Genomic DNA, 57,178 nt, shown 5'->3' with positions numbered 1-57,178 from the left:
AGCGCACGGGCGCGGCCGGCCGCACCGGTGGGGTCATCTGGCACTCGTGCCGAGCAGCGTGCCGCCGCTGGCGTCGAGCCAGCCGCCGGTGATCCAGCGCCCGTCCGACGAGGCGAGGAACGCCACCACGTCGGCGACGTCCGCCGGCTCGCCGATCCGTCCGAACGCGGTCGTGCCGGCGAGGGCCGCGCGCACCTCCGGATTGCGCAGCATCTCGCTGCCGTTGTCGGTGACGCCCGGCGCCACGGTGTTCACGGTGATGCCGCGCGAGCCCAGGTGCTGGGCGAAGTGCAGGCTGATCATCTCCACGGCGGCCTTGCTCATGGCGTACGCCACCTCCTGCGGCAACGCCATCCGGGTCAGCGCGCTGGAGATGTTGATGATGCGCCCACCGTCGGGCATCATCGGCAGCGCCCGCTGCACCGTGAAGAGCGGCGCCCGGGCGTTCACCGCCATCATCCGGTCGAAGGTGTCCGGCGTCAGCTCCTCCGGCGCGACCCCGCCCATGATGCCGGCGTTGTTCACCAGGATGTCCAGCTCGGCGGCGCCGGTGTGCTCCCGCAGCCCGGTGCGCACTCCGTCGAAGAGGGTGTCCACCGCGCCCGCCGTGCCGAAGTCCGCCGGTACGGCGAAGGCCCGGCCGCCGGACGCGACCACGGATTTGACGGTGTGCTCGGCCGCCTCGGTGTTGCTGGCGTAGTGCACGGCCACGAGTGCGCCCTCGCGACCGAGCCGCTCGGCGATCGCCCGGCCGATCCCCCGGCTCGCGCCGGTGACCAGCGCGGTCTTTCCTGTCAGACTGCCCACGACTACCTCCTGTTGGGTGTGCACTGATCACTTGCTGGGCGCGCCGAACCAGCGGCGCAGCGCGACATCCAGACCATCCGGGCCCGCCGGACCGGTGGCGTCGATCGAGACGGCTTCCGACCCGCCGGCACTGGTCGAGACGACTCCCGGCCCGCCGGCACTGGTCGAGACGACTCCCGGCCCGCCGGCGCCCGACCAGGCGACGTGGCCGTCCGGGCGCAGCAGCAGGGCGCCCGCGTCGGGTGGTCCGCCGGTGTGCCGGGCGGTCACCAGGTCGAGGCGGTCGCGCCAGCCGTTGACGGAGGCGGAGAGGCCAGCCTGGTGCGCGGCGTCGCCGGTGAGGTCGAGGAGCACGCCGCGGCCGGTCCGCAGCAGCGCGGTGGTGCTCGTCGGGCCGGCCGGGGTCGACAGTGGCCAGTGCGGCACCCGGCGGCCGACCAGCGGCCCGGGGCCGTACGCCACATCCAGCCCGCTGACCATCGCGGCGAGGTGCGCCCGCACGTCGGCGTACCCGAGCAGCTCGCCGAGGACCGCCCGGAGCGGATCCAGGTCCGCCCCGCCGAAGAGCAGCAGCGCCTGCGCCTCGATCGCGCCGAGGACCCGGCGCCCGACCGGGTGCCGCTCGTCGTGATAGCTGTCCAGCAGGCCTGCCGGCGCCCAGCCGCACGCCTCGGCGGCGAGCTTCCACCCGAGGTTCGCCGCGTCCTGCAGTCCGAGGTTGACCGCCTGGGCGCCGACCGGCGGTTGGACGTGCGCGGCGTCGCCGGCGAGCAGAACCCGTCCGAGCCGGTACCGGGTCGCCTGGCGGCTCGCGTCGTCGAACGTGTCCACCCACAGCGGCGTGCCGGCGCCGATCTCCTCGCCGGTGACCCGGGCCCACGCGGCGACGACCTCGGCGTACCCGGGCGGGGCACCCTGGCCCGCGGCCGGGCGGCCGGATTCGTGCACCATCAGGCGCGTCACGCCGTCGCCCCGGCCGGCGGCGGTGACCAGCCCGGCCGGGTAACGGCGCAGGCGCCGCTGCGGGATGTCGATGCCGGTCACGTCGGCCCGCAGCAGCTTGCGGGTCGGCTCGCGGCCGGCGACGTCGAACCCGGCGAGCCGCCGTACCGTGCTGTCCTGGCCGTCGCAGCCGACCAGGTACCGGGTCCGGAGCCGGACCGGGCCGGCCGGCCCGTGCCCGCGCGCCTCGACGTGGTCGGCCGCCACGGTCAGCTCCGACAGCTCGTACCCGCGCCGGATGTCGGCGCCCAGCGCGGCCGCCCACGACCCGAGCACCGCCTCGGTGCGTGCCTGGGAGACCCGCCACAGGCCGGGCCGGTGGCTGGCCAGCCGGTCGAGCTCCAGCGGTACCCCGCCGAAGTGTCCCAGGTCGTCGCGGGGTGGCTCGCCGAGGTGTGCGAGCAGGCCACGCTGGTCGAAGATCTCCATGGTGCGGGCGTGCAGGTGCGAGGCACGCGACTGGCCGGTCGGCTCTCGAAGCCGCTCCCAGACCACGACCTCCGCCCCGCCCAGCGCCAGCTCGCCGGCGATCATCAGGCCGACCGGTCCGGCGCCGACCACGAGTACCGGCTCGTCGGCCATCAGCGCCGGCTCTCGGCGTACTCTTTGGCGTGCCGGAGCGTGGCCAGACTGTTGGTGCCCAGCGCCTGCCGGACGTAGCTCCGCGCGTCCCGCACCGTCGCCGCGGGGCCGAGCACGCCCTCGATGGCCCCCTCGTTGAGGACCACGGTGTGCCGGGAGGTGACCTCCACCGCGTCGCCGCGATCCTCGAACTGCCAGTGTCCGGTGTGCAGCGTCATCAACCGGGGCGGAGCGATCTGCTTGTACACGATGCGGGTGTGTGGCAGGCACACCCGGACGGACGTGGTGCTGTGCACGGACCCGTCCGCGGTGCGGGTGTCCATTTCGAGCAGTTGCAGCCCCGGGGTGTCCTCCTGGACGGAGACCCGGGCCACGTGCGGCAACCGCCGCGACCACAACTGCGCGTCGTTGATGAAGTCGTACACGTCCTTGACCGAGCCGTCGATGCGCACGGTGTCGTCGAAGGTCAGCGACCGCTCCCCGTCGCCGGCCTCCGCGCCGGCCTCCGCGGCGGCCTTCAGCGCCGCCAGCTCCGAACCGCTGTTGCGGTCCACCGCCCGGTCGATCCAGGCCAGGTGGTCCGGGTCGTCCCCGACGGCCCGGAAGTGGTGGCGCAGCCGCACCAGGGACTCCCCGGCGGAGATCGGCTCGACGAGCCAGCTGCCCCCCATGGCGGCGACCGGCGGCGCGGAAACCTCCTGCCGGAAGTCGACACACAGCCGATCCGCGTCCAGGCGCCGCCGCGAGACCCAGCTCTTGGCGGTGCCGTTGGCCGTGGCCCAGATCCGGATCAGCTCCTCCGAACCGGTCCGCTCGACGTGCTCGACGTGGACGGTCGGTGGAAAGATCTGCGGCCAGTTCGCCACCTCGGCGATGAGGTGGTAGACGGTGGCCGCGGGGGCGTGCACGGTGATCTCGTGCTCCGTCTCGGTGCTGCCCGGCAGCGACATGCTCTTCTCCTTCTCAGAAGTTGCCCAGCCCGCCGCAGACGTTGATGGCCTGGGCGGTGATCGAGGCGGCCGCGTCGGAGACCAGGTAGCCGACGAGGCCGGCAACCTCCTCCGGCGTCGAGTAGCGGCCCAGCGGGATCTTCGCCTCGAACCGCTCCAGCACCGCCTCCTCGGAGGTCTGCCAGGCGGCGGCGTACCCCTGCCGGACGCGCTGCGCCATCGGGGTCTCGACGTACCCGGGACAGACCGCGTTGACCGTGATCCCGGTCCTGCCCAGCTCGTTGCCGAGCGCCTTGGTGAAACCGACGACACCGTGCTTCGAGGCCGAATACGGTGCGCCCAGTACGACGCCCTGCTTACCGGCCGTCGAGGCGATGTTGACCACCCGGCCACGGCTCTTGTGCCGCAGGCCGCCCGCGTTGAGCACCTCGCGGGTCACCCGGAACACGCTCGTCAGGTTCGTCTCGATGACGTCGAGCCACAGGTCGTCGTCGATGTCGGCGGTCACCCCGCCGCCGCTGCGGCCGGCGTTGTTGACCAGGATGTCGACCGACCCGTACCGGTCGACGGCCGCGCGGACGAACGCCCGCACGTCGGCAGCGGACCGCACGTCGCAGGCGACCCCGTCGACGTCGAGCCCTTCCTCGCGGAGCCGCTTGACGGTCGAGGCCACGCTTTCGGCGGTACGCGCGCAGATGAACACCCGGCAACCCCGCCCGGCGAGGGTCCGCGCGACGGCGAGGCCGATCCCGCTCGTGGCGCCCGTGACTATGGCGTGTTCGGACATGTCCCCGCCCTCAGCTCGCGCTCGCCGAAGCGAGGTGGGTGTTGACGGTCCCGAGCAGCGCGCGGGGCGTCCGGGCCGAGGTCAGCGCCTCGTCCTCGATCTTTATGCCGAACTCGCGCTCGACCCGGGTACCGGTCTCGAGCAGGGCGAGCGAGTCGTAGCCCAACTCGTCGAACCCGGTGTCGAGGATGTCTCCGTCGAGGTCGACCCACTCGTCCTGGCCGGCGGCCTCGCGCAGGATCCGCCTCAGGTCGTCGATGGTGAAGGTCCGGTTGAGCATCTGTTGTCCTCCGTTGTCTCCTCGCTTGCGGATGCGCTCGCCGGCGCCCGGACGACCATGGCCGAACTGAAGCCGCCGTACCCGCGGGCCAGCACGAGTGCGGTGCGCAGCGCCGCCGGTCTCGGCTGCCCCGTGACCAGGTCGAGCCGGTATTCGGGGGCCGGCGAGACGTTCAGGGTGGGTGGGATCAGACCGTCCCGGATGGACAGCAGGGCGGCGGCCAGGTCGAGCGCGGCCGCGCCGGAGCAGAGCCGGCCGGTCATCGTCTTGGGTGCGGTGACCGGCACCCCACGCGGGCCGAAGACGGCGGTGATCGCCGCAGCCTCGATCCGGTCCAGCTCCGGCACTGCCGCCGCGTCGGCGAACACGACATCGACACCGTCCGGCTCCAGCCCGGCGTCGGTCAGGGCCAGCTCGATCGCCCGCCGCAGCCCGGGCTCCCGGCCCAGGCCGGGGCGGGGGTCGAAGGTGGCGCCGTAGCCGGCGATCTCGCCGTAGACGGTCCGGGCGCCGCGCGCCCGGGCCGCCCCGGCCTCCTCAAGGATCAGCAGGGCGCCGCCCTCGGCCGGCACGAACCCACCGGCGCGGGCGTCGAACGGAAGGTACGCCCGGTCCGGCTCGTCGCTGCGGCTCAGCCGTCCGCTCGCGAGCTGGGCCGCCCAGCCCCACGGACAGATGGACGCGTCCATGCCACCGGCGACGACCAGCGCGCTGCCCCGGCGGATCTGCCGGCAGGCGTGCGCGACAGCGTCCAGCCCACCGGCCTGGTCGCTTACCACGACGCCGCTGGCCCCGCGCAGCCCGTGCCGGATCGAGACCTGCCCCGAGTTGACCGCGTAGAACCAGGCGAACGCCTGGTACGCGCTGACGTACTGGCCGCCCTTGCGCCACAGGTTCTGCAGCTCGCCCTGGCCGAACTCGAACCCGCCGGAGGAACTGGCCGTGACCACGCCGGCGCTGAACTCGGGCAGCTCGGCCGGGACCACGCCGGCGTCGACCAGCGCCCAGTCCGCCGCGACCAGCGCGAGCTGGGTCATCCGGTCGGTCTGCGGGATCAGCCGGCTCGGCAGGTGGTCGGCGCCGACGAAGTCCTGGATCTCGCCGGCCAGTCGGGCCGGGTAGCCGGCCGGGTCGAACCGGGTGATGCGGCCGACCCCGCTCTTGCCGAGCAGCGTCGCCGACCAGTAGTCGGCCGCGCCGAGCCCGTTCGGGGCCGTGACCCCCAGCCCGGTGACCACCACCCGCGCGGTCACGCCGCGCTCCTCGCGTCGTCGACCAGCGGGCCGGTGAGGACCATGGCGCTCTGGAACCCACCGAACCCGCTGCCCACCGTGAGCACCGTGTCGGTGCGGCGCTCCCGGGCGTGCAGCGGTACGTAGTCGAGGTCGCATTCGGGATCGGCGTGGTGGAGGTTCGCCGTCGGCGGCACCACATCGTGCGTGATGGCGAGCACGGACGCGGCGATCTCGATGGAGCCGATGGCGCCGAGCGAGTGGCCCACCATCGACTTGATGGAGCTGACCGGCGTGCGGTAGATGTGCCCGCCGAGGCTGCGCTTGAACGCCGCGGTCTCGTGCCGGTCGTTCTGCCGGGTGCCCGAGCCGTGCGCGTTGACGTAGTCGATCTCCTCGGCGTTCAGCCGCGCCTCGGCGAGGGCGCTGTCGATGGCCACCCCCAGCTCCCGGCCGTCCGGTCGCAACCCCGTCATGTGGAACGCGTTGCACCGCGAGGCGAAGCCGGCGACCTCCGCGTAGATCCGGGCTCCCCGGCGCTGCGCATGTCCCCACTCCTCCAGGACGAACACCGCCGCGCCCTCGCCGAGCACGAACCCGTCCCGGGTCCGGTCGAACGGGCGCGAGGCGTGCTCGGGGTCGTCGTTGCGGGGCGACGTCGCCTTGATCGCGTCGAAGCAGGCCACCGTGATCGGCGAGATCGGCGCGTCCGTCGCCCCCGCGACCATCACGTCGGCGGAGCCCTCGCGGATCAACTCGACGGCGTGGCCGACCGCGTCGAGGCCGGAGGTGCAGCCGGTGGAGATCACCGTGACCGGCCCCTCGGCCCCGACCGCCCAGGCCACCTCGACGGCGAACGAACTGGGCACGAAGTACCCGTACAGGTGCCGCACGGCGTAGCTGTGGTCGACGAGCCAGAGCCGGCCGCTGTCGCTGACCACCCGGTACTCCTCTTCGAGGCCCATGGTGGCCCCGACCGCGCTGCCGATCGTCACCCCCGTCCGCTCGGGGTCGCAGGTGTCCGGTTCCAGGCCGCTGTCGGCGGTCGCCTCCCGGGCCGCGACGACGGCGAGCTGGGCCCCCCGGTCCATCCGCCGGATCTCCCGAGGGCTGAGCCCGTGCGCCGCCGGGTCGAAGTCGATCTCGGCTGCGATCTGGGACCGGAACGGCGAGGGATCGAAGAAGGAGATCCTCCTGGTCGCCGTCCGCCCGGCGGTCAGCAGATCCCAGAAAGCCTTCGTCCCGATGCCGCCGGGCGCCAGCACACCGATCCCGGTGATCGCGACCCGCCGCCTCATGACGTGGCTTCCCAGCGGTAGAAGCTCGACGCCATCGCGTCGGCCGGGGAGCGCCAGGTCTGCGGATCGTACGGGCTGATGAACGGCCGGAGGGCGGCGCTGACGTCCACGAAGAGCGGGTGGGACCGGACCCCCTCGATCGCCGCGCCGCCGTCGCCGTCGAAGTCCTGGAGGTGGAAGTACAGGCCCTGGTACGAGAAGAGCTCCCGCCGCCGGACCCGCATGAGCGAGGGCATCTCGGTCTCGTCGAAGCGACCGAATATCCGGGCCACCTCGCCGCTCACCTCCGGCGCCATCCTCGCCACGATCAGCGTGCTGCTCACCACTTCTGCCGGCTCACTCATCGCGGGCCCTTCCTTCCGAACCAGGGACTCCGAACCAGCGACGCAGCGCCGCCTCCAGCTCGCCCCCACCGGGCGCGGCCCAGGCGACGTGCCCGTCGGGGCGGAGCAGGAGCGCCTCCGTACCGGCCAACTGGCTGGTCGCCTCGACGCCGTGCGGTGCCGCGGTGACCACGTCGACCCGGTCCGCCCATCCGGCAGCGGTACGGCGCAGCCGGTCGTCGTCGGTGAAGTCGAGCAGGACCCCCCGGGCCGGGTGCAGGAGCCGCGTCGTACTCGTCTTTCCGGCCTCGCCGACCAGGTCCTGGTGCGGCATCCGGCGGCCGAGCAGCGGGTGGTCCCCGGGGCCGACGTCGTACCGGATGTCCAGCCCACTCACCATGCCGGCGAGGTGCCGGCTGACGTTCTCGAAGGCGATCAACTCGGTCAGCACGTCACGCAGCGGCTGCATCGCCTCGCCGCCGAGCAGGATCAGCCCCTGCGCGCGGGTGTTGAGCAGCAGGCGCTGCCCGACCGGGTGCCGCTCGGTGTGGTAGCTGTGCAGGAGCCCGGGGGGCGCCCACCCGGCCACCTCGGCGACGAGCTTCCAGCCCAGGTTCACCGCGTCCTGCACGCTGACGTTCAGCCCCTGGCCGCCGGCGGGCAGATGGATGTGCGCGGCGTCGCCGGCGAGCAGGACCCGGCCGCGGCGGTACTCGGTGACCTGCCGGGTGGCGTCGCCGAAGGCGCTCGTCCAGATCGGCGTACCGGCGCTGATGTCCTCGCCGGTCAGCCGCTGCCATGCGGCCGCGACCTCGGCCCACGGCGGTGGTTCGGTGCGCTGCCGCGGTGGGGCGCCACGCTCGCAGATGATGATGCGGTCCACTCCGGCCGCCACCGGGCCGGCCATGAAGAAGCCCTGCGGCACCGTCTGGCCGATCGGCCGCGGCGGTATCTCGCAGCCGGCCACGTCTGCCAGGAACATCTCCAGGGTCGCCGCGGTGCCGGGGAAGTCGAACCCGGCCGCCCGGCGTACCGTGCTGCGCCCGCCGTCGCAGCCGACCAGGTACCGCGCGCGCAGCTTTCGGGGGCCGGCGGGGCTGCGGACGTGCGCGGTGACGCCGTGCTCCTCGCTTTCCAGCCCCACCAGATCCCAGCCGCGCCGGACGTCCGCACCCAGCTCCGCGGCCCAGGCCGCGAGGATCGCCTCGGTGCGCGCCTGCGGTATGCCGTGCGCGGCGAAATGGGCGCCGTCGAGCACGCTGAAATCAACGGGCAAACCGCCGAAATGGCCGCGCGGCCCGGTGGAGATCTCGCCGAATCGGGGCAGCAGCCCTCGCTGGTCGAACACCTCCATCGTGCGTGCGGTAAAGCCTAGGCCGCGGGACTCCCCGGTGGGCTCCGTCAGCCGGTCGATGACGACGGTCGCGACACCCGCCAGGCGCAGCTCGCCGGCGAGCATCAGCCCGGCCGGGCCAGCACCCACGACAATTACATCAGCGTCCATGTGTCCTCAGATTCACCGTCGGATGGTCAGAGAATGGCGATACAGAGTCGTTCATCGTGTTCACGACGGCTCAGCCACGGGCGCCGACTCCGCCGAACTGCAGGCCGACTCCGCGGACAGTGACAATCCAGGTAGGGGCACCGAGCTTGCTGCGCAGGCTGCTCACGTGCGTGTCGATGGTGCGGCTGGAACTCGCCCAGGCGTCATCCCAGACCTTCGACATTATCTGTTTGCGGGAAACCACCGTCTCTGGCTGGGTGGCCAGCAGACGGAGGAGGTCGAACTCCTTACGGGTCACATTGATGAGCCGGTCGTCGAGCCGGACCTGGCGGGCGCCGAGGTCTATCTGCAGTGGCCCGTACGAGATCCGCCGCGGCTCCGGCGGCGCGGGGCGCGCCCGGCGCATGACCGCCCCGATGCGCGCGACCAGCTCGCGAAATCCGTACGGCTTGACGAGATAGTCGTCGGCGCCGGCCTGTAGGCCGAGAACGCGGTCCAGCTCGGTACCCCGGGCAGCCAGCGCGATGATCGGGATATCGCAGTCGGTGCGGATGTCGCGGCAGACCTCCAGCCCATCGAGGTCCGACAGTTCGAGATCCAGCAGTACGAGGTCCGCGCGGTGACATGACCGCAGCGCATCTCTTCCGGTGTCAACGGTTAGGGTGTCGAATCCGTGGCGCCGCAGCCCGCCCGCGAGCGACTCGGCGACGGTGGCGTCCCCCTCGGCGACAAGTACCCGCACCATGACTACGCCCCAGCGTGATGGTAAGCATCCCTGTCCATGGGCGAAACCGTACGGGATAGGGATCGAAGTCTATTCAAGGACGGATCAAACGACGTCAGAAAACCAATCGAGGATCACTCCGGCCACCCCTGGGCAGTGCAACGGAATGCAATACCCCACGGTCCTGGCCGTCAGGCCGCAAGCGAACGGACGAGCAGCGGACAGAGCCGTTGAGCTGCGGCGTCCAGTCATTGTCCAGTCATCGTCCAGCGACGTGGTCGAAGGTATGGGAGCCGAATGACAGCGGGACAGGCCGTCGTGCCGTTACGGCGGCGCTCTCGCACGGTGTGGCTGCTGCATCTGACCGCAAGGGACTGGGAGATAGCCGTGGGCTTGGTAGACGATTACCAGTTGGCCGCCTGCGCACCGTCCGTCGACGACTCACCCCGAATCTGGACGCACCCGTGGTCCGAGGATGGCCTGCGGTTCAAGGTGCTCGGTCCACTCGAGGTCTTCCGTGGCGAGCACGAGTGCACGCCCAGCGCGCCAAAACTGCTGCAGGTGCTGGCCCTGCTCGTACTCCACGCCAACCGGATCGTGCATATCGAGACCCTTGTCCGGCTGCTCTGGGGCGACCGGCCGCCACGCAGCGCGGTAGCCACCATCCAGACGTACATCTACCAGCTTCGGCGCTTCCTGACCCGCGAGCAGGTGGACAGCGGCGACGGGGACCTACTCGTCACGAAGAACCCCGGGTACCTGCTGCGCGTCCACCCCGACCAGGTCGACCTGCAGCAGTTCCAGCGGCTGAGCCGGCAGGGGCAGGTCTTCCTGCGGGGGCGCCGGTTGGACGAGGCGGCCTCGAGGTTGCGCGCCGCCCTGGGGCTGTGGTCGGGCAGCCCGCTGGCCAACGTGCCGATGGGTGCAAGGCTCGACCCGTACGTGACCGACCTGCAGGAGCAGCGGCGCAACGCACTGCAGCTACGGATCGAAGCGGAGATCGAGCTCGGGCTGCACCGCGAGCTGATCGGCGAGTTGCGCTCGCTCGTCGTGCTCCACCCGTTGGACGAGTGGATGTACGGCCAGCTCATCCGGGTCCTCGCCCGCAGCGGCCGGCGCAGTGACGCACTGCACGCGTACCATCACCTACGGACAACCCTCGCCGCAGAGTTGGGGCTGGACCCGTCCCCCGAGCTACAGCAGCTCTACCAGCAGCTCCTGGGCACCGACTAGCTCGACGCCGATGTGGGCGACGTCGACCCGCTCGACGAGGTCCCGCCTGCCGCCGTCCCCAGATTGCGAGGTCGAGATGGATCCTGAGATTGCGGTGTGCTGCGCCGACCTGCACAAACGATTTGGCGCCAACGAAGCGTTGCGGGGCGTCGATCTGGAGATTCCCAGCGGGACCGTGCACGGTCTGCTGGGGCCCAACGGCGCGGGCAAGACCACACTGGTCCGGATCCTCGCCACGCTCACCCGGCCCGATCGGGGGCGGGCCCGCGTCGCCGGCTACGACGTGGTCCGCGACGCCGACCAGGTGCGGTACCGGATCGGGCTCGCCGGCCAACACGCCTCGGTGGACGAGAGGCTGAGCGGGCGGGCGAACCTGCGGATGTTCGGGCGCCTCTACCACCTGCCCGACCGGGTAGCCCGGCGCCGGGCCGACGAGCTGCTCGACCGGTACGACCTGGCGGATGCCGCCGACCGCAGCGTCGGGACGTACTCCGGCGGGATGCTGCGCCGGCTGCACCTGCTGGCGAGCCTCATCGTCGCGCCGCCGGTGCTGTTCATGGACGAACCCACCACCGGCCTCGACCCCCGGAGCAGGGGCGAGATCTGGGACACCATCCGTGATCTCGCCGCCGCCGGCACGACCGTGCTGCTCACCACCCAGTACCTCGAAGAGGCGGACCGGCTCGCCGACCACATCACGGTGATCGACACCGGGCGGGTCATCGCCTCGGGCGGGCCCGACGAGCTGAAGGCGGCCGTCGGCAGCCGGATCGACGTCGTGGTCCAGGACGTCGCCGCGCTGGCTGGCGCGGCTTCCGTGCTGGCCGCCATCGCCGGTGGTGACCCCGAGATCGACGCGGACGAGCGGCGGGTCAGCGTACCCGCCCGGCAGGGCGCCGTGACGCTGACCGAACTGGTACGGGAACTGGACCGCGCCGGTGTCGTCGCCGAGGACATCGCGCTGCGACGGCCCACCCTGGACGAGGTCTTCCTGACGCTGACCGGGAGGCCGACCGAGGCGGAGGTGACGGTGGCATGAGCGTCGACCCGGGCTCGCCGCTGGTGCTACCGCCGCCGGTTCCGCCTGCCACGGCCGTCGACCGGATCCGGTGGACGCTCGCCGACGGCTGGACGATCGTGCTGCGTAATCTGGGCCACATCACGATCGGCGTGCTGATCGCGCAGCTCGTCTTCCCCGCCATCATGATCGTGATGTTCGGGTACGTCTTCGGCAGTGCCATCGCCGTTCCCGGCGGGGGAAACTACCGCGAGTACCTGATACCCGGCCTGTTTGCCATGGCGGCGTTCGCCGGGGTCATCGCCACCGCGTCGGAGGTCGCCTCGGACGCGGGCAAGGGCATCGTCGACCGGTTCCGGTCGCTGCCGATGGCCCGCTCGGCGGTGCCGTTCGGCCAGACCGGCGGCGACATCCTGCTCGGCGCGCTCAGCATCGTCTTCCTCGCCGCCGCCGGGCTGGCCGTCGGCTGGCGGGCGCACCACGGCATCGGGGCGACGCTGGCGGGTTTCGGCCTGTTGCTGCTGCTCCGCTATGCGGTGAGCTGGGGCGGTGTCCTGCTCGGCCTCATGGTGTCGGAGCGGACCCTGAACCGCCTCGGCGCGCTCATCTTCCCGGTCACGATGATATCGAACGCCTTCGTGCCGACCGACCGGATGCCGACGTGGCTGCGGGTGATGACGGAATGGAACCCGACGAGCGCTCTGGTGACGGCCTGCCGCCGGCTGTTCGGGAACCCGGGCGTGCCCGATGGGGACGCGGCTCTGCCGCTGCGGTACCCCGTCGCCGCGACGATCGTGTGGTGTGTGGTGATGCTGGCGGTCTTCGTCCCGCTCGCCGTCCGCCGCTACCGGACCATGGAGCGCTGACCGGAGTTGCCGCTCGTGATCGGCCGCCGGTCGCAGAGTGTCGACGTGGCCGTAGTCGCGTTCGCCTGTGGCATCCGTAGCTGGCGGAGCCGTCGACCGGCGGACGTGGCAGGTCGGAGAAGCCGGGCGCACTCCACACGACCCTGCGGCGCACTGCGGCGAGATCCCTCCAGTCGATTTCGGTTTCGCTGGGAGTATTCATAGCGGGTGGAAGTCCGCGACACGCAACCGACCGCGCTGGTACGGCTCTGACACACTTGTCTGGTGCGACGCTCGCGGGTCGTCAGGCGTGTCGCGGCGATTGTCTTTTCCGTCGCCGCGCTCATCCTTATTGGATCATGGATGGTCGGCGGTACGGGCCGGGCAGACGAGATTTCCAGCATCCTGGCGGCACTGGTAGCCCTTACCTCCGCCCTGCTCTGGGTCGTTAACAACAATTTCGGGACCGGTACCCAGCCGGCCCGCCCCGACCAGCTTGATCTCGCCGTCCGGGAACTGGCCGAAACGATATCGGTGCAGTGGGAGCAGGAGGGGGTCCTGCGGGGTCTGCGCGACACCCAGCCCGCGAACATCCGCTGGTCAACCACCGGCACGCTGCTCACCGAGCCCCGGGGCGCCGTCGTCCCGCAGCAGGCGGACGGCGAACTGCGGTGGCGGCGGCTGAGCGAGTACGAGTCGGCCATTCTCGACCTGTTCGACAGGGCGCCGTCGCACCGACTCGTTGTTCTGGGCGACGGTGCCGCGGGTAAATCGGTCTTCGCGCTGCTCTTCACACTCAGCTACCTCGCCCGCCGTCGCGAACGGGATCCTGTTCCGGTGATGCTCAGCCTGTCGTCATGGAGCCCTGACAACGAGGCATTCACCGCGTGGGCGGAGCGCAAACTGTTCGAGCTTTACCCATTCCTTGAGAATTCAGGCGTCTACGGAACCAAGGCGGCACGTCGGCTCATCGACACCCGTCGGATCATCTTCGTCTTGGACGGCCTCGACGAGATAGCCGATCATGCGCGTCCGGTCGCGCTGGACGACATCGAGCGCTCGCTTCCAGTGGGCCAGCCACTACTGCTCACCTGCCGCACCCACAGCTTCGTGGCGGTCACCGCGGGTCGCCCGGCGCTCGCCGGGGCAACCCGGGTGACCCTGCACCCGCTGCAGGTGGACGACGCGATCACCTATCTGTACGGAGCGGAAACCTATCCGGACGGTCGGTCCGGTCCGGCCCCGGCCCAGCGGAAGCTGTCGCGCGTGCGAGCCGTATTGAACGTGGTGCTCAGCGACGGGCAGGCCCGGCGGCCGCAGGGATCGGAGGCGTTACGGGCCGCCCTGGGTTCCGAGAAGTGGCGGCCGCTGTTCGAGGTGCTGAGGGACAGGACCGGCAGTCCGCTCCAGCGGGTGATGGCCGTCCCGTTGTACGCGGCGCTGGTCCGGCGGCGCTACAGCGACGGGATCCTCGACCCGCAGGAGTTCGTTCGCAGCGTCGCGGGAGTGAACGAGGCAGGTATCCGGAGCGCCCTGATCGGCGACCTGCTGTGGAAGTTTGACCGACCGAACACGCGGGGGCCGGCCCCGCCGGGCCGGGGGCCGCGGACCCGCTGGCTGGGGTTCATGGCCGACAGGTTGCGCCGCACGGATCAGCCGACGATCGAATGGTGGCGGCTGTACCAGTGGCTGAGCCCGCGGCAGTGGGCGCTCATCGCCGGTATCGTCCTCACGCTGACCTACCTGCTCACGATCGGCTTCCCGGAAGGGCTCAAACGCGGTATCGCGGTCGGGATGGCGGTGGGAATCGTGATCGGTCTGACCCGGGGCAGCCTCGCCGGTCTGCGCGCGGGTGCGCTGACCGGGGTGGTCGGCGGTTCGGGCGTTCTCGCGGTGTCAGCCTTCCTGCTCGACTGGTTCGACGCGGTCTTCGTGGCGGTCGAGCTGGGTGTGGCGCTGGGCGTGGCCACCGCGTTGATCCCGCGGATGCAGCGGTCCCTGACGGGAGTGTTCCAGGTGGGGCTGCTGGGCGGTATGGCCGCGGCGACGGTGACGGGTCTCCAGGACGGAATCTCGCATGGGCCGTCCGCCGGGTTGTTCCGTGGCGTCACGACGGTGTTCGGCATGGGCATCTCGATCGTCTTCGCCGGAGCCCTTACGTACTGGCTGAAGGTGACCGAGCAACCCAAGCAGCCCTCGTTCATCAACATCTCTCGCGCCCGCCGTGAGCGACGGCTGCTGCCGTACCTTGCCTTCGGCACCGCGAGCGGACTGGCCATCGGCGTCGGCGGAGGGCTGGTCGGGGCGGCCCGGTCCTGGTTCGCCGGCGGACTGGAGGAGGCGGTGACCTACGGCGGCGTGATCGGCCTGAGTTACGGACTGACCGCCGGATTCGCGGTCGGCCTCACCGGGGGCTACGTCAAGTGGATCACGGAACCGTCTGCGGAACCACTCGCCGTGACACCCAGCCTGACGCTCAGCTACGGTCGCATCGTCGCGCTGGCGTACCTCGTGGTGCCCACCGTGGCCGCGCTCGGCACGATGCTGGCGCTCCGTTACGTGCTGACGTCCCACTACCCGGCCGTGGCCGGTCCGGCAACCCACTCACCAAACGTCTCACCGGTGAACGGCGCGGCGCTCGGGGCGAGCATCGGGCTCGTCCTGGCGTGCTGTTTCACCCCGTGGCCGGCCTTCGTGCTCGTCCGACTGATGCTGTGGATCACGCGCTGCGGGCCGCTGCGGATGATCGGAGCACTGGAGCGGGCGTGTGACCTGGAGATCCTGCGACATGACGGAGCGGCGTACCAGTTCCGGCACGACGAGATCCGCAAGTGGCTCCTGACCGCGGAGCCGGGCGGCCGAGGCCCCCAGCCGGCTACGGCCGCACCACGGTCCAGCGGGGCAGGGCCGTGAAGGCGCCGGTGCCGATCGTCGATGAGGGCAGCCCTTCCACAGCCGCGTAGACCATCTCGTACGCGCTGGTAATGGCGGCGAGCAACGGACGCGGCCGCAGTTCCCAACGCGCGAGGGTGGGCTGGCCGGCCATCGGCGCGAGGTCCAGGACGTACGGTCGCTCCGCGCCGGGCTCGTGCCGGAGCCGGGCCAGCCGCTGAAGGTCGCTGTGCTTGCGCGCGACCTCCGCCAGGTAGGCGGCGCCCAACCCCTTTCGCAGGCGCTCCACGTGCCGGGCGGTCAATCGGATGAACGGCGACGGCCGGGCCTGGTAGCTACCGGCCGGGAAGGTGCTCAACGACAGCACGTGGGTGCAGTTGTCGTCGACCGCCATCCGGTATGGCAACGAGGTCAGCACGGAACCGTCGATCGCCCGCTCTCCCCGGTAGACGCCGGCACCCCGCACCAGCACAGGCCGCCAGGAAGTGCTCATGAGCGCCGCCTTGAGATCTTCCCGGGTGGTGAAGTCGGTCGCGGCGTACGGCTGAATGGTGTCGACCATCGTCAGTGCCACGGTGAGCGGCACCGGTGAGCTGAGCACCCGGTCGTAGTGCAGTGGCCGGACCTGCTCCATGATCTCATCGAAGACCACGGCAAGATCGAGCGCCGAGCCACCGCGCAGAAATCGACCCAGCCGCAGGAAATCCCGGCTGGGAAGATCCTGGAAGTAGATCGGAAGCGCCCGCCACGCCTCGCCGGCGACGAAATAGGCGCTGTTGATCGCGCCACCCGAACAACCGTAGAGCGCGTCGAAGGCGGAGCCGAACCCGAACTCCTCGAGCGCCGCCAGCATGGCCCCGGAGACCACCCCGCGCATGCCGCCGCCCTCCACGGCCAGCCCGATCTTGTGATCGTCGGCGCGTTGACCCGGTTGACTCCTGGCTCGACGGCGCTCTCGCAACGCATCGAGAACGGGATGGTCGACGCTCCACATCCCATCACTGGGCCCAGATTGCTCCGGCATCTGACACATCCTCGGCACGAATCCACAGTCTTAAATTTATCTCGCCCGTGCCTTACCTTCTGTTGATGGCTGCTGGCGGCAGTCGGGTCATACTACCCCTGTGAGGCACCGATGCTCCAGCGGTGAGATCTTCGAGTTGCCCGCACTGGAAGCAATCGATCAACCTGACGGAGTGACGTTTCCCGGAAGGTCAGAAGTTGACCGCCAATAGCCGTGCCGTAGGCGTGGTGGCAACGAATGCATGTGGCACGAAGGGTGCGATGTAGATGCTGGAGCCCTGCGGGAGATCGGACTTGGAGGGCGCCTCCGGGTCGCCCCAGCGCATGTGGACATCGCCCTCCAGAACGTAGATAAACTCACCCCCTGGGTGCCCGGCGTTAAACTGCGACTCGTCCTCGCCCTGCCGCAGCACGTCGACCAACAATGGCACCATGTTCGGCGCCGTGTGGGTACGAACGAGACAGTGGTACGTGTAGTATTCCGCCCCGCCGCGCTTTCCCGTGATCGCGTCGGCATCGCCTGCGTACTGTAGCTTGACGCCGTTGTCGAGATCGCTCCTGTGGCCCGGCACCAGTGTCGCCGGGTTGGTGTCGAGCGCCTTGGCGATATCGGACACCTGGGCCAGGGTCAGATCCGGCAGGTCATGGCTCTGTTCCCACTCGCGCACCGTCTCGGCGTTGATACCCAGACGGTCGGCGAGATGATGTTCGTTCAGCTTGATCTGTTGACGCCGACTCCGTAGCTTTGCGCCGAAACCGGATGTCGCCTCGACGTTCATGGGAAACCCCCTCGGGTCGGCTTGATCAATAACCCCGGGCTTGAGACGCACTTTACCGACCCCCCCTCGACAAATCAACCATGATAGATTGTCACGAGCTTCGATCAATTTCGCGGACAGATGATCCCAGAAGGCGCTGATCGAGTCGGTGGGTGGCCATTGTGGCCGGGTGCGACCAGAGCCCATTGATGCGGCCGTCAACAGTTCTCGTCAACGTCTCCCGCAGCGCGGTCGTCGGGGAGGCGGCGCTGGCCGGAAACCCGGTGCCGCACCGCGTTGCGTGACGGCGGCCGACCACAGGGAGGTGTTCATGGCCGGTGACGGCCTGCGGGTGGATCCGGGTCATCGAGGTGGTCGCACTCCCGGCCGAGGCGAACAAGCTGGGCGCGGTGCCGAGTCGACCGGTCTCACCGCGGTGGTCGTCGGGGCCGCCGGCCACACCGGCGGCGAGGTCTGCCGCCTGCTGCTCGGACACCCTTACGTCGGCGAGATCCTGCCGACGTCGCGCTCGGATCTGCCGTTCGACCAGACGCACCCGAACCTGCGCGGCTGCGGGCTCGTCTACCGTTCCGCGGACGAGGCTCTGGACGCCCGCCCGGACGTGGCCTTCCTCTGCGCGCCCCCTGGGGAGGCCATGCGGATGGCACCACGCTTCCTGACCGCCGGTACCCGCGTCGTCGACCTCGGCCCCGACTTCCGGTTCGCCGATCCCGACGTCTACACGCGCGTCTACGGTCGCCCCCACCTGGCACCCGAGCTGTTGGCGAAGGCGGCGTACGGGATCAGCGAACTCAACCGCGCCGAGATCACCGCCGCCCGGCTGGTCGCGAATCCGGGCTGCTACGTCATCACCGCACTGCTGGCGCTGTATCCCCTGCTCGGCGCCGCCTTCGTCGACTGGTCGTCGCTGATCCGGATCAGTGCCATCAACGGTACGTCGGGCGGCGGGACCGCCCCACACCCGCGGCTCATGCACGCGGAGGTCGCCGGATCCATGCTGTCGTACAGCCTGAACGGCCATCGTCATGCCCCCGAGCTGGAGACCGTGCTGGGGCGCCTCGGCGGGCGACCAGTGTCGATGGACCTGAGTACGGCCTACGGACCCTTCGTCCGCGGCACCTTCCTGACGGCCAGCCTGTCCGTCGGCACGGCATGGCGCGACGACCTGGACCGCGACGCGGTACTCGACCGGTACCGGAAGACGTACGGAAGCGGCGCCGACGGCGAATACTTCGTCCGCGTCGTCGACCAGCCGCGCCGCGGTGGGCTCAACGAGAAGGAGTACGACCTCTACCCACGGCTGGCCGACGTCGTCGGGTCGAACTTCTGCCATGTCGGGACGGACTACGACGCCACGCACGCGGTGATCCGGGTCGTCGCCGTGACCGACAATCTCGGCAAGGGAGCCGCGGGTTCGGCGATCCAGAACATGAATCTGCTGACCGGTCTGCCGGAGTCCACCGGCCTGGCCGCCTATGCGCTGTGAGGCTGTCGCGTGTTCGAGCTACGGATACCCACCACGATCGTGTTCGGGGCGGGACGACTCGCCGACGTCGGAAAGCTCACGCGCCACCACGGCCGGCACGCGCTTGTCGTCACCGGCCGGGCGGCGATGCGCCGGCACGGTGTGACCGACCGGGTCACCGGGCTGTTGCGGGATGCGGGAGTACGGGCGACCGTGTTCGCCGGCGTTCGGCCCAACCCACACGCGGAGGAGGTCGACGCGGCGGTGGCGCTGGTCCGGCGACACGCCTGTGACGTGGTGGTCGGACTCGGGGGCGGCAGCGCCATCGACGCGGCGAAGGCCGTGGCGGTCGGGGTCAACCACGCGGCGAGCGGCCCCTTGGTGGGACGCACGCTCGATCCCGAACCAGGCTCCCTGCCGGTCGTCGCCGTTCCGACCACCGCCGGCAGCGGTTCCGAGATCAGCAGAGGGGCCATCGTCACCGACACCGCACGCAACCTGCGCGCCGGCATCCGGGGCGAGGATCTGTATCCGGCGGTCGCGGTGATAGATCCGGATCTTGTCGCCACGGTTCCCGGCCGGACGGTGGCCGACGCCGGGTTCGACGCGATGGCCCATGCCATCGAGGGGTACGTAGCGCGGTCGGCCAACCCGGTGAGCCAGGTGCTCGCCGAGCGCGCCATTCTGCTCCTCGCGGAGCACCTGCCCGCGCTGTCGGCCGGGCGGAGCGACCGTGCCGTACGGGAGGGCTGCTGCCTCGCGGCGCTGCTGGGTGGCGTGAACGTCGCCACCGTCGGCACCTGCCTACCGCACCGGCTCCAGCACGCGATGGCGTCGGTGGCGCCGGATGTCTCGCACGGCCGTGGCCTCGCCGCGCTCTATCCCGCCTGGCTGCGACACGCGGAACCGTTCGCGACGGGCCGTTTCCGGCGGCTCGCCGGCCTGCTCTCCGCACCGGACGTCCACCACGGCGTCGCCGAGATCCGGCGGGTCCTCGGGCTCACCGAACGACTGCGGGACCTGGCGGTGACCCCGGGGGACATCCCGGCCGTGGTGGACGCCGTCCGGGGCAACGTCGACAACGACCCCATCGAGGGGGACGCCGCCGAGGTGATCCGCGGCATACTGACCGAGTCCTGAGTTTAGAAGAAAATCACGGATGGCTGGTCAAAGGACCATTCAAGGACTCGACGGGCCAGCGGCGCTGTTGTCGACCTTCGGAAGCGGCGAAGCCCAGGCCGATGACCTGGGCTTCTGTTCCGAGCCGCCTGACGGAATCGAACCGTCGACCTACGCATTACGAGTGCGTCGCTCTGACCGACTGAGCTAAGGCGGCAACGCCGGCAAGTGTACGACACCGGGCGCCGGCCCGGCTCGGGGGTTTCCCGGTGGGTACCCGGGCAGGGCGGCCGGAAGCGGTCGGACCTGGCGAAACCTCGCGCCAGCGCCGGATCGGTCAGCGGGCGGACAGTACCACGACGGGCGCCCCGACTAGGCTGCCATCGATGACCGATCACCAGGCGCCGCCGGTCCCGGCGCAACCGGCGGCCCCACCCCGGCCGGGCAGCCTCGACCCGAGCGAACTCGGCTTCACCCCGCAGCGCCCGGTGCCCTGGCTGGCGCCGCTGCTGCTGGTCAGCACCGGGCTGCGTACCCTGCTGGCGCTGCTCTTCGGCGCGTACCTCGACAAGCGGGAGTTGCAGAACTCGCTGCCCAGCACGGTGACCCGGCAGGTCGGCCCGGACGGCGACCTGTGGCTGGACTTCGTCGCCGACCTCGGTGACGGGTTCAACGCCACCTACTCGGTCGCCTATCTGCTCACCCGCCCGGAACTGGAGGTCGACGGGCACCGGCTGCCGCGCGGCCAGATGCTGCTGATGGGTGGCGACCAGGTCTATCCGACGGCCAGCGGCGAGGCGTACGAGAACCGGTGCAAGGGCCCCTACCAGGCCGCTCTGCCGCAGCCGCCGGCCGACGGCCCGCCCCCGGCGCTCTACGCCGTCCCCGGCAACCACGACTGGTACGACGGCCTCACCGCGTTCCTCCGGCTCTTCGTCCGCTCCCGGGACGACAACGTCGGCGGCTGGCACACCCCGCAGGGCCGCTCCTACTTCGCCGTGGAGCTGCCGGCCGGCTGGTGGCTGTTCGGGCTGGACGGGCAGTCCGGGGTCTACCTCGACGACCCGCAACTGCGCTACTTCGAGGAGGCGGCGAAGGGGCTCACCGCCGAGTCACGGGTGATCATCGCCGTGCCGGAGCCGAGCTGGGTCAAGGCCGTCGACAAGCCCGACGAGTACGACACCATCGACTATTTCCTCCGTACCGTGATCGCGCCGACCGGCGCCCGGGTCCGGCTGCTGCTCTCCGGCGACCTGCACCACTACGCCCGGTACACCGGACCGGACCGCACCCTGGTCACCTGCGGTGGCGGCGGCGCCTACCTTTACCCGACCCACAAGCTGCCGGGCCGCATCGAGGTGCCGCCGAGGGACACCCTGGTCCGCCGGGCCAGCACCAGCCAGTCGTACGATCTGGCCGGGCGCTATCCGGACGCGGCCCGGTCCCGGCGGTACGGCTGGGGCATCTTCGGCCGGCTGCCGCTGCGTAACCCGGGTTTCGCCACCCTGCTCGGCGGGCTGCACACGCTGTTGATGCTGGCCATGGCCGGCGTGGTCGCCCCGCGCTCCGAGGCGGCGGCCCAGCGGTTGTTCAGCATCCCGCTGGCGATCATGCTCGTCGTCACGCTGGTCGGTGCGGTCTTCTTCGCCAAGCCGCCCAGTGCGAGCGGCAAGCGGCACGCCCGGCACTGGATCCTCGGGCTCTGTCACGGCTTCGGGCACATCGGGCTGGCCGCCGCCGGCACCTGGCTCTGGCTCCAGCTCTTCTTCCACGCCTGGCCGTGGCCGCTGCCGGTGGTCGCGGCCGCGGTGGTCTACGGGCCGATCGCGGGGCTGGTCGCCAGCCAGCTCACCGCGCTCTACCTGCTGGTCGCCGGCTCGTTCGGGGTCAACCTCAACGAACTCTTCGCCGGGCAGGGCATCGAGGACGCCAAGTGCTTCCTCCGGCTGCACATCGCCGCCGACGGTACGCTCACCGGCTATCCGATCGCGGTGGACCGGATCTGCCGGCGCTGGCAGGCCGAGCCGGACGGTACCCCGGACGCCGCCTGGCTGACGCCACGCCATCCACTGCCGTTCCGGCTCGCCGAACCGCCGTTCACACTCCGCTGACCCGGCTGTCGGGACCGGTCAGGCGTGCCGCTTCGCCAGGCTGACGAAGGCGCGCCACCGCACGGCATCGAAGGTCAGGAGCGGCCCGTCCGGATCCTTGCTGTCCCGCACCAGTACGCGGCCCGGGAGGCCGTCGGCCACCTCGACGCACGCGCCGCCGTTTGAACTGCTACGACTGGACTTCCGCCAGGTCGGCTCAGTTGTACTCATCGATAATCCTCAGGATCAGGTCTCGGGACGGGCCACACGGAAGCGCGAGGCCACTCAAACTCTCCCACGTCCGGTCGAGTTCGCCCACCTCCTCGGCATCCGCGATGGTCCGGCCGCGCAGTTGGTCGTCCAGGTAGGCGAGGCGAGGGCTTCCGGCCCCGGGCAGACTGGCGAGGACGAAGGCGCCGGCCAAGCCGGCGTGCAGGCCGGCCGCCATGGGCAGTACCCGGACGTGCACGTTCGGCCGCTCGCCGACGTCGACCAGGTGCTCGAGCTGCTCTTTCATGAGCGCTCGGTCGCCGTACCGCAGGGCCGCCTCACCGATGATCGCCACGAGCGTCGGCGGGTCTTCGCGGTCGAGCGTCGCGGTCTGCCGCTCCAGCCGCGCGGCTGTCAGTTCGTCCAGCTTGTCCCTCCGGTGCGGTCCGACCGCCAGAATCGCGTGGGCGTACGCCTTGGTCTGGAGTAGACCGGGGATCAGGGAGTGCTCGAACCAGCGGATCAGGGTCGCCCGCCGCTCGTTGTCGGTCCAGGAGCGCAGCCACGGGGCCGCCCCCTCGGCCCGCGCCCTGGCCGACAACTCCTGAATCTCGGTCCCGGTCTCGAAAAGCGCATCCAGCGCCTTTGCGGTGTCGGGCATCGGCACCATGCGGCCCGTCTCGAACGCCCCGATGGAGGATGCCGAGATGCTGACGGCCGCACCGGTCTGATCCTGCGTCAGCCTCTGTCTGTTGCGCTCGCGGCGAATCAGTTCCCGAAGATCGTTCATCTCTATTACTCCATTGCTCCGGCCTACTGGGGTTCGTTCTTCATCAGTCGCCGACCACTACTCCTCAGGCATCTTCCTGCACCACGGGTCACCAGTACAGAGTGGACGGCAGACAGAAGGGCATCGAGAGCGATTTACGCCCTGGGCGCGATCCGCAATCCATCCGAATTGGATCTCTGCTGTCGAGTGGATGGGAGAGCTCGGTGCCGATCGTCCCCGCGCCTTGACCCCGAGCACCCGGAGAGGTGATCAGAAATGATACTGGAAAGGCGGCGACGACACCGACGGGACTGGCGGCGACTCTGGCTGTACTGCCGGTGCGGCCATCGCTGGATCTGCCCGGATTCCGCGAAACGGGTCCCGAAGCCATTCACGCCCTACATCCGGCCGATGACCGACGAGGAGTACCGGGCCGGCATGCGGGCCTCGTCACCCGTACCCGAGGTCGTGCTGCGCTTGGACCCGATCGTCCCGGCGCCGCCGGCCCGCCCTCGGACCCGAGCCACCAACGACCCGTTCTGGGACTCGCCGTGCGCGCGGCACCAGATCGGCCGGGCCGGCGCTCTGACACCCGCCCAGACCTACCGTGGCCGCTACGGCGAACGGCGGCGCCGGGCCGAGCGAGCCGGCCGGACATAACCGTGATCGGGCCGCAGGAGCGCTGGTACCGGCACATGCGACGGCTCGCCCACCGGCGCTACCCGGCTGGTCGGCACACCCCGGCACGGTCGTACCGCTGCCGGACCTGCTCGGATCCCTGGCCGTGCGCACCGGCCCGGCTGGCCCTGCTGCTCGGCTTCAAAGGCGACCGGGTGGGGCTGATGATGTACCTCGGCACACACCTCACCCGCGCACTGCAGGCAATGCCCGACACCCACCCCGCGCTGATCGCCGGCCAGATCCTCCACTGGGTTCCCCGGCGCCGCTGACCGACCTGCCTCATCACCCAGCCCCGGCACGCCAATCCAGCCGTGCCGGGGCGGCGGGAACCGTTGCAGCGGTGACCGCCCGCGAGACCCCCGGCCCTCTCCCCCCGGGGGTCTCTGCGTTTCCAGGCGCTAGTCGGTCGTCGTCGCGGGGCGCGAGTCGTAGGCCCGGCGGGGTCCGCAGACGTCGGCCAGGGCACACCGGCTGACGGAACCGTCGGAGAGCTGTCGGACCGTCACCGTCTCGCTCGGGACGTGCCGGGACACGACCTTCGCCTGGCCGGCCGGCGTCTGGACTCGCTGACCCGGGCTCGGATAGTTGCCGCTGTCGGCATAGAGCGGATGCTCGTACTTCAGGCAGCACATCAGTCGGCCGCAGGCGCCGGAGATGCGCAGCGGGTTGAGCGGCAACTCCTGGTCCTTGGCCATCCGGATGGTCACCGGCTCGAAGTCGGTGAGGAAGGTGGCGCAGCAGAGGTCACGCCCGCAGGAGCCGATGCCGCCCTGTACCCGGGCCGAGTCCCGGGCGGAGAGCTGGCGCAGCTCGACCCGGCAGTGCAGAGTGGCACCCAGGTCGCGGACCAGGGACCGGAAGTCGACCCGGTGCGGCGCGGTGAAGTAGATGGTGATCCGCGACCCGTTCGACCCGCCGCTCGGCGTCGACTCGACGACGCAGTCGACGGCGACGACCTTCATCGGGAGCTTGTGCTCCCGGATCAGCCGCTTCGCGGCGACCTTCGCCTCGGCCTTCCGCTTGCGCAGCATCTCGTCGCGGCGCAGGTCCTCCTCGCTGGCCAGGCCGGCGAGCCGGGGAAAGCCGCTGGTGTCGTCGGAGACCCACTGCGCGGCCCAGACGCACTCCGCCACCTCGGTCCCCTCGTCGGTGGGGACCAGCACCCGGTCGCCGACCGCCGGCCGCAGCCCGCCCGGATCGAGGTAGTAGAGGCGGCCGTAACGGTTGAAACTGACCGCGCACAGCATGCCCATGGGCTCACCCTATGACGGATCCGACCATCCGCCGAGTCGCGTGGACGGGCCGACCGAGATTCCACGCCTGACGACCACTGACGGGCGGCCGTGACGACGACTCAGGTGAGTGGGAGGGTGCTTCGGTCGACGCGTTGCACGAAGGTCGGCTTCCGCGCGTGCTCCAACCGGAGCGCATCGAGACGCCGAACGAACTCGTCGGTCCGCCCATCCCGCTCGCTGAGCGCGTGCAGATCCTCCAACAGCGCCACGGCCGCGTCGTACCCGCTGGTTTTCTTCGCGGCAATCAGCTCGCCGACCTGCCGCCAGGCCCGCTCCGAGCCGCCTGCCGCCAGGGCGTCGAGGCGTCGCTCGCGGGCGAGCGCCGCCGCACGTTCCCGGCGGGTCTGCTCCTCCGACGCGTCCCGCTCGGCCTGGAGTATCCGTTCAGCTCCGCGTACCTCGGACGCCACCCACAGTTCGGCCACGGTGCGGCGTCCGGCCTCGCCCGTGCCATCGTCGGATGTCGCGGCCCGGAAATCCCGCAGCAACTTTGCCTGTACGCCGCCCGCACCGCCCTCGGCGACGCGCAGCAGCAGGTCATCCTTCTTCGCGGTCGGCAGTTTCCGCAGCCAGCGGGCTAGTTCCGCCGACGACTCGGGGCGTTCGACCCGGGTCGGGCTGGCCTCGGCCGCGGCGGCGAGCAGGTCACGGTCGATGCGCAGGAAGTCGACGAGGGAATCCAGCGCCCCGCTAAGCTCGCCCAGACCCGGCGGCACGGGCGGCTCCAGGTCGTCCTCGTCGACATCGTCGCGGCCGACACTCAGTAGCCAGGCCAGATAGAGCAGTCGTAGGTCGCCGGAGGCCAACTCGGCGCGGGCGGGAACGATGGACGCCAGCAGCCCTTCGCCGTCATCGTCCTCCCAGTCCCACTCCTCCCCGTCGTTCTCGTAGATCAGATCGAGGATGACGTGGTCGTCTGTTGCCCACACCGAGGCCGAGCCGCCCCAGCAGTACTGTTCGGCGGTGGTGAGATCGAGCGAACCGCTGGGCAGCCGAAGCATCAGGTGACGGGTGCCCCAATTCGCGAGGTAGAGGAACGCGTCGTAGTACTCCTCGACAAGCTCTCGGGGATCACCGCTGAAGTTGCCCCAGTTGTAGCTGTTGACGAAGCTGGTCGGGGTGATCGTCGCCCGGGTCGAGAATGACCGTACCTCGGCCATCTCCCGCTTGCTCAACGGCCGGTCAACCGCCAGGAACTCGTAGTACTGGTATTCACTCACCGCAGGAGGTTATCGAGCTGTATCGTGCCCGCGTCGGCCGGTCGGACTATCTATCCGCTGACGACATCCTCGGCGGTGACGGCGGTGACGGCGCGGCGCAGCCAGATGTCGAGTTGGGCCAGGTCCGTACACGTGAGGATCTGTTCGCGGACGGCCTCGGAGACGGGCACACCTCGCGTCTCGAGCACGGTCAGCACCGCTCGGCCTTCTCCTCGGGCCTCTCCTCGGGCCTCTCCGTGAGCATCAACCTCGCGCAGCAGCTCACTACGGAACTCGGAGCCGACGGTGGTGCTCATGAAAGCCTCCCAACGGGCACGGGGCGCTCGCGGCAGCCCTGCCAGGACTATGTCATAGTACAAGATTGCTCTTTTCGGGCCGAGCGCTCGCAGCGCCTCCGCCAGCGCCGGGAACACGGCGTCCACGTCTGCGGCTGTGCCGTGGCAGATCGCCGACAACACCGCCAGCGCCGGATTGGCCCGAGCCAGGTCCACGTCGACGACCAGCGGCACATCGCGCGGCGTGAAGATGAACGGCCGCAGCGGCAGGCTGAGCCCTTCGAACTCGAACATGCCCCGGTACCGACGGGCGATCGTGGGGTCGGGGCAGTAGACCACCAGCGCGGCGTTGACCTTCAACTCGGCTTCCAGCTGAGCGACGTAGAGCTTCCACATCCACCGCTTGCGGGAATCCCAGCCGCGCTGGATCTCCAGCACCACCGCGAGCACCGGCTCGTCGGTCGCGTCGCAGAACAGCAGCATGCCGTCGGCATGGTACGTACGCGGAACCAGCACCCGCACGTCGGTGGGTTGAGCTCGGGCGTGGTGGTAGTCCGGCACCTTGACGTCGAACAGGTTCGTCAGCAGCCAGGTCAGCAGACCCGGGTCCAGCCTTACCAGCGCGATCGGTGACTCGTGCTCTCCACTCGGCATGGCGGCAGAGTACGGGGGGTGTATGACAAGCTCCGCTGAGTGATCCGACGCCGGTGCCCGACGACGTCGCCGTCAGAGGGAGATGCGCCCCCCGTCGGGGCGTACGACGGGGACCTCCGGGGGGCGGTGGTCGAGCAGGTCCAGCTCCGCCGCCCAGTGCCGGGGCAGCTCCTCCGCCCGGTCGTACGCCTCGTCGACCGTGGCCAGAATCCGGGCGCCGATCTCGGCCGCGGCCGCCCCGACCGGCAGTCCTACCGGCCCGGCAGCCCACGGCGCCGGCTTGGACCCGCCGGCCGGGGCGGTCTGCACGGCCACCGCCTCCGCCGAGCCGAGCACGTCGGCGAGGGTACGGGCCAGCGCGTACCGGGTGTCGGCGATCCACCCGGCCACCGCTTCGGCGTACGCGGTCGTGGCGGCGGCCCGGCCCGCCTGGCCGGTCAGGTGGCCCGCCAGTCCACGGCGGTGTGCCGCGTACGCCTCGGCGGCCGGGCCCTGCCACGAGCCGGCGGCGGAGAGCGCCGCCTGGGCCTCGCGGTAGGCCCGGCGCAGGTCGGCGTCAACCCCACCGGCGGCGGCCAGCGCCCCGGGCCGCAGCCCGAGCACCGCCCGCACGGCGTCGCCGGGCAGCACCCGGAGCCGGCGCAGCAGCGGCCAGATCCGGTGCCCGTCCGGCGCACCGGCGACCGCGAGGATGTCGTCGACCCGCCCGGAGAGCGCGACGGCGGGCTCGGCGAGCTGGTCGAGGACGTCCATCACGCCTCCTCCGGCCGCCGGTGGTGGGCCGCGGCGTCGCTGTCGGCGTATGTCGCCTCGGCGATCCGCAGCGCGGTGCCGGTGTCGGCCAGCCGCTCAGCCGTGGCCAGCAGTTCCCGGGCCCGGTTGTCGAGCGCGGCCGACCACTGCCGGTGCAGGATCCCACCGATCTCGCCGAGTCGCCCCGGCCCGTCGGCGCCGAAGGCAGCCTCGTCCGGCCCGGCGTACCGCAGCCGGCGGGCGAGGTCGGCGAGGCTGCCGCCGGTGACGTCGAGCCGGCCGGCCAGGTCCCGGAGGCCGTCCACTCATGCCTCCGTCAGTCGGCGGTACTCGCCGAACGTCTCGGTGTACAGCTTCTCCCGGGCCCACCGGGCGGCGTCGTCGGCTGCGGCGATGGCGGCCCGGACCGACCGGGCCAGGTCCGGTCCGGTACGCACCTGCGGCGCGCCCAGGAACCGTACGTCGCCGATCGACCCGTCGGCGGTGACGATCAGCTCGACCAGCCCGTCCGGGGAACGGACGGTCACCTGCACCCGGCGGATCGCCTCGTCGAACTCGGCCTGCAGCGCCTCGATGCGCCGGTAGCGCTCGATCGCCTCCTCGACCCACGACTGGTCGATCTCCCGCGCCACCGGCAGGTCCTCCCGCTTCCGGCTCACCGAACGTGCCGCATTCGCTGCGTTACGGCACCGAACCGTACCGGGCAGCCCGTCCCAAGGGAACCCTTCGTCCCAAGATCTCCCTGATCAGGACGGAACCCCCCAGCGTCCGGCGAATCAACGGCCGGCGAATCAGCCGCCGACGAGTCAACGGCCGGCGAATCAGCCGCTGGCGGAGCGCCGCTCAGCCGCGCCAGAGGGCCAGCATCATCGCCTCGACGGCGATCCTCGGCTTCACGTTGGTCTCGATCGCCGTACGGCAGCCGAGCACCGCCTCCAGCCGGCGCAGGGTGCCCTCGGCGGTCCACTTCCCGGCGGCCGAGCGGGCGGTCCCGGCGACGTCGGTGTGCACCGGCTCGACCGGGGCACGCAGCGAGATGGTCAGTACGTCCCGGTAGAAGCCGGCCAGGTCGACCAGGGCCCGGTCCAGCGCGTCCCGCTGGGCGCGGGTGGCTCGGGATTTCTGCCGGCGTTCGAGGTCCTTGAGCTGCCCGGCTGCGCCCCGGATCGCGCCCGCCGCGCCCCGGCCGGTACCCCCGGCACCGAGCGCGGTCTCCAGCGCGGCCCGCTCGGCCGCGTCGGCCTCGACCACCGCTGCCGCCGCCTCGGCCTCGGCCGCCTCGATCAGCGCGGAGGCGGCGTCGAAGCAGGCGCCGACGCCGGTCAGCTTGCGCGGCAGGGCCAGCACGGCCTCGCGCCGCTTGCGCGCCTCCGGGTCCCGGGCCAGCCGGCGGGCCCGGCCGACGTGTCCCTGTGCCGCCGCTGCCGCCCAGGCCGCCACGTCGGGCGCGATGCCGTCCCGGTCCCGGAGTACGGCCGCGACCGCCTCGGCCGGCGGCTGGCGCAGCGTCACCACCCGGCACCGGGAGCGGATGGTCACCGAGATGTCGTCCGGGTGCGTCGACGGGGTGCAGAGCAGGAAGACGGTACGCGGCGGCGGCTCCTCGATCGCCTTGAGCAACGCGTTGCCGGCCGCCTCGGTGAGCCGGTCCGCGTCCTCGATGACCAGCACCTGCCAGCGTCCCCCGCTCGGCGTGCTGGCCGCCCGGAGCACCAGGGTCCGCATCTCGCCGACCCCGATGGAGAGCCCTTCCGGCACCACGAACCGTACGTCGGCGTGCGTCCCGGCGAGCGTCGTGTGGCAACCGGTGCACTCGCCGCAGCCGGTGCCCCGGAGGCACTGTAGTGCGGCGGCGAACGCCCGGGCGGCGACCGACCGCCCGGAGCCGGGCGGCCCGGTGAAGATCCAGGCGTGCGTCATCGCGCTGCCTGCACCGGACGGGTCCGGAGTACCGCCGGCTCGGTCGGCCCCGCCCGCCGGGGCGTCGACCCCGCCGGTGCCATCGGCGGAGACCGCCTTGGCGACCCCGGCAGAGACCGCCTCGGCGGAGACCGTCTCGGCGACGTCGGTGACCTGGACCGTCTTGGCGACATCGACGGCGGCGGCCCTGATCGTCTCCGCGGCGGCGGCGGCCCGGCGGAGCAGGTCGACCGCCTCGGGCTGGCCCACCAGGTCGGCGAAGACCTCGGGCATCAGGGCCGCCGTTCGAGTTCGAAGCCATCCTGCGGCCGCACCGGACTGCCGGAGTCCGCCGCGTCACCGGCGCCGTCCTGTCCGGCGTGACCCGGCCCAGCGTCCTCGGCCGGCCGGCCCGGCCGGCCCACCAACCGGAGCTCCGTCTCGACCTGCCGTTCCGGCTGCGCCCGCGGCTCGGATCCGGATCCGGATAACTCCGGTCGGCCCGAAGTGTCCGGCGGGCTCACCGGCGCGGGGTGGCCGGACGCGTCCGGGTCGGCGAGCATTCCGGTGACCCGCTCGGCCACCGCCGCCGCCAGCTCGTCGGCCGGTCTGGAGGCGTCCAGCACCAGGTAGCGCTTCGGGTCGGCGGCGGCGAGGTCGAGGAAGGCGTACCGGACCCGGTCGTGGAAGTCGATCGACTCGGTCTCCAGCACGTCGGGGTCACCGCCCCGGGCGGCCACCCGGGCCAGGCCGGTCCGGGGCTCGATGTCGAGCAACACCACCAGGTCGGGCTTGAGGCCGCCGGTGGCCCAGGAGGAGAGCCAGGAGACCTCATCGACCGGCAGGGTCCGGCCGGCGCCCTGGTAGGCGAGGGACGAGTCGACGTACCGGTCGCTGACCACCACCGCGCCCCGGGCCAGGGCCGGGCGGACCACCGTGGCGACGTGGTGGGCCCGGTCGGCGGCGTAGAGCAGTGCCTCCGCCCGGGGGGCGAGCGCGTCCGGGCCACTGGTCCGGCCGAGCACCAGGCCGCGGATCTGCTCCCCGACCCCGGTGGCACCCGGCTCCCGGGTCACCACCACCTCGTGGTGCTGCCGGCGCAGCGCCTCGGCCAGCTTGTTCACCTGGGTCGACTTGCCCGCACCCTCACCGCCCTCGAAGACCACGAAGGCTCCGGCCGAGGCGAACGGCTCGGCCGGGAAGAGCGGGCGTCCCCGGATCGAGCCCCAGAGGTCGGACAGCACCGGTACGCCGGGTTTGTCATCCATCTGGCGGAACGCCTTGATCCCGGTGAGGATGCCGGCCGCCCCGGCGACCAGCAGCAGCAGTCGGGTGGAGGAGACCGAGATGCCCAGGTCGGCGATGCGCAGTTGCCGGGAGCCGCCGACGCCGACCAGCAGGCTGCTCACCGAGATGGCCAGGATCAGCACGAGTCTGGTGCCGGTCTGCACCACGGCGAAGACCCGGCCGCGTACCTCGTCGGCGATCTCCCCGCCGAGCAGCGTCGTACCGGAGAGGAAGGCCATCCCGGCGCCCGCGCCGACCAGCACCGCGCCGAGGATCGCCATGGAGAGGTGGATGGAGCCGGCGAGTACCAGCACCGAGGCGCTGGCCAGCACGATGCTCATGCCGAACCAGCGCCGCCGGGACATCTCCCGGACGATCATCGGTCCGAGCCCGATCCCGAGCGACAGGCCGAGGAAGATCGCGCCGAAGAGCAGGTAGAACGCCGCGTCGCCGGCGGCCAGCGACTTGGTGAAGAAGTTCGCCGTACCGATCACCACGCCGCCACCGGCGAAGGCGCCGAAGATGCCCAGCACCAGGCCACGGACCAGCGGGGTCTTGCCGATGAACCGCCAGCCGTCGACGAACTGGCGCAGGACGCTCTGTTCGACCTTTCCGATGCTCTCCCGACGGCCGCTGCGGCCGCTGATCTCCCGGATGCCGAAGAAGACCACCAGCGCGGTGGCCAGTCGGCTCAGGGAGTTGAAGTAGAGGGCCAACTGGGTCGGGTCGGCCCAGCCGGGCGGCGGACCGCTGGAGGCCGCCCGGATGCTCCGGTCCAGTACGGCGATGCTGACCGCGGCGAGCACCGGGGTGACCCCGTACGTGGTGATCAGGGTGAGCTGGTTGGCCATCTCCAGCCGGGACCGGGGGATCAGGTTCGGTACCGCGGCCTCCTTGGCCGGGATCCAGATCAGCGTGACCGCCTCGATCAGGAAGGTGGCGATGGCGGCCCAGCCGACCACCAGGCCACCGCCGACGTCCAGCAGGGCGGCGAGCGGGATCGAGGCGAAGAGCACGAACCGGAGCAGGTCGCAGATGACCATCGTGTAGCGCCGGTCGAACCGGTCGGCGAGCACTCCGGCGACCGGGCCGAGCACCAGCGCCGGAAGCAGCCGGACCGCGATCACGGCACCGAACGCGAGACCCTTCGCGGTGTCCCCGCTGACCTGGCTGGAGGCGAAGATCGAGGTGGCGAGCAGGCCGAGCCAGTCACCGAACGAGGCGGCGCCGAGCACCAGCCAGAGTCGCCGGAACGGGCGGATCCGCATGACCGAGCGGAGCGCCTGGTAGCCGGTCCGGTCGACCGGACCGGTGGCGGCGGGAGGCACGGGCGTGGACGTGGGCGGCGGCGACTGCGCTGTGCGCTCCGCGCTCCTGTCGTTGTCGTCGATGGCCGTACCCCTCCGCGCCCCGGCCCATGGCTGGGCTCCCCCGAGCACACTCTAGTGGCGGTACGGATCGGCTCCGACCCCGACATTCCCCGGAGTCGGGGCTTAGGGGGCGGTGGTGGAGCTCCCGGTGGGTCGAGTCGTCGATCTCCCGGTGGGTCGATGGTGCCGCTACCGGTGCCCCGCACGCCACACCGGGGTACGCGAGAGAGTTTCGCATTATCGCCGGGAGCGTTAGCGTGCTCGAATGACCACCGAACGCGACAAGCTGCGCCGACGCCTGGACCGGGCGACGGCACATCTCGAACCACCCTTTGCCGTGGTCGACCTCGACGCGTTCGACGCCAACGCCCGCGCCCTGACCGGCCAGGCCGGGGAGAAGCCGCTGCGGATCGCCAGCAAGTCGCTGCGCTGCCGGGCCCTGCTCGGCCGGGCGCTGGCCGGACCCGGCTGGGCGGGCGTGCTGGCGTACACCCTGGCCGAGGCGATCTGGTTGGTCCGCAGCGGCGTGACCGACGACGCGGTGCTCGGCTACCCGACCACCGACCGGCAGGCGCTGGCTCAGCTTGCCGCCGACCCGGAACTGGCCGCCAAGATCTGTCTGATGGTGGACAGTACGGCGCAACTCGACCTGGTCGACGCGGTCGCCGCCGCCGGCACGCGGGCGGAGATCCGGCTCTGCCTCGACCTGGACGCCTCCTGGCGGCCGATGGCCGCCGCCCTCGGCGGACGGATGCACGTCGGCACCCGCCGCTCACCGGTGCACTCGGCCGCCGAGGCCGGCCGGCTGGCCGGCACGATCGCCCAGCGGCCGGGCTATCGGCTGGTCGGCCTGATGGGCTACGAGGCACAGATCGCCGGGCTCGGTGACGCACCGCCCCGGCAGGCCGTCCGGGGTGCCGCCATCCGGCTGCTGCAACGCCGGTCGTACCGGGAACTGCTGCACCGGCGCGCGGCGGCGGTGGCGGCGGTACGCGAGCACGCCGACCTGGAGTTCGTCAACGGCGGCGGTACCGGCAGCGTCGCGCTGACCACGGCGGACCCGGCGGTAACCGAGATCACCGCCGGGTCGGGCCTGTACGGGCCGACGCTGTTCGACGCCTACCGGAGCTGGCGGCCCCGACCGGCGGCGTTCTTCGCGCTGTCGGTGGTCCGCCGTCCCGCCGCCAGGATGGTGACCCTGCTCGGCGGTGGTTGGGTGGCCTCCGGGCCGGCTGACCGGACCCGGCTGCCCACCCCGTGGCTGCCGCCGGGTCTGCGGCTGACCGGCACCGAGGGCGCCGGGGAGGTGCAGACCCCGGTGACCGGTGCCGTCGCCGCGTCACTGCGGGTCGGTGACCGGGTCTGGTTCCGGCACGCCAAGGCCGGCGAGCTGGCGGAACATGTCGGGGAGCTGCACCTGGTCGAGTCGGACCGGGTCGTGGGCACGGTTCCGACCTATCGCGGCGAGGGCCGGGCCTTCCTGTGAGCCGCGTACCGGACCTGTCGTAGGGCGGCTGATGGTGCCGGAAGGACGCTACCCGGCCGAGGGGGCGGCGTCGACGTGCCGGTGCAGGTACTCCCGGATCAGCGCGGTCGCCTCGGTCAGCACCTGCTCGTCGCCCTCGGGATCACGCCGGAAGGCCAGCTTGATCAATGCGTCGGCCGCCTCGACCGCGATCTCCAGCGCGAAGCGCAGCCGGGGCGCGTCGCTGGTGCCGAACTGCTCGACCAGCACCCGGGCCAACTGCTCGGCGATGACACCGTTGTTGTCCCGGTCCTCGTCCAGCAGGTGCACGTCGACGACGTCGCCGAAGTGCAGGGTACGGAAGCCGGGCACCCTCCGGTGCATCGTTATGTACTCGTCGATCGCGGCGTCGACCCCGTCCCACCAGTAGGTCAGGTCGCCCCGGGAGAACCGGTCGCTGAGCCGCTCCAGGTACGCCTCCATGTTGCGCAGGGTCAGTGCCTGCACGATCGCTCGCTTGTCCGGGAAGAACTGGTACACCGACCCGATGGCCACTCCGGCGCGCTCGGCGAGCAGGGTCGTGGTCAGCCCCTCGTAGCCGACCTCGTCGACTATCTCGGCACAGGCGTCGAGCATGCGCTGGACCCGGGCGACGCTACGGCCCTGCACCGGTACGCGGCGCAGTGGACCGGATGTGGCGGTTGACGTGGACACTCGTCGCCACTCCCTTTCGACGGGGTGAAGGTTACTAGGCGTCACGGTTTCGAAACGCTATCCGGACTAACGAGCCGAGCGGATATCGGTATTTACTCGCCGTGACGATCCTGATTTACTCGCCCTGGCACACCTTGATACGAGCCTAATTCATGTTTGTCCATCGACGGCCTGGTCAGAGCGAGCGGAGGGCAGATGAGCGGGCGTACCGCAGCACCCCGAGCCACCTCCTCCTGGTCGAACTGGGCCGGCAACCAACGCGTCGACGGCGACGCGCTGCGACCGTCGACCGTGGACGAGATCGTCGCCACGGTCCGGGCGGCCCGAGCCGCTGGCCGGCGGATCAAGCCGGTCGGCAGCGGCCACTCGTTCACCGCGATCGCCCGGGCCGACGACCAGCGGGTCGATCTCACCGCGCTGACCGGAGCGGTCCGGGTCGATCCCGGCCATCGGCTGATCACGGTACCGGCTGGTGTCACCCTGCACGCGCTGAACGAGGTGCTCGCCGGGCACGACCTGGCCCTGGCCAACCTCGGCGACATCGACGCGCAGACGCTGGCCGGGGCGATCTCCACCGGCACCCACGGCACCGGCGCCGGCTACGGCTGCCTCTCCACCTTCGTCGCCGGGCTGACCCTGGTCACCGGGACCGGCGAGCTGCTGGAGTGCTCCGCCGACCGGAACCCCGACGTCTTCGCGGCGGCCCGGGTCGGGCTCGGCGCCCTCGGTGTGATCACCGAGGTGACCCTGAACTGCGTGGACGCCTTCGTGCTCCGCGCCGACGAACGCCCGGCACCGCTGCCCGAGGTCCTCGCCGAGCTGCCCGAACTGGTCGGCGGGAACGACCACTTCGAGTTCTACTGGTTCCCCTACACCGACCGGGTGCAGGTGAAGGTCAACAACCGGGTACCCGTCGACGACCGGCCACTGCACCCGTTCCGGAGCTGGCTGGACGACGACTTCCTGGCCAACTCCGTCTTCGCCGCGGCCTGCCGGCTCGGCCGGACCGTCCCCGCCCTGGTACCGGCCATCTCCGCCGTCTCCGCGCGGGCGCTCACCGCCCGCGGCTACACCGCCCGCTCCGACCGGGTCTTCTGCACCCCGCGCCGGGTCCGCTTCCAGGAGATGGAGTACGCCCTGCCCCGGGCCGCCCTGCCGGAGGCGCTGGCCGGGCTGCGCCGGGTGATCGAGGAACTGCCGTTCCGGGTGCTCTTCCCGGTCGAGGTCCGGTTCACCGCCCCGGACGACATCTGGCTCTCGCACGGCCACGGACGCGAGTCGGCGTACGTGGCGATCCACCAGTACGCCGGGATGCCGGCCGAGCCGTACTTCCGGGCGTTCGAGCGGATCGCCACCGGACTCGGCGGCCGGCCGCACTGGGGCAAGCTGCACTACCGGGACGCCGAGTCGCTGCGCCCGGCGTACCCCCGGTTCGCCGACTTCCTGGCCGTGCGGGACCGGCTCGACCCGGACCGGGTTTTCGCGAACTCCTACACCGAGCAGGTGCTCGGCCCCTGATCCCCAATCAGCGCCCGTGACGTCCGCCCACCGCCCGGCCGGACAGCGTTCCGGTCCCGACGCCCGGCCGGAAATCGTTCGGATCCGGGCCGGCCGATGCCGTATACAGGCCTGGTGACGAGCCTGACGCCGCGGATGCGGCCCTACTCGGACGCCGATCTGCCGCGCCTGTCGCAGACCTTCGCCGCCTGGATCGCCGAGGCCGGCCGGTGCGGATACGACCACGTGGGCGAGGTACCGCACCGGATCTACGAGAACCTCCGAGGTCGGCCGGTGGGTGAGCTGGTCCAGCTCTGGGAGTACGGCGACGAGATCGTCGGGCTCGCGATCAACCTGCGCTTCGGTGCCGCCTTCGACGTATTCACCGCCCCCGCGTTGCGCGGCACCGCCGCCGAGGTCGAGATGCTCCGGACGGCGGCGGAAACCACCGGTCGGGCGATGGCCGTCGACGAGCCGTACGTGCTGACCGATGTCTTCGACTGCGACACCACCCGGATCCGGCTGCTCAGCGAACTCGGCTTCACCCGCTTCCGCACCTGGGACGACGTCACCGTCCGGGAACTCGCCGGCCCGGTGGACGCGCCGGTCGCGCCGGAGGGCTTCCTGGTGCGCACCGCCCGGCCGGCCGACGCCGACCAGCTCGCCCGGGCCCGCAACTCGGCGTTCGACGCGGACTGGACCGCCGAACTGTACCGCTCGGCGGTGATGACCGGGCCCGGCTACTCCCCGGACCGGGAGGTTGTCGCCGAGGCCCCGGACGGGCGGATCGCGGCCTTCGCCGTCTACTGGCTCGACGGGCGCAACCGGGTCGGCCACTTCGAGCCGGTCGGCACGCACCGCGACTTCCACCGGCGAGGGCTGGCCCGGGCGGTGATGCTGACCGCGATGCGTCGGATGGCGGCGGCCGGGATGGCGACGGTGACCGTCAACTACAACGCGGACAACCTGCCGGCACAGCGGCTCTACGCCGGGCTCGGCTTCCGCCGCGAACACCAGACCTACGGCTTCCGCCGCCCCCGGCCCTGACCCGGGTCAGTCGGTGGACTCGGCGGTGGCGGCCGCGCGCGGGGCGGCCTTCTTCGCGGGAGCCTTCTTCGCCGTGGTCGCCTTCTTCGTGGTCGCCTTCTTCGCCGCGGTCTTCTTCGCCGCCGCCTTCTTGGCCGGCGTCTCGGCGGTGCCGGTGGCCTTGGCGCTCGCCTTCTTCGCGGTCGTCTTCTTGGCGGCCGTCTTCTTCGCCGCCCGCTTGCGCGGTGTCGGGCCCTTGGCGCGCTTCTCGGCCAGCATCTCCGACGCCTCCTCCAGGGTCAGCGCCTCCGGAGTCTGGCCGCGCCGCAGCGACGCGTTGGTTTCGCCGTCGGTGACGTACGGCCCGAACCGGCCGTCCTTGATCACCAACGGCTTCTCGGTCAGCGGATCGGTGCCCATCTCCCGCAGCGGCGGGGCCGCCGCCCGGCGCTGCCGGGTCTTCGGCGCCGCCAGCAGGGCCAGCGCCTGGTCCAGGGTGACCGTGAAGAGCTGCTCCTCCGACTCCAGCGACCGGTACTCGTCACCGCGCTTCACGTACGGGCCGTAGCGGCCGTTCGCGGCCAAGACCTCGGCACCGTCCTGCGCCACCCCGACCACCCGGGGCAGGGTGAGCAGTTGCAGCGCCTCCGTCATCGTCAGCGACTCCGGCGACTGGGAGCGCAGCAGCGACGACTTGCGCTCACCGCTGGAGACGTACGGACCGAACCGGCCGGACTTGAGCACGATCGGCTCGCCGGTCTCCGGGTGCTCACCGAGCTTGCGCTCCCCGCCGCCGCCGAGGAACAGCTCGTGCACCTTCTCCGGGGTCAGCTCGTCCGGCGCGACCCCCTCCGGGATCGGTGCCCGGTCGCCGTTCGCCGCCGCGTCCTCGGGCGGGCCGCCGTCGCCGGTGTCCCGGGCCGCCGGCTCCGCGCCGGGCAGGCTCCGTTGCAGGTACGGGCCGTACCGGCCGACCCGGACCACGACGTCGCGCCCCTCGTCGTCCCGGAAGAGCGGGATCGAGTTGACGCTGCGCGCGTCGATCTCGCTCAGGTTCTCGGTGACCATCTTCTTCAGCCCGCCGGACCGGGCCACCGACTTGTCCCCGCCCATCTCGCTGCCGAAGTAGAACGAGGTCAGGAAGTCCACCGCCGCATGGTCACCGCCGGCGATCTCGTCCAGCTCGTTCTCCATCGCGGCGGTGAAGTTGTAGTCGACGAGCCGGGGGTAGTGCCGCTCCAGCAGGCCGACCACGGCGAAGGCCAGGAAGGACGGGATCAGCGCCTGCCCGCGCTTGAAGACGTACCCCCGGTCCTGGATGGTGGCCATGATCGAGGCGTACGTCGAGGGCCGGCCGATGCCCAGCTCCTCCAGCGACTTGACCAGCGACGCTTCGGTGTAGCGGGACGGCGGCTGGGTGTGGTGCCCGGTCGCGGCCAGTTCCTCGGCGGTCAGCGGCTGGTCCTTCACCAGGTTCGGCAGCCGCCGCTCGGCATCCTCGGCCTCGGCGTTCTCGTCGTCGGACGACTCCACGTACGCCCGCAGGAAACCCGGCTCGGTGATGGTCTTGCCGGTCGCCCCGAAGTCGGCCTCCTCGCCCGCGCTGGAGACCGCCCGGATCCGCACCGAGACGCTGGAGCCGACCGCGTCGGTCATCTGGGAGGCGATGGTCCGCCGCCAGATCAGCTCGTAGAGCCGGAACTCCTCGGCGGAGAGCTCGTTGGCCAGCTCACCCGGGGTGCGGAAGTGGTCCCCGGCGGGGCGGATCGCCTCGTGCGCCTCCTGGGCGTTCTTCACCTTGCCGGTGTAGCGGCGGGGCTCCGGCGGCACGTTCCGCTCGCCGTACAGCTCGGCGATCTGCCGGCGGGCGGCCGCGATGGCCGTCTCCGACAGGTTCACCGAGTCGGTACGCATGTAGGTGATGTAGCCGTTCTCGTAGAGCCGCTGGGCGGTGCGCATCGTCTGCTGGGAGGAGAAGCGCAGCTTCCGGGCCGCCTCCTGCTGCAACGTGGAGGTGATGAACGGCGCGTACGGGCGGCGCCGGTAGGGCTTCTCGTCGACCCGGGTCACGGTGAAGGGCCGCCCGTCGAGGCGGGCGGCCAGGCCACGGGCCCCCGCCTCGTCGAGATGCATCACCGCGGCGCCCGGCTTCACCTGGCCGGTGGTCGGCTCGAAGTCCTTGCCGGTGGCGATCCGGTCGCCGTTGTACGCGACCAGGGTGGCGGAGAAGCTGCGTGGCCCGTCGGCGGCGCCGCGTACGGCGAGAGTGGCCAGGATGTCCCAGTACTCGGCGCTGCGGAACGCCATCCGCTGCCGCTCGCGTTCGACCACGATCCGGGTGGCGACCGACTGGACCCGGCCGGCGGAGAGTCCGGAGCGGACCTTCCGCCACAGCACCGGGGAGACCTCGTAGCCGTAGAGCCGGTCCAGGATCCGGCGGGCCTCCTGGGCGTCGACCAGGTCGCGGTCGATCTCGCGCGGGTTCGCCACCGCGGCCTGGATGGCCTGCCGGGTGATCTCGTGGAAGACCATCCGCTTGACCGGCACCTTGGGCTTGAGCGTCTCGACCAGGTGCCAGGCGATGGCCTCGCCCTCGCGGTCCTCGTCGGTGGCGAGGAAGACCTCGTCCACCTCCTTGGCCAGCCGGCTCAGCTTGGTGATCTGCTGCCTGCGGTCGGGCGACACGACGTAGAGGGCGGCGAACCCGTTGTCGACGTCCACGCCGAGCCGGGCCCACGACTCGCCCTTGTACTTGGCGGGCACGTCGTCGGCGTTGCGCGGCAGGTCACGGACGTGACCCAGGCTGGCCTCGACGACGTATCCCGGGCCGAGATAGCCCGAGATCGTCTTGGCCTTCGCCGGTGACTCGACGATGACCAGACGGGTGCTCCTGGCGTTGCTCGGCACGTCTCTCCTGACCTCAATCACGATCTTCCCCCTGCGGACCGCCCTGTCCGCGCCCGCCGCCGGGGCCGGATCGGCCGCCCGATGGCCAGACGTCCAACGTAACGCGCTCCCCGTCCCGGGGGTTGCGCGGCCCGAGAAGAGCACCGCTACGCTGCGGTGACACCGGGTGCGACCGCCGGGACGGGCGGTCATGCCGGACGGCGACACCGTACACCCATGGGCGATCTGTGCGGGACCAACCGGACGGATCATGCCCCACTCAGCGAGCCGCCAATCGGATTATCCGAACAAATCTGACTTCCGGCTGTCCGGGATGCGACACCGGTCGATCGGTCCGGCGGGTTCCCCCATCGAGGGTACTCACCATGTTGCGCCCGGCCACTGGCCCGGCGGCGCGGTCGGTGGGCGGTCACCCACCAACTCCGCCAGCCGGGCCAACCGACGTCGCCCGGTGATCCGGTACGCCGGACCGCCCGCCCCGGGGTCGAGCAGTACCGCCGGCAGGCCGATCGCGGCCAGCGCCGCACCGACCGGCTCCCGGCACGCCTCGTCGGCGGCGCCGAGTCGCAGCACGAAACCGAGCGGCTCGGGGGTGCCCGCCGCCGCCACCCAGAGCCGCAGCCGGGGACCGGTCAGGAAGAAGTTGCCGGGTGGCCGCTTCACCGTGCCGCGCAGCCAACCGGCGGCCAGCGGAGCGAGCAGGGTGCTGTAGGAGGTCTGCACCCGGTGCTGCTCCGCCACCCGCCCCAGCCAACTGGCGGTCAGCCCCCGGCGGGCCAGCTCGGCGACGAGGACGTGCACCCGCCAGGCGGCGTCCACCACCAGGGCGATCCGGGCCGTACCACCCATCCGGACCAGCTCACCCGGCCCGGCCAGCAGCCCGGCGAGGTCACCGACGGACGGCTCGGTGGCCTCCACCCCGAACAGCGAGAGCTGTCGCACCGGCGGGCCAGGCGTTTCCGCGGGTGGGCCAGGCGGTTCCGGCGGCGGGTCGGGCGGCTCGGATGGCGTGCCGGCCGGGTCGGGCGACTCGGCCGGTACGGGCGGGACAGGGGGCCTCAGCGACACTCCGGAACCTCGTCGAAGGCCCGTCTCAACTCCACCGAGTCCAGTTCGCTGGTGTCGAGCGAGCTGGCGTCGTACTCCTCGTTGAGGGTGTCGACGGCGGCCTTGACGCCGTCGTAGAACTCGCTGGCCTGTCCGGTGCCGAGTGCCTCGATCGCCGCGCCGGCCCGGCCGTAGGCATCCCGGACGGCGGTCAGCGACGCGACGAAGCCGCGGGAGACCGCCTCACCCTTCTCGGTGTCCGGTACGCCGGCCGCCTCCACCTTCTGCCGGGCGGTCTCGCTGGCCCGTTCGGCACCTCTGAGCAGCCGGACCAGGTTCTCCTTGGCCTGCGCCGGACTGGTCTGCGCGGTCATCTGCTGTTGGGTGCTCCGGGTCAGCGTCCCGATCTCGGCCCGCCACGGGGCCAGTGCCGCGCAGACCGCGGCGGCCCAGGCCTGTGGGGTGGGTCCCCCGGCGCAGCCCCCGAGGAGGAGGGCGATCGCGCACAGGGCCGCCACGAACCTACCGGCGGATGCCGTGCGGGGGGTACGCATGCGTTGCAGCGTACGGGTTGGAGCCGGCTTCGCGAGGGGGTGGTTTCGCCGGGTCACCGCCAACCCACCTGACCATCCGAGCCGACCGGGGTGGTCGCCGGTCCGGAAAAGCCGGACCCGGGCCGTCGCGTGCGCGACGGACCCGGGTCCGGATCTGCTCCGCCTCAGGCGGTGACCGTCTGCGGCCGCTGATCCGAGCTGCCGCTGCCGGCGCCGTCGTCGTCCGGGTCGGAGTCCGACATCGCCACCGGCTTGCGCTTGCTGAACAGCACGGCCGCGACGATGATCAGCGCCGCGACGACCGCGACGGCGATCCGCAGCGCGGTGTTCTTGTCCTCGCCGACGCTCCAGGCCACCACGGCCGGGGCGATCAGCAGGGAGACCAGGTTCATCACCTTGATCAGCGGGTTGATCGCCGGCCCGGCGGTGTCCTTGAACGGGTCACCGACCGTGTCACCGATCACCGTGGCCGCGTGCGCGTCCGAGCCCTTGCCGCCGAACGCGCCGTCCTCGACCAGCTTCTTGGCGTTGTCCCAGGCGCCGCCCGAGTTGGCCAGGAAGACCGCCATCAGGGTGCCGGCCCCGATCGCACCGGCCAGGTACGCGGCCAGCGCACCCGGGCCGAGTCCGAAGCCGACCGCGATCGGCGCCAGGATGGCGAGCAGCCCCGGGGTCATCAGCTCGCGCTGCGCGTCCCGGGTGCAGATGTCGACCACCTTGCCGTACTCCGGCCGCTGGCTGTAATCCATGATCCCGGGCAGCTCGCGGAACTGCCGGCGTACCTCCATCACCACGGCGCCGGCCGAGCGGGAGACCGCGTTGATGGCCAGACCGGAGAAGAGGAAGACCACCGCGGCGCCGATGATCAGACCCACCAGGTTGCGCGGGTTCGCGACGTTGAGCAGCCCGTCGATCGACAGGTCGGAGCCGGCGTCCCGCAGTGACGTGCCGAGCGTGTCGGTGTACGACCCGAACAGCGCGGTGGCGGCGAGTACCGCCGTGGCGATCGCGATGCCCTTGGTGATCGCCTTGGTGGTGTTGCCGACCGCGTCCAGCTCGGTGAGGGTGCGCGCGCCCTGCTCGTCGATGTCGCCGGACATCTCGGCGATGCCCTGCGCGTTGTCGGAGATCGGCCCGAAGGTGTCCATCGCGACGATCACGCCGACCGTGGTGAGCAGACCGGTACCGGCCAGTGCCACCGCGAAGAGCGAGAGCGTGAGCGAGCCGCCACCCAGCAGGAACGCGCCGAAGACGCCGGCCGCGATGAGCAGCGCGGAGTAGACCGCCGACTCCAGGCCGACGCTGATCCCGGCCAGCACCACGGTGGCCGGACCGGTCAGCGACGACTTGCCGATGTCCTGCACCGGCCGCCGGTTGGTCTCGGTGAAGTAGCCGGTCAGCGCCTGGATGGCGGCGGCCAGCACGATGCCGATCACCACGGCGCCGATGGCGAGGATCCGCGGGTCGATCGGGTCGGCCGCGCCCTCGGCGAGGCCGAGCCTGGTCCGCCAGTCGTCACCTACCAGTTCGGCCCAGGTGGCCGGCAGGTAGACGAAGGACATCACCGCGACCAGGATCGCCGAGACCACCGCGGAGGCGTAGAACGCCCGGTTGATCGCGGTGAGCCCGGAGCGGTCGCCGGCCCGCAGCCGGGTGATGAAGACCCCGAGAATGGCGATCAGCACGCCGATGGTGGAGACGATCAGCGGGAAGACCAGCCCCTGCTCGCCGAAGGCGGCCCGACCGAGGATCAGCGCGGCGACCAGGGTCACGGCGTACGACTCGAACAGGTCGGCCGCCATTCCGGCGCAGTCACCGACGTTGTCACCGACGTTGTCGGCGATGGTCGCCGCGTTGCGCGGGTCGTCCTCCGGGATGCCCTGCTCGACCTTGCCGACCAGGTCGGCACCGACGTCTGCGGCCTTGGTGAAGATGCCGCCGCCGACCCGCATGAACATGGCGAGCAGCGCGGCACCGAAACCGAAGCCCTCCAGTACGGTCGGCGCGTCGCCCTGGTAGATCAGGACAACCGCCGCCGCGCCGACCAGGCCGAGGCCGACGGTGAGGAAGCCGACGACGCCACCGGTTCGGAACGCGATCTGCATCGCCGTTTCCCGGCCGCCCTGGTGCTCGCGGGCGGCGGCCGCGACCCGCAGGTTGGCCCGGGTGGCCAGGGCCATGCCGGCGCCACCGATGAACGCGCTGAACAGGGCACCGACCACGAAGAAGCCCGAGCGGCCGATCTTCACCAGCGTCTCGTTGCCCTCGGTGTCGTGCACCGGCAGCAGGAAGAGCAGGATCACGGCGACCACGACGAAGATCGCGAGGGTGCGGAACTGCCGGAGCAGGTAGGCCGAGGCCCCCTCCTGCACGGCGCCCGCGATCTCCTGCATCTTCTCGGTGCCCTTGCCGTTCGACAGCACGGCCTTGGTCAGCGCACCGGCAAAGCCGAGCGCCACCAGGGCGATAACTGCCGCGACGACGACGTACGAGAGATTCTCACCGCCGAGGGACAGCACGCCACCGTCGGCGGCCATATCTACGGACATCTATGTCCTCCTGTACCGAACACTCGCGTCGGGCCGGCGGACGAACCGGCCAGACGTCTCCACGCGTGGAGCGACAATTCGCAAGGGTTCCGCCGGCCCGTGACAACCCACGACCGACGATGCTCCCCCACCCACGGGAGCGGGACCAGCACACTTGCGGATAACCCCGGGTACTCTAGCGGTCCGTGGTGTTGGAGGTCACACAGAGGACCTGCCTGGTCGCGATGATCTTCGTCGTTGTGTTGCCCACGGGGTTCTGGTAATGCTCGGTGCTGGCCGCCGCCGGGGAAGCCGTCGGGACGGTGACCGGAGGCCGACCAGCGACCGGACTACCGCCCGAGCGGCCAGACCATCCGGACCTCGGTGCCGACGCCCTCGTCCACCGGACGCACCTGGAGATCCTCGACAAAGCCCGCGAGCAGGGCAAACCCGACACCGACCGTCAGGGCCTCGTCGGTCAGCGACTCGTCGGCCAGCTCGTCCGGAGGCAGCGCGGCCAATCCCAACCCGGCCTCGATCGGCGCCCGGTCGATCACCCGGACCGTGTACGCCGGACCGTCCGACATCTCGACCTGCACCAGCTCGCCCAGCCCGTACTGGCGGTGCAGGGCGACGGCGCGGGCGCAGGCCTCACCGATCGCCAGCCGTACCTCGTCGAGCAGTTCCTCGGGCACGCCGGCCCGGCGGGCCACCGCGACCCCGACCAACCGGGCGGTGCGGACGTGGACCGGGGCCGGGGTGAAGGAGAGCCTGACCCTCGACATCACGAGTCGACCGTCGAGATCGGGCATCGGCGCGTCGACATCAGGCATCGGCACCGGAGGAGTCGGCCGGCGTGGCGGCGTCCAGCGTCGGATAGATCGGGAACACCTGGTCCAGGGCGGTGATCCGGAAAATCTTGAGCAGCGGCTCCTTGTCGCAGATCAGCCCGAACGTCCCGCCGACGGGACGCAGCCGCTTGAGCGCCCCCACCAGCACGCCGAGGCCGGTCGAGTCGAGGAAGTCCACCCGACCCAGGTCGACGACGATCGCCCGGGCCCCGCCGTCGATCAGCTCGACCAGTCGTTCGCGCAGCCGCGGGGCGGTGTAGACGTCGACCTCGCCGCCGACCTCCAACACCGTGTACTCACCGATGGTGCGGGTCGTCAGCGACAGATCCATCAGTCCTCCTCTGACCGGCCAGGAACGCTCCTGGGCATCTAACCATCGAGGGGCGGCCCACGCAGCGAGGGCGGACCGACCCCACCCGGCCTTCCGACGCACGTACGAGAGTGCGAGAGTGCAGGGCGTGACGTATCCCGCAACAGTATCGGCCGGTACCGGGGGCGGGGACTCCCGCCCGGCCGGTCGTTTCGGCGCGGGTGAGCTGCTGGCCGTGCTGCGCGCCCGCACACCGGGCGGCGGGGCCGGCAACCCGGTCACCCACGTCGAGCGGATACCGGCCCGCCCGGGTACCGCGGTCGACTGGCCGGAGTGGGTGCCGGCGGAACTGCGCGCCGCCCTCGCCGGGCAGGGCGTGGTCGCGCCGTGGCGGCACCAGGCCGAGGCCGCCGGGCACGCGCACGCCGGCCGGCACGTGGTGGTCGCCACCGGCACCGCGTCGGGAAAGTCGCTCGCGTACCAGCTTCCGGCGCTGGCCACCCTGCTCACCGACCCCCGGGCCACCGTGCTCTACCTGGCGCCGACCAAGGCGCTCGCCGCCGACCAGCTCCGGGCCGTCGCCGCGCTCGACCTGGATGGGGTACGCCCGGCGTGTTACGACGGCGACACCCCGCGCGGCGAGCGGGACTGGATCCGGGCGCACTCCCGGTTCGTGCTGACCAACCCGGACATGCTGCACCACGGCATCCTCCCCGGACACGCGAGGTGGTCCACCTTCCTGCGCCGGCTGGCGTTCGTGGTGGTCGACGAGTGCCACACCTACCGGGGCGTCTTCGGCTCGCACGTGGCGCACGTCCTGCGCCGGCTGCGACGACAGGCCGCGCGCTATCCGGGTACCTCCGGATCGGTGCCGGGGCAGCGGGGCGGGACCGGTGGTCCCCGGCCGGCGCCGGACGGACCGGTCTTCGTGCTGGCCTCGGCGACCTCCGGCGACCCGGCCGCGGCGGCCGAGCGGCTGACCGGGCTGCCGGTCACCGCCGTCACCGAGGACACCGCGCCGCGCGGCGGGTTGACCTTCGCGCTCTGGGAGCCGCCGCCGCTGCCGCCGTCCTCGCCGTCGGACGTCCCGGACCCGGCCGACCGCGCCGGGGCGGCTGCGCCGGGCGGCGGGTTCGACGCCGCCCCGGTACGCCGCTCCGCGCTGCGGGAGACCGCCGACCTGCTCAGCGACACGGTCGCGGCCGGGGTGCGGACGCTGGCCTTCGTCCGGTCCCGGCGCGGGGCCGAGGTGATCGCCACCACCGCCCGGCGCAGGCTGGACGAGGCGGTGCCCGGGCTCGGGGCCCGGGTCGCCGCCTACCGCTCCGGCTACCTGCGCGAGGAGCGCCGCTCGCTGGAGCAGGCGCTGCTCGGCGGCGAGCTGCTCGGACTCGCCTCGACCAGTGCGCTGGAGCTCGGCGTCGATCTGGTCGGCCTGGACGCGGTGCTGATCTGCGGCTACCCCGGCACCCGGGCCTCGCTCTGGCAGCAGGCCGGCCGGGCCGGGCGCTCCGGCGGGGAGGCGCTGGCGGTACTGGTGGCCCGGGACGACCCGCTGGACACCTATCTGGTGCACCATCCGCAGGCGCTGTTCGGCCGGCCGGTCGAGGCGACCGTGCTCGACCCGGCCAACCCGTACGTGCTCGGGCCGCAGCTGGCCTGCGCGGCGGCCGAGTCCCCGCTGACCCCGGCCGACCTGGAACTCTTCGGCGCCGGGGCGAAGGAGGCGGTCGAGGCGCTGGTCGCCGCCGGCGCGCTGCGGCACCGCCCGACCGGCTGGTACTGGCGGCACGCCGGACGGCCGGAGGTGGACCTGCGCGGCACCGGCGGCACCCCGGTGGACGTGGTCGAGTCGTCGACCGGCCGGCTGCTCGGCACCGTCGACCCGGCATCGGCACACTTCCAGGTCCACCCCGGCGCGGTCTACCTGCACCAGGGCGTGTCGTACGTGGTCGACGCCCTCGATCTCGACGACGGGTGCGCACTGGTGCACGCCGAGGAGCCGGACTGGTCCACCCACCCCCGGGACGTCACGTCGCTCTCCGTCGCCTCGGTCCGCTCCTATCTGGACGCCGGGCCGGTCGGGATGTTCCTGGGCGAGGTCGACGTGACCAGCCAGGTGGTGTCGTACCAGCGCCGCCGGCTCGCCTCCGGTGAGGTGCTCGCCACCCTGCCGCTGGACCTGCCCGCCCGGGAGCTGCGTACGGTCGCGGTCTGGTTCACGGTTTCGCCCGAGTCGCTCGCGGTGGCCGGGGTGGAGGCGGCCGAGGTGCCGGGGGCGCTGCACGCGGCAGAGCACGCCGCGATCGGGCTGCTGCCGCTGGTCGCCACCTGCGACCGCTGGGACATCGGCGGGCTCTCCACCGCCAACCACCCGGACACCGAGGCGCCGACGGTCTTCGTCTACGACGGGCACCCGGGCGGCGCGGGCTTCGCCGAGCGGGCGTACCGGGCGGCGTCGGAGTGGCTGACCGCGACCCGGGACGCGATCGCCGAGTGCGGCTGCGAGACCGGCTGCCCCTCCTGCGTGCAGTCCCCGAAGTGCGGCAACGGCAACAACCCGCTGGCCAAGTCGGAGGCGGTCCGGGTCCTCGACGTGGTGTTGTCCAACCTGGCCAGGCTGGCTACGGCCGAGCCCGACGCGACCTGATCGCGGATAGTCGGTATTCGCATGCATGGATCTATGTGGATCCGGTTAAGTTACGCTGGGAGCGCTTCCACGGATCCGCCTGAGGAGGACGTCGTGGCCGACACCATCGCCGAGACCGTCGAACTGCTGTACACCATCGACCAGGCACATCTGACCGTCGACCAGCAGATCGCGCTCTCACAGGCGTACGCGGCACTGGCCCAGGCAGAACGCCTGGACCAGATCCACCAGATGCTGCACAGCATCCATCAGGTGCTGAACAGTTGGGTGGTGCGCCGGGCCACCGAGGGCAGCATCCGCTGAGCCATCCCGCCGCACCATCCGCGTGCCGGGCCCGCCGCTGGTGCCCGCCCCCGCCGCTTGTGCCCGGCCCGCCACCCCGGTAAATGTCCCAGGAGTGCCGGCCGATCACATTCGGGCGAAGCCGCGCCCCTCGTGATTACATTGACGACCATGGATCACTGCACATAGGGTTGAGTCCCATCACACTCAGTGAACCTTTTTCAACCTCCCCCTGCGGTCCGTCGGAGCGCAAGGTCGGACGCGGTGTGTGAGCGCCGCGCGGTTCAGGCTGAAAAAGGTTCAGTTATCACGGCCGATCTCGTCGGCCGGTCTACGCCCGGTGTTGCTCCGTCTTGCTCCGCATTCACCGGCCTGCGTCGCCTCGGCTGTGAGGCCGGCCGGTCCCCGTTCCGAAGGGCAGGTCGCCGCCGTGTCCGTCCTCGTCAGCACCGTTGCCGGTCGCCGCCGGCCCGGCCGCCGGCCGTTCGCGCCGTTCGCCGCCGGCCTGGCACTGGTCACCACCGCCGCCCTGGTGGCCGTCCTGTCCTCGCCTGTCGCCGGCCTGGCCACCGACGATGCCGGCGTGGCCACCGATGATGCCGGTGTGGTCACGACTGCGGTCGGCGGCGGAGATCTGGCCGTGGCCGACCACACCACCCGGCCGGGCCGGACGGACACCGGAACGACGGCAGTGGCCCCCTTGTTCGAGGACGACTTCGAGGATGGCGACGCCGCCGGCTGGTCGACGCTCGGCGGGCGGTGGTCGGTCGGCGGCGACGACACCACGCTGGCGTTCCGGCAGCGTTCCGGCAGCGCCGCCGCTGGCGCCCGGGTCGGTGATCCCGGCTGGACCGACTACACCGTCAGCGTGCAGGTGAGGCCGACCACGCTGGGCAGCGCCCGCTCCTCGATCGGGCTGCTCGCCCGGGTCCAGTCCACCAGCAGCCACTACTACCTGAACCTGCGCGGGAACAGCCAGCTCGAACTGGGCAAACTCGTCGCCGGTCGGGGCACCGTGCTCGCCTCCGCACCGGTGACCGCGGCGATCGGCGGCTGGCAGGCGCTGCGGCTCGCCCTCCGGGGTGACCGGCTGGTCGGACAGCTCGGGTCCGCCTCGGTCACCGCCGCCGACGGCGAGTTCGCCCAGGGCCGGATCGGGCTGACCACCAGCTACGCCACCGGCTGGTTCGACGACGTCCTGGTGGAGCCGTCGGCGCCGGACATCCAGCCGCCGAGCGCACCCGGTCAGCCGCAGGTGCTGTCGGTCGTACCCGGCGCGGTCACCATCACCTGGCCGGCGTCGACGGACAACGTCGGTGTGGCGCAGTACTACGTCTACCAGGGCGACCAGTTCTACTCGCAGTACCTGGCCCGGATCGTCCCGGACAACGCCCCGCTGACCCTTCAGCTCTCGCCGACCGCGGCGCGGACCCACTTCTCGGTCACCGCCCGGGACGCGGCCGGCAACATGTCGGGGTTCTCCGCCCGCGCGTCCGTCCCGCAGCCGCCGTCCTTCCCGCGCAGTGGTGACAACACCGTCCCGCCCAGCCCGCCGGGCGCTCCCGTGGTCACCGCTGTCACCTCGGACGGATACCTGGTCAGCTGGGAACCGGCGACGGACGACATCGAAGTGATCGAATACCACGTCTACCACGTGTTCGCCATAGACGAGATCAGGGTCGAGGCGAAGGTCAGCACCAACACCGCCGTGATCACGCCGCGGGGCGGCTACGAGACGATCTACGTCCTCGCGTACGACGCGTCGTGGAACTCCAGCCGCAGCCCCACCGTGCAACTCCTGCCACCGCCCACTCCACCGGCCACCCGGTAGGGCGGTGCCGGAGGGATTCTCCACCAGCGGCAGCCGAGTCGATCGAGGTGATCGAGCACGTGCGGCGCCCGGGCCCGGTTGCTCGCCGAGATACCCGCCGGGCTGGCCTGCCTCGCCACGCACCGGGCCGGCCCGGGCTGTCGCTCGGGCAACCCTGGTCATCCCCGGCAGCGGCTCGACCGTCACCTCGGCGGTGAGCTGGAGATCGAATCCGTCGAACGTGCAGCCGATGATCCGGGCGCTGTTGGCGGCGGCGATGACCGCCGCCCGCGAACAGGCCCGCTCTGGTCCGTCCAGCGCGTGGGCGGCACCGGCGAGGGCTCCCAGGTCCGCCGCGACCCGGGCCTGATGCCGAGCCACCCGGGCGGCGGCGATCGCCGCCGCACCGAGGCTGAACACCACCAGTACCAGGCCCGCGACGAGCAGCCACACGGTGGCGCTGCCCCGCTCGGATCCGCCGTCGCGCGGGGGCGAGGTCCCGCCGGCCTTACCCGCCGGGGGGCGGTGCTGCGGTGTCTCGTCGCACGCCCGGGTCGCGTCGCAGAGCCGGGTCTCGTCGCAGAGCCGGGTCGCGTCGCAGGTCCAGGTCTCGTCGCAGAGCCGGGTCTCGTCGCAGAGCCGGGTCGCGGTGCGGTCGGGCGTCATGCGGTCGAGGGCCGTGCGGTCGAGCGCGATGCAGTCAGGTGTCATGCGATCGAGGGCCATGCGATCGGGCGTCATGTCGACGGCTCCGGTGCACCCGGTTCGACCGCTGCCACCGCAACCGCGCTCACCGTCAACCGGGGCAACCGCGCCCCGAGCGACCGCACCGGTGCCCGTACGGTGGCCACCACCCGGTCACCGTCCACCGAGACCGACACCACCGCGCCCGGCGGTGCGGCGCGGGCACCGGCCGGTACTCCCGGGGCACCGCGGGAGGCAGCCAGGGCCGCCTCCCGCGCCGCGTCCACGCACTGTCCCTTCGTGATCACCGCATTTACGGCGGCGAGCCCGGCGAGCAGCAGAAGCAGCAGCGCCGGCAGGCCGGCCGCCAACTCGGCGGTGAACGAGCCCCGGTCGCGGTCGCCCGGCCGGCACCGGATCACGACAGAGCCCGGTCGATCACGCTCGCCAGCGCGGCCTGCACTCGACCGGAGGTGAGTACCTTCAGCAGGATTCCGGCGAAGGCGACGGCGGCGAGGGTGCCGACGGCGTACTCGGCGGTGTTCATCCCGGCGTCGCCGCGGAGCCGGGCGATCAACTTGCGCAGCATTGATTCAGTTCCCTTCTCGAATCGGTCACAGCACGTCGCCGAGCACGGCGACGATCACCGGCACGAGGCCGGCGAGAATGAAGGCGGGCAGGAAACACAGGCCGAGCGGCAACACGATCAACACGCCGGCCCGCCGGGCCGCCGCCTCGGCATCGGTCACCCGGTCGGCCCGCAGGTCGTCGGCGAGTCGGGTCAACGCCCCGGCCAGCGCGGCCCCGCTCGCCGAGGAGCGGACCGCCGCCGACGTCAGCCGTTCCGCGCCCGGCACCGGCCCGAGACACGACCACGCCTCGTCGGACGTGCCGCCGAACCGGAGGGTCCGGCCGACCTCGGTGAGGCGCTCGCCCAGCGGACCGCCGAGTGCCTCCGCGACCGCACAGACCGCCCGGTCGACCGGTGCGCCGGCCCGCAGTGCCGCCGCGAGCAGGTCGGCGGCGAGCGGAAGATCGGCCGACTCGCGCAGCCGACGCCGTCGTACGGCCGCTGGTTCGAGCCGGCGGAGCAACCGGTCGAGACCGACCGCCGCCGTCACCCCGACCAGGACGCCGAGCACACCGCCGAGCAGCACGCCGGCCGCCAGTCCGGCCAACCCGGCAGCCAGCCGGACGAAATCGATCCGGCCCGACCAGCCGGGCCGGCCCCGGTCCGACCTCGGCAGACCCCGCCCCGCTGCTCGGGTGGCTCGGGTGGACAGTCCGACGGCGGCGGGGCCGAGTGCGGCAAGCCGTCGTCGGGACGACCGGCGGGCGGGCACCCGGACCAGCGCCAGCAAGAGGGCGAGACCGGTCAGAACTCCCGGCACCAGGATCCGCACCGCCGTCAGCGCCCCGAGGTCACGACGGACCCGGCCCGGTCGGTGTGGCCGGCACCGCTGAGCCGACTCGCCCAGGCCAGGCCGGCAAGTTGCAGAACGATGGCGCCGACCGCGCAGGCCGCGCCGATCGGGGTGTGCAACAGAATCGCCATCGGGTCGACCCCGATGCCGTAGCCCAGGGCGATGCCGCCGGCCGGCAAACCCGCCAGCAACCAGGCGGTGGCACGCGCGCCGGCCGCCTGTGCTTCGGCGGCGGCCAGCCCTCGGTCCATCGCCCGCGCGTCGGCCTCGATCCGCTCCAACAGGTCGGCCAGGGGTGCGCCGGTCTGCTCGGCGAGGCGTACCGCCGCTCGGGCGAGACCGGCCAGCCGGTCCGACCCGTCGGCCGCTGGCATGACGCCCGACGGCGTGGCGGTCGACGGCATGACAGCCGAGGGCATGACCTGCCACGGCATGGCGGTCGACGGTGGCAGCCCGGCTCGCAGGTCGGCGGCGAGTCCGCAGAGCGCGTCGAGTTGGCGACGGTGCGCCCGCTCGGCCGACCGGCCGACCCGGCGGCGCAACAGGGCACGTATCGCGATTCCGGTGTAGGCGGCGACAGCGAGCGCCGCGACCGGACCACCGGCGAAGGCGCCCCCGACGCCACCCAGCACGGCACCGACGAGCACGGCCCGCCATGGCGGTACCGAGGCCAGTAGCCGGTCCAGGGCAATCGACCAGGAGACCGGCAATCCCGCCGGCCCGTCACCCGGGTCGGCCCGCCCAGCGGTCCGTATGGCGTGCCGTCGTCCGATCACCGCCCGGCGCCGCGCCCGAGCAGTGCCGGCCGGCCAGCCGACCAGGATCGCCGCGCCGATCAGACAGGCGGCGGCCAGCCACCAGGTGGTCACGGCGTACCCCGGGTGATCTCCCGTCGGCCTGCCGACGGCTGCGGCCAGGACCGGGACCCGTCGTCCAGCAGCGGCGGCACCGGCACTCCCCGCTCGGCGAGCAGCGCGGCCAGGGCTGGAGCGGCCGGACCGGGACCCCGCTCCCTTCGCCAGGCCGGTACGACCGTGACCAGGCGCTCCGGGCCTGCCGGCAACAGCAGGCAGACCGCCTCCAGCACTCGCCCGGTCGAAGCGCGGCGGACCTGGAGCAGTACCTGGAGCGCGGCGGCCACCTGGGCGTGCAGGGCCGACCGGGGCAGCCCGCCGAGCAGCCCCAGTGCCTCCAGTCGGGCCGGCACGTCGGCCGGTGCGTTGGCATGCAGCGTGCCCGCCCCGCCGTCGTGCCCGGTGTTCAGCGCGGAGAGCAGGTCCACCACCTCGGCGCCCCGGCACTCGCCGACCACCAGCCGGTCGGGGCGCATCCGCAGCGCCTGGCGCACCAGGTCGCTCAGCCCGACCGAACCGGCACCCTCCACGTTGGAGGTTCGGGCCTGCAGGCCGACCACGTGCGGATGCACCGGTCGCAGCTCCGCCGCGTCCTCGACCAGCACGATCCGTTCGGTCGGTGGCACCAAACCGAGCAGCGTGTTCAGCAGGGTCGTCTTGCCCGACCCGGTCCCGCCGACCACCAGGTAGGCGAGCCGGGCGGCGACCACCGCCGCGAGCAGCGTGGCGGCGGCGTGCGGCAGGGCACCGTGGCGTACCAGGTCGTCGAGGGTGAACGGACGTTGGCGGAAGGTACGCAACGACAGGTACGGCCCGCTGGTCGCCACCGGCGGCAGTACGGCGTGCAGCCGGGTGCCATCCGGCAGCCGCGCGTCGACGTACGGGCTGCCCTCGTCCAGCCGTCGACCGCAGGCTGCGGCGAGCCGCTGGGCGAGCCGGCGTACCTCGTCGGGGCCACCGAGCGGTACCGACACCGGGGACAGCCCACTGCCCCGGTCGACCCAGACCTCGGTGCCGTTCACCAGCACGTCGGTGACCCGGTCGTCGGCGAGCAGTGGCGTCAGTGGGCCGGCACCGACCAGGTCGTGATGAACCCGGGTGGCCATTCGCAGCACGGTGGTGTCGCCGAGGACGGCGGCGCCGGGCTCGGCACGTACCGCCGCCACGACGGCGGCCGGAGTCACCGTCGTCCCCTCGGTGGCGAACCGGCGCCGGACCCGGGCGGCGAGATCATGACTCATGGCCACACCGCCCCGGTGCGAGCGACCCGAGCCCCGGACCCGTGAGGACGGACGACGACCAACCGTGTCGTGGATGCCCGGGTGGTCTGGCTCGGGGCCTTCATCGCGCCTCGGCCGGAACGCCGGCCGCACCGGTGAGGTCGGTGATGATGCGCTGGCAGAGCGCCGCCAGCGGGCCTCGCCCGGCAGCGGCCGGTGCCTCGCCGCGTTCCAGGTTGCGGCAGAGTCCCGGCTCCGGTCGCAGCGTCCCGACCAGTGGCAGGTCCAGCGCCCGGGCGACCTCGCGGGCCTTGAGCCGGCCCGGGGCCGGGCCGCGCACGATGATCGAGAGATTGGCGCAGTGCAGACCGGCGGCCGCGACCACCCGGGCCGCCGCCGCGGTGGCCCGCAACTCGGCAGGGACGAGTACGAACGCCTGATCGGCCGACTGGAGTGCGGTCACCGCCGCATCATCGAGCTGCCGGGGCAGGTCGACGACGACGATGTCCCGGCCCCGGCGACCGGCGTCCATGGTGGCCGCCATCGCCTCCACCGGCAACGCCAGCAGGTCGCCGCGATCCCAGGAGAGCATCACCAGGTCGCCCCGGCTGGGCAGCGCCCGGACCAGTGCGGGCGCGTCGACCCGACCGTCCGCTTCGGTGAGCGCGGGCCAGCGCAGGCCCTCCAACTGCTCCCAGCCGAGCACCAGGTCGAGACCGCCGCCGAGCGGGTCGGCGTCGACCAGCAGCGTACGCAGACCACACCGGGCCGCTGTGATGGCGAGCCCACCGGCCAGTACGCTCGCGCCAGCCCCACCGCGCCCACCGATCACGGCGACGATCCGGGCCGGGCCACCGACCGCAGCCCGGCCGGTGACGCACTCGCCGAACCGGTCGACCAGCCAGGGCTCGGCCGCCGGCAGCACGGCGACGTGCTCGGCGCCGAGCAACTCGGCCACCTGCCAGCCGCCGTCCCCCTCCCCGGACCGGCCGACCAGGACCACCCGGGGTCGGCGGGGCATCCTCGCCCGCAGGCAGGCCTGCGCCTGGTCGGTGCCGACCACGACCATCGGCGCGGCGGCCCACCGGGACCGGGCCGCCGCCGGATCGGCGGCCACCTCGACCTCGCCGCCAGCGGCGGCCGCGAGCCGCAGCAACTCGTCGAGTAGCTCGTTGTCCGAGGTCACGACCAGGGGCAGACGCGGTCCGGGGCGGACCTGGGTACGCGGTGGCATCATGTCCTCCAGAGGTGGGATCCCGACTCATACGGGCGGTCCGGTTACCGCCACACCCTGGCGTCCCGAACCGACGCCCGGGGCGCCGGAAATCCGCGCTGTGGATAACCGGGCCGGTTGTGGATAACGCCGTTGGCGGTCAATGGATCTGGTATGTCCGATCCGCGGCGGACGGTCGCGGAGCAGGGCGGACGCCGTCGAGCCGGCCCAGGCTCTCCGGGTGCAGCCCGTCGACCCGCCATATTCGGGACCGGCGGGGGTACCCGGACCGGGCGGCTCGCCATCGTGCGACGCCGCCGGGAAAATCGGGGGAGGAAGCCGTCATGGCGCAGTCCGTGAGCATGACCTCGGTGGTGCTGGAACCGGCCGCGGCAGAGGTGGTCCGGATGACGGCGAATCCGCCGTTTCCGTTCCAGCTCGCCCCGGAGCAGGGGCGGGCGAAGCTGATCGAGATGCAGTCGGGCGGCGTTCCCCGCCCAGAGGTGGACATCGAGGACATCATGGTGCCCGGCGGCCCCACCGGGCAGGTACCGGTCCGGATCGTCAAGCCCCGGGGTGCCGGTCGATTCGGCGGCGCGGGCGGAGGGCTGGGCGCCAGTCTCCGCTCCGCCCTCCAGGAGATGATGCGACCGCGCGGGGTCGGCGGCCTGCTGCCGGCGGTGCTCTACATCCACGGCGCGGGCTGGGTCTACGGCGACTCCCTCACCCACGACCGGCTGATCCGCGAACTTGCGGTGCAGTCCAACTCGGCGATCGTCTTCCCGGAGTACAGCCGGTCGCCGGAGGCGCGGTATCCGGCCGCGATCGAGGAGTGCTACGCGGTCGCGCAGTGGCTGGCCAGCCAGGGCGACGACTACGGTCTGGACCCCAGCCGGATCGCCATCGCCGGCGACTCGGTCGGCGGCAACCTGGCAACGGTGGTGACGATGCTCGCCACGAAACGCGACGGGCCCTGTTTCGCCCGACAGGTGCTGCTGTATCCGGTGACCGACGCCGATTTCGACACCGCGTCCTACCAGGAGTTCGGCACCGGCTGCTACCTGTCGCGGCAGCAGATGATGTGGTTCTGGGACCAGTACCTGCCGGACCGCGCCGAGCGGTCCGATCCGATGGCGTCCCCGCTGCGGGCCAGCCCGGAGCAGCTCCGAGGCATGCCGCCAACCCTGATCACCACCAACGAGGCGGACGTACTGCGCGACGAGGCCGAGGCGTACGCGACGAAGCTGCGCCAGGCGGGCGTGCCGGTGACCCAGGTGCGCTATCAGGGCAGCATCCACGACGTGGCGATGCTGGACTCACTGGCCAGCACCCAGGCCGCACAGGCGGTCACCGCACAGGCCGCGGCGACCCTGGCCCGCGCGCTGCATCACGAGTAGTGCCGGCAGGAGGAGACTGATGCTGAGCCTTCAATCAACGGGTACGGGCGCTCGTCGAGCCGTGGTGGCCCGATCCTCGTAAGGTTGCCTGGTGAAGACCCTCCACACGGCGTACCGCGTATCGGACCTCGCCGCCTCGCTTCACTTCTACACCGCGCTCGGGTACACCCAGGTCGGTCGGATCGACCTCGGCGGCGGCGCGAGTCTGACGGTCCTCAAGTTCCCGGACGAAGAGGTCGTCACCCTCGAACTGGTGCACCGACCGGACGACGGGCCGGTGGACGTCGGCAGCGGGTTCAGCCATCTCGTCGTGCAGGTCGACGATCTGCCCGGTACCGTCGACAGGCTGGTCAGGGCCGGTCTCTGGCCCGGCCCGGTG

General features: G+C 71.8%; 53 protein-coding genes, 1 tRNA gene and 1 pseudogene (2 of these 55 running past the window's edge). 17 read left to right on the top strand and 38 right to left on the bottom strand.

The window, feature by feature from the left end:
• The 11 genes from EV371_RS09250 to EV371_RS09200 all read right to left on the bottom strand — a co-directional run.
• A protein-coding gene (locus EV371_RS09250) for an MFS transporter (protein ID WP_130461685.1) crosses the window boundary here: on the bottom strand, positions 1 to 37 show its beginning. It extends 1,190 nt beyond the left edge of the window; 37 of the gene's 1,227 nt are visible here — the first part of the coding sequence; the start codon lies at positions 35 to 37; the stop codon falls past the left edge of the window.
• Positions 34 to 807, bottom strand: a complete 774-nt coding sequence (locus EV371_RS09245) for an SDR family oxidoreductase (protein ID WP_130461684.1) — start codon at positions 805 to 807, stop codon at positions 34 to 36. Before EV371_RS09245 ends, EV371_RS09250 begins: the two co-directional genes overlap by 4 nt.
• Positions 808 to 834: 27 nt before the next feature.
• Complete coding sequence (locus EV371_RS09240; protein ID WP_130461683.1) at positions 835 to 2,391, bottom strand: FAD-dependent monooxygenase; 1,557 nt, start codon at positions 2,389 to 2,391, stop codon at positions 835 to 837.
• Positions 2,391 to 3,341, bottom strand: a complete 951-nt coding sequence (locus EV371_RS09235) for an aromatase/cyclase (protein WP_130461682.1) — start codon at positions 3,339 to 3,341, stop codon at positions 2,391 to 2,393. The genes EV371_RS09240 and EV371_RS09235 overlap by 1 nt, the downstream gene beginning before the upstream one ends.
• Positions 3,342 to 3,354: 13 nt before the next feature.
• Positions 3,355 to 4,128 (bottom strand): 3-oxoacyl-ACP reductase FabG, encoded by a 774-nt coding sequence (gene fabG / locus EV371_RS09230; protein ID WP_130461681.1) that lies wholly within the window; start codon positions 4,126 to 4,128, stop codon positions 3,355 to 3,357.
• A 10-nt stretch (positions 4,129 to 4,138) separates the two neighbouring features.
• Positions 4,139 to 4,408: a phosphopantetheine-binding protein gene (locus tag EV371_RS09225; RefSeq protein ID WP_130461680.1), complete on the bottom strand. Its 270-nt coding sequence runs from the start codon at positions 4,406 to 4,408 to the stop codon at positions 4,139 to 4,141.
• On the bottom strand, positions 4,375 to 5,661 hold the full coding sequence (locus tag EV371_RS09220; protein WP_130461679.1) for a beta-ketoacyl synthase N-terminal-like domain-containing protein: 1,287 nt from the start codon (positions 5,659 to 5,661) through the stop codon (positions 4,375 to 4,377). Before EV371_RS09220 ends, EV371_RS09225 begins: the two co-directional genes overlap by 34 nt.
• Entirely contained in the window at positions 5,658 to 6,938 is a 1,281-nt protein-coding gene (locus EV371_RS09215; protein ID WP_130461678.1) for a beta-ketoacyl-ACP synthase II, read from the bottom strand. The genes EV371_RS09220 and EV371_RS09215 overlap by 4 nt, the downstream gene beginning before the upstream one ends.
• Positions 6,935 to 7,261: a TcmI family type II polyketide cyclase gene (locus tag EV371_RS09210; protein WP_130465770.1), complete on the bottom strand. Its 327-nt coding sequence runs from the start codon at positions 7,259 to 7,261 to the stop codon at positions 6,935 to 6,937. Before EV371_RS09210 ends, EV371_RS09215 begins: the two co-directional genes overlap by 4 nt.
• 13 nt (positions 7,262 to 7,274) lie before the next feature.
• On the bottom strand, positions 7,275 to 8,765 hold the full coding sequence (locus EV371_RS09205; RefSeq protein ID WP_130461677.1) for an FAD-dependent monooxygenase: 1,491 nt from the start codon (positions 8,763 to 8,765) through the stop codon (positions 7,275 to 7,277).
• Positions 8,766 to 8,835: 70 nt separating this feature from the next.
• Positions 8,836 to 9,510 carry a winged helix-turn-helix domain-containing protein gene (locus tag EV371_RS09200; RefSeq protein WP_130461676.1) on the bottom strand — a complete coding sequence of 225 codons (675 nt, stop codon included), beginning with the start codon at positions 9,508 to 9,510 and terminating at the stop codon, positions 8,836 to 8,838.
• A gap of 366 nt (positions 9,511 to 9,876) precedes the next feature.
• Between EV371_RS09200 and EV371_RS09195 the strand changes: the two genes are divergently transcribed.
• The 4 genes from EV371_RS09195 to EV371_RS09180 all read left to right on the top strand — a co-directional run bounded on the left by EV371_RS09195 (position 9,877) and on the right by EV371_RS09180 (position 15,498).
• Entirely contained in the window at positions 9,877 to 10,722 is an 846-nt protein-coding gene (locus EV371_RS09195; protein ID WP_349339494.1) for an AfsR/SARP family transcriptional regulator, read from the top strand.
• Positions 10,723 to 10,798: 76 nt separating this feature from the next.
• Positions 10,799 to 11,761 (top strand): ATP-binding cassette domain-containing protein, encoded by a 963-nt coding sequence (locus EV371_RS09190; RefSeq protein WP_130461674.1) that lies wholly within the window; start codon positions 10,799 to 10,801, stop codon positions 11,759 to 11,761.
• Entirely contained in the window at positions 11,758 to 12,606 is an 849-nt protein-coding gene (locus tag EV371_RS09185) for an ABC transporter permease (RefSeq protein ID WP_130461673.1), read from the top strand. Before EV371_RS09190 ends, EV371_RS09185 begins: the two co-directional genes overlap by 4 nt.
• Positions 12,607 to 12,948: 342 nt before the next feature.
• The gene (locus EV371_RS09180; RefSeq protein ID WP_130461672.1) at positions 12,949 to 15,498 is read left to right on the top strand and encodes a hypothetical protein; all 2,550 of its coding nucleotides are present in this window, start codon (positions 12,949 to 12,951) and stop codon (positions 15,496 to 15,498) included.
• Here the strand turns inward: EV371_RS09180 and EV371_RS09175 are convergent.
• Together EV371_RS09175 and EV371_RS09170 are read right to left on the bottom strand one after the other, a co-directional pair.
• Entirely contained in the window at positions 15,461 to 16,501 is a 1,041-nt protein-coding gene (locus EV371_RS09175; protein WP_165436639.1) for a patatin-like phospholipase family protein, read from the bottom strand. The two genes, EV371_RS09180 and EV371_RS09175, sit on opposite strands and share 38 nt — an antisense overlap.
• Positions 16,502 to 16,691: 190 nt before the next feature.
• On the bottom strand, positions 16,692 to 17,279 hold the full coding sequence (locus tag EV371_RS09170) for a cupin domain-containing protein (RefSeq protein WP_165436638.1): 588 nt from the start codon (positions 17,277 to 17,279) through the stop codon (positions 16,692 to 16,694).
• Positions 17,280 to 17,589: 310 nt separating this feature from the next.
• On the opposite strand from EV371_RS09170, the gene argC reads away from it, so the two are divergent.
• Positions 17,590 to 18,765 (top strand): N-acetyl-gamma-glutamyl-phosphate reductase, encoded by a 1,176-nt coding sequence (gene argC / locus EV371_RS09165; RefSeq protein ID WP_130461669.1) that lies wholly within the window; start codon positions 17,590 to 17,592, stop codon positions 18,763 to 18,765.
• 9 nt (positions 18,766 to 18,774) lie between these two features.
• Entirely contained in the window at positions 18,775 to 19,884 is a 1,110-nt protein-coding gene (locus EV371_RS09160; RefSeq protein WP_130461668.1) for an iron-containing alcohol dehydrogenase, read from the top strand.
• A 122-nt stretch (positions 19,885 to 20,006) separates the two neighbouring features.
• Here the strand turns inward: EV371_RS09160 and EV371_RS09155 are convergent.
• Positions 20,007 to 20,080: transfer RNA gene (locus EV371_RS09155), tRNA-Thr, on the bottom strand.
• 169 nt (positions 20,081 to 20,249) lie between these two features.
• Between EV371_RS09155 and EV371_RS09150 the strand changes: the two genes are divergently transcribed.
• Positions 20,250 to 21,974: a metallophosphoesterase gene (locus tag EV371_RS09150; protein WP_130461667.1), complete on the top strand. Its 1,725-nt coding sequence runs from the start codon at positions 20,250 to 20,252 to the stop codon at positions 21,972 to 21,974.
• A gap of 18 nt (positions 21,975 to 21,992) precedes the next feature.
• Here EV371_RS09150 and EV371_RS09145 read toward each other — a convergent pair whose 3' ends face one another.
• Both EV371_RS09145 and EV371_RS09140 read right to left on the bottom strand, forming a co-directional pair.
• Entirely contained in the window at positions 21,993 to 22,184 is a 192-nt protein-coding gene (locus EV371_RS09145) for a DUF397 domain-containing protein (protein ID WP_130461666.1), read from the bottom strand.
• Positions 22,171 to 22,953, bottom strand: a complete 783-nt coding sequence (locus EV371_RS09140; RefSeq protein WP_130461665.1) for a Scr1 family TA system antitoxin-like transcriptional regulator — start codon at positions 22,951 to 22,953, stop codon at positions 22,171 to 22,173. The genes EV371_RS09145 and EV371_RS09140 overlap by 14 nt, the downstream gene beginning before the upstream one ends.
• Positions 22,954 to 23,343: 390 nt before the next feature.
• Here EV371_RS09140 and EV371_RS09135 point away from each other — a divergent pair, with 390 nt between their 5' ends.
• Together EV371_RS09135 and EV371_RS09130 are read left to right on the top strand one after the other, a co-directional pair.
• Positions 23,344 to 23,592, top strand: coding sequence for a hypothetical protein (locus tag EV371_RS09135; RefSeq protein WP_130461664.1), 249 nt, complete (start codon positions 23,344 to 23,346; stop codon positions 23,590 to 23,592).
• Positions 23,593 to 23,594: 2 nt separating this feature from the next.
• Positions 23,595 to 23,882 carry a hypothetical protein gene (locus EV371_RS09130; protein ID WP_130461663.1) on the top strand — a complete coding sequence of 96 codons (288 nt, stop codon included), beginning with the start codon at positions 23,595 to 23,597 and terminating at the stop codon, positions 23,880 to 23,882.
• Between the two features lie 129 nt (positions 23,883 to 24,011).
• On the opposite strand, the gene EV371_RS09125 is transcribed toward EV371_RS09130, so the two are convergent.
• The 8 genes from EV371_RS09125 to tmk all read right to left on the bottom strand — a co-directional run bounded on the left by EV371_RS09125 (position 24,012) and on the right by tmk (position 32,231).
• On the bottom strand, positions 24,012 to 24,866 hold the full coding sequence (locus tag EV371_RS09125; RefSeq protein WP_130461662.1) for a regulatory iron-sulfur-containing complex subunit RicT: 855 nt from the start codon (positions 24,864 to 24,866) through the stop codon (positions 24,012 to 24,014).
• Positions 24,867 to 24,967: 101 nt separating this feature from the next.
• Entirely contained in the window at positions 24,968 to 26,128 is a 1,161-nt protein-coding gene (locus tag EV371_RS09120) for a hypothetical protein (RefSeq protein ID WP_130461661.1), read from the bottom strand.
• A gap of 50 nt (positions 26,129 to 26,178) precedes the next feature.
• Positions 26,179 to 27,057 carry a hypothetical protein gene (locus tag EV371_RS09115; RefSeq protein ID WP_130461660.1) on the bottom strand — a complete coding sequence of 293 codons (879 nt, stop codon included), beginning with the start codon at positions 27,055 to 27,057 and terminating at the stop codon, positions 26,179 to 26,181.
• Positions 27,058 to 27,129: 72 nt separating this feature from the next.
• Positions 27,130 to 27,810, bottom strand: coding sequence for a hypothetical protein (locus EV371_RS09110; protein ID WP_130461659.1), 681 nt, complete (start codon positions 27,808 to 27,810; stop codon positions 27,130 to 27,132).
• Complete coding sequence (locus EV371_RS09105) at positions 27,810 to 28,115, bottom strand: hypothetical protein (RefSeq protein ID WP_130461658.1); 306 nt, start codon at positions 28,113 to 28,115, stop codon at positions 27,810 to 27,812. Before EV371_RS09105 ends, EV371_RS09110 begins: the two co-directional genes overlap by 1 nt.
• Positions 28,116 to 28,469 carry a YbaB/EbfC family DNA-binding protein gene (locus EV371_RS09100; protein ID WP_486484547.1) on the bottom strand — a complete coding sequence of 118 codons (354 nt, stop codon included), beginning with the start codon at positions 28,467 to 28,469 and terminating at the stop codon, positions 28,116 to 28,118.
• Positions 28,470 to 28,653: 184 nt separating this feature from the next.
• Positions 28,654 to 30,003, bottom strand: coding sequence for a DNA polymerase III subunit delta' (locus EV371_RS09095; RefSeq protein WP_130461657.1), 1,350 nt, complete (start codon positions 30,001 to 30,003; stop codon positions 28,654 to 28,656).
• Entirely contained in the window at positions 30,003 to 32,231 is a 2,229-nt protein-coding gene (gene tmk, locus EV371_RS09090) for a dTMP kinase (RefSeq protein WP_486484925.1), read from the bottom strand. Before tmk ends, EV371_RS09095 begins: the two co-directional genes overlap by 1 nt.
• A gap of 400 nt (positions 32,232 to 32,631) precedes the next feature.
• Between tmk and EV371_RS09085 the strand changes: the two genes are divergently transcribed.
• The gene (locus tag EV371_RS09085) at positions 32,632 to 33,852 is read left to right on the top strand and encodes an alanine racemase (RefSeq protein ID WP_130461656.1); all 1,221 of its coding nucleotides are present in this window, start codon (positions 32,632 to 32,634) and stop codon (positions 33,850 to 33,852) included.
• A 48-nt stretch (positions 33,853 to 33,900) separates the two neighbouring features.
• Here the strand turns inward: EV371_RS09085 and EV371_RS09080 are convergent, their stop codons facing one another.
• Positions 33,901 to 34,545: a TetR/AcrR family transcriptional regulator gene (locus EV371_RS09080; RefSeq protein ID WP_349339479.1), complete on the bottom strand. Its 645-nt coding sequence runs from the start codon at positions 34,543 to 34,545 to the stop codon at positions 33,901 to 33,903.
• A gap of 195 nt (positions 34,546 to 34,740) precedes the next feature.
• Between EV371_RS09080 and EV371_RS09075 the strand changes: the two genes are divergently transcribed.
• Positions 34,741 to 36,063 (top strand): D-arabinono-1,4-lactone oxidase, encoded by a 1,323-nt coding sequence (locus EV371_RS09075; protein WP_130461655.1) that lies wholly within the window; start codon positions 34,741 to 34,743, stop codon positions 36,061 to 36,063.
• A 114-nt stretch (positions 36,064 to 36,177) separates the two neighbouring features.
• Positions 36,178 to 37,089, top strand: coding sequence for a GNAT family N-acetyltransferase (locus EV371_RS09070; protein WP_130461654.1), 912 nt, complete (start codon positions 36,178 to 36,180; stop codon positions 37,087 to 37,089).
• A gap of 6 nt (positions 37,090 to 37,095) precedes the next feature.
• Here EV371_RS09070 and topA read toward each other — a convergent pair whose 3' ends face one another.
• From topA to EV371_RS09035, 6 genes are all read right to left on the bottom strand, one after another.
• Positions 37,096 to 39,975, bottom strand: coding sequence for a type I DNA topoisomerase (gene topA / locus EV371_RS09065; RefSeq protein WP_130461653.1), 2,880 nt, complete (start codon positions 39,973 to 39,975; stop codon positions 37,096 to 37,098).
• A gap of 360 nt (positions 39,976 to 40,335) precedes the next feature.
• Positions 40,336 to 41,037 (bottom strand): hypothetical protein, encoded by a 702-nt coding sequence (locus EV371_RS09060; RefSeq protein WP_207230724.1) that lies wholly within the window; start codon positions 41,035 to 41,037, stop codon positions 40,336 to 40,338.
• On the bottom strand, positions 41,034 to 41,576 hold the full coding sequence (locus tag EV371_RS09050) for a hypothetical protein (protein WP_130461651.1): 543 nt from the start codon (positions 41,574 to 41,576) through the stop codon (positions 41,034 to 41,036). The genes EV371_RS09060 and EV371_RS09050 overlap by 4 nt, the downstream gene beginning before the upstream one ends.
• A gap of 164 nt (positions 41,577 to 41,740) precedes the next feature.
• Positions 41,741 to 44,125 carry a sodium-translocating pyrophosphatase gene (locus EV371_RS09045; protein ID WP_130461650.1) on the bottom strand — a complete coding sequence of 795 codons (2,385 nt, stop codon included), beginning with the start codon at positions 44,123 to 44,125 and terminating at the stop codon, positions 41,741 to 41,743.
• 329 nt (positions 44,126 to 44,454) lie between these two features.
• Positions 44,455 to 44,892, bottom strand: coding sequence for an ATP-binding protein (locus EV371_RS09040; protein ID WP_130465766.1), 438 nt, complete (start codon positions 44,890 to 44,892; stop codon positions 44,455 to 44,457).
• 37 nt (positions 44,893 to 44,929) lie between these two features.
• Positions 44,930 to 45,286: an anti-sigma factor antagonist gene (locus EV371_RS09035; protein ID WP_130461649.1), complete on the bottom strand. Its 357-nt coding sequence runs from the start codon at positions 45,284 to 45,286 to the stop codon at positions 44,930 to 44,932.
• Between the two features lie 214 nt (positions 45,287 to 45,500).
• Between EV371_RS09035 and EV371_RS09030 the strand changes: the two genes are divergently transcribed.
• From EV371_RS09030 to EV371_RS34225, 3 genes are all read left to right on the top strand, one after another.
• Positions 45,501 to 47,915, top strand: coding sequence for a DEAD/DEAH box helicase (locus EV371_RS09030; protein WP_486484924.1), 2,415 nt, complete (start codon positions 45,501 to 45,503; stop codon positions 47,913 to 47,915).
• Positions 47,916 to 48,008: 93 nt separating this feature from the next.
• A complete protein-coding gene (locus EV371_RS09025; protein ID WP_107262234.1) occupies positions 48,009 to 48,218 on the top strand; it encodes a hypothetical protein in 210 nt (69 codons plus the stop codon).
• Positions 48,219 to 48,627: 409 nt separating this feature from the next.
• Positions 48,628 to 50,028 carry a hypothetical protein gene (locus tag EV371_RS34225; protein ID WP_486484546.1) on the top strand — a complete coding sequence of 467 codons (1,401 nt, stop codon included), beginning with the start codon at positions 48,628 to 48,630 and terminating at the stop codon, positions 50,026 to 50,028.
• Between the two features lie 183 nt (positions 50,029 to 50,211).
• Here the strand turns inward: EV371_RS34225 and EV371_RS34220 are convergent.
• The 7 genes and pseudogenes from EV371_RS34220 to ssd form a co-directional block, all read right to left on the bottom strand.
• A pseudogene (locus EV371_RS34220) lies at positions 50,212 to 50,673 on the bottom strand (Rv3654c family TadE-like protein); the annotation flags it as partial.
• A 71-nt stretch (positions 50,674 to 50,744) separates the two neighbouring features.
• Positions 50,745 to 51,113: a TadE family type IV pilus minor pilin gene (locus EV371_RS09015; RefSeq protein ID WP_130461648.1), complete on the bottom strand. Its 369-nt coding sequence runs from the start codon at positions 51,111 to 51,113 to the stop codon at positions 50,745 to 50,747.
• Complete coding sequence (locus EV371_RS09010) at positions 51,110 to 51,280, bottom strand: DUF4244 domain-containing protein (protein ID WP_101368449.1); 171 nt, start codon at positions 51,278 to 51,280, stop codon at positions 51,110 to 51,112. The genes EV371_RS09015 and EV371_RS09010 overlap by 4 nt, the downstream gene beginning before the upstream one ends.
• Positions 51,281 to 51,305: 25 nt before the next feature.
• Entirely contained in the window at positions 51,306 to 52,085 is a 780-nt protein-coding gene (locus EV371_RS09005; protein ID WP_486484923.1) for a type II secretion system F family protein, read from the bottom strand.
• Between the two features lie 14 nt (positions 52,086 to 52,099).
• Positions 52,100 to 52,984, bottom strand: coding sequence for a type II secretion system F family protein (locus EV371_RS09000; RefSeq protein ID WP_349339476.1), 885 nt, complete (start codon positions 52,982 to 52,984; stop codon positions 52,100 to 52,102).
• Positions 52,981 to 54,210 carry a TadA family conjugal transfer-associated ATPase gene (locus EV371_RS08995; RefSeq protein ID WP_130461647.1) on the bottom strand — a complete coding sequence of 410 codons (1,230 nt, stop codon included), beginning with the start codon at positions 54,208 to 54,210 and terminating at the stop codon, positions 52,981 to 52,983. Before EV371_RS08995 ends, EV371_RS09000 begins: the two co-directional genes overlap by 4 nt.
• Positions 54,211 to 54,310: 100 nt before the next feature.
• Entirely contained in the window at positions 54,311 to 55,375 is a 1,065-nt protein-coding gene (ssd, locus tag EV371_RS08990) for a septum site-determining protein Ssd (protein ID WP_207230722.1), read from the bottom strand.
• Between the two features lie 371 nt (positions 55,376 to 55,746).
• On the opposite strand from ssd, the gene EV371_RS08985 reads away from it, so the two are divergent.
• Complete coding sequence (locus EV371_RS08985) at positions 55,747 to 56,799, top strand: alpha/beta hydrolase (RefSeq protein WP_130461646.1); 1,053 nt, start codon at positions 55,747 to 55,749, stop codon at positions 56,797 to 56,799.
• A gap of 91 nt (positions 56,800 to 56,890) precedes the next feature.
• A protein-coding gene (locus EV371_RS08980; protein WP_130461645.1) for a VOC family protein crosses the window boundary here: on the top strand, positions 56,891 to 57,178 show its 5' portion. Its footprint extends 126 nt past the window's final position; 288 of the gene's 414 nt are visible here — the first part of the coding sequence; the start codon lies at positions 56,891 to 56,893; its stop codon lies beyond the right edge, outside the window.

The organism is Plantactinospora sp. CNZ321 (assembly GCF_004217235.1).
Note: the sequence above shows the minus strand (reverse complement) of the source record. Positions and strands in the feature narration are given on the sequence as shown.

Bases quoted from the DNA above. Each gene is read 5' to 3' on its own strand.
- EV371_RS09240 (WP_130461683.1), bottom strand. From the start codon at position 2,391: ATGGCCGACGAGCCGGTACTCGTGGTCGGCGCCGGACCGGTCGGCCTG.
- EV371_RS09235 (WP_130461682.1), bottom strand. From the start codon at position 3,341: ATGTCGCTGCCGGGCAGCACCGAGACGGAGCACGAGATCACCGTGCAC.
- fabG (WP_130461681.1), bottom strand. From the start codon at position 4,128: ATGTCCGAACACGCCATAGTCACGGGCGCCACGAGCGGGATCGGCCTC.
- EV371_RS09225 (WP_130461680.1), bottom strand. From the start codon at position 4,408: ATGCTCAACCGGACCTTCACCATCGACGACCTGAGGCGGATCCTGCGC.
- EV371_RS09215 (WP_130461678.1), bottom strand. From the start codon at position 6,938: ATGAGGCGGCGGGTCGCGATCACCGGGATCGGTGTGCTGGCGCCCGGC.
- EV371_RS09205 (WP_130461677.1), bottom strand. From the start codon at position 8,765: ATGGACGCTGATGTAATTGTCGTGGGTGCTGGCCCGGCCGGGCTGATG.
- EV371_RS09200 (WP_130461676.1), bottom strand. From the start codon at position 9,510: ATGGTGCGGGTACTTGTCGCCGAGGGGGACGCCACCGTCGCCGAGTCG.
- EV371_RS09190 (WP_130461674.1), top strand. From the start codon at position 10,799: ATGGATCCTGAGATTGCGGTGTGCTGCGCCGACCTGCACAAACGATTT.
- EV371_RS09185 (WP_130461673.1), top strand. From the start codon at position 11,758: ATGAGCGTCGACCCGGGCTCGCCGCTGGTGCTACCGCCGCCGGTTCCG.
- EV371_RS09180 (WP_130461672.1), top strand. From the start codon at position 12,949: ATGGTCGGCGGTACGGGCCGGGCAGACGAGATTTCCAGCATCCTGGCG.
- EV371_RS09175 (WP_165436639.1), bottom strand. From the start codon at position 16,501: ATGCCGGAGCAATCTGGGCCCAGTGATGGGATGTGGAGCGTCGACCAT.
- EV371_RS09170 (WP_165436638.1), bottom strand. From the start codon at position 17,279: ATGAACGTCGAGGCGACATCCGGTTTCGGCGCAAAGCTACGGAGTCGG.
- argC (WP_130461669.1), top strand. From the start codon at position 17,590: ATGGCCGGTGACGGCCTGCGGGTGGATCCGGGTCATCGAGGTGGTCGC.
- EV371_RS09150 (WP_130461667.1), top strand. From the start codon at position 20,250: ATGACCGATCACCAGGCGCCGCCGGTCCCGGCGCAACCGGCGGCCCCA.
- EV371_RS09145 (WP_130461666.1), bottom strand. From the start codon at position 22,184: ATGAGTACAACTGAGCCGACCTGGCGGAAGTCCAGTCGTAGCAGTTCA.
- EV371_RS09140 (WP_130461665.1), bottom strand. From the start codon at position 22,953: ATGAACGATCTTCGGGAACTGATTCGCCGCGAGCGCAACAGACAGAGG.
- EV371_RS09135 (WP_130461664.1), top strand. From the start codon at position 23,344: ATGACCGACGAGGAGTACCGGGCCGGCATGCGGGCCTCGTCACCCGTA.
- EV371_RS09125 (WP_130461662.1), bottom strand. From the start codon at position 24,866: ATGGGCATGCTGTGCGCGGTCAGTTTCAACCGTTACGGCCGCCTCTAC.
- EV371_RS09115 (WP_130461660.1), bottom strand. From the start codon at position 27,057: ATGCCGAGTGGAGAGCACGAGTCACCGATCGCGCTGGTAAGGCTGGAC.
- EV371_RS09110 (WP_130461659.1), bottom strand. From the start codon at position 27,810: ATGGACGTCCTCGACCAGCTCGCCGAGCCCGCCGTCGCGCTCTCCGGG.
- EV371_RS09095 (WP_130461657.1), bottom strand. From the start codon at position 30,003: ATGCCCGAGGTCTTCGCCGACCTGGTGGGCCAGCCCGAGGCGGTCGAC.
- EV371_RS09085 (WP_130461656.1), top strand. From the start codon at position 32,632: ATGACCACCGAACGCGACAAGCTGCGCCGACGCCTGGACCGGGCGACG.
- EV371_RS09075 (WP_130461655.1), top strand. From the start codon at position 34,741: ATGAGCGGGCGTACCGCAGCACCCCGAGCCACCTCCTCCTGGTCGAAC.
- EV371_RS09050 (WP_130461651.1), bottom strand. From the start codon at position 41,576: ATGCGTACCCCCCGCACGGCATCCGCCGGTAGGTTCGTGGCGGCCCTG.
- EV371_RS09045 (WP_130461650.1), bottom strand. From the start codon at position 44,125: ATGTCCGTAGATATGGCCGCCGACGGTGGCGTGCTGTCCCTCGGCGGT.
- EV371_RS09035 (WP_130461649.1), bottom strand. From the start codon at position 45,286: ATGGATCTGTCGCTGACGACCCGCACCATCGGTGAGTACACGGTGTTG.
- EV371_RS09010 (WP_101368449.1), bottom strand. From the start codon at position 51,280: ATGCTGCGCAAGTTGATCGCCCGGCTCCGCGGCGACGCCGGGATGAAC.
- EV371_RS08995 (WP_130461647.1), bottom strand. From the start codon at position 54,210: ATGAGTCATGATCTCGCCGCCCGGGTCCGGCGCCGGTTCGCCACCGAG.
- EV371_RS08985 (WP_130461646.1), top strand. From the start codon at position 55,747: ATGGCGCAGTCCGTGAGCATGACCTCGGTGGTGCTGGAACCGGCCGCG.